Source organism: Streptomyces polyasparticus (genome assembly GCF_014493765.1).
Classification (GTDB): Bacteria; Actinomycetota; Actinomycetes; order Streptomycetales; family Streptomycetaceae; genus Streptomyces; species Streptomyces polyasparticus.
This window is the reverse complement of record NZ_JACTVJ010000026.1, coordinates 1-55709: the sequence shown is the minus strand read 5'-3', so window position 1 is coordinate 55709 and position 55709 is coordinate 1. Positions and strand designations below refer to the sequence as shown.

The following is a 55709-nucleotide window of genomic DNA, read 5'->3' as shown; positions in this document are numbered from 1 at the left end:
TCCGGGTCGATGTATATTTGCTCGCGCTTGTCGTTCTCGACCTTGATGCCATAATTGGCCGCCTCAGTCTTTGTTGGGAATGTTTTCTCCCGCTGCCTCCCGCTGCGCCCTCCTGGCTCCCGGAACCGAACGGTCCACGGATGACCGCAACGCCCCTTTCCGCAGGGGTAGTGTCGATTCTTCTCATCCTGCTTGCACTTCTGGAATACGCTTGCCAAACCAGGCCCTTTCTCTACCACATCCAATGACCATGGATGAGGCAACTCAAATGCGACCTCTAACCGTCACCCTTCCACGCAAGGAATAGGTGGCGATCAGCCGTAGTTCTCTTCCAGATAGGCGACGATGTCGCGCTCGCGAAATCGCAGAAGGCGCCCAACCTTCTGCGCCTTAATCCCCCACGTCCGATATTTGTTTTTGACGGTGATTTCGCTCACTTTCAACCATTCAGCTACCTCTTCGGGAGTCAGTAGGCGATTACTCCCCCCCGCGGTCACGACGCCTCCCGGGAAGCAGGACAAGAGGCATGCCCTTCAGTACCGCCCTGTGGGCAGCAATGTGAGCGAAATCGGGCAGGGCGAATCACGGATCGGTGCACGTTGGGATTCCTTGCTGGGCGCTTGGTCGGCAGGCCGATGCGGGAGCTGCCGACGTGTCTGAGGGCTGGTGTGCGGAGCCCACAGCTGCCCGATTGGAGCGGGTACTACCACTCGGCTGCTGGGGCTCTGCCTGTTAGCCCGCTCCGACTCCACCGCCAAGCACAGCCGGCGCGAACTCCCCTAATGGTCTGCACGATCCCCGGTTTCGGTAACCGGGGATCGTGGGCTATCTTGCGCCCCGCAACCACGAACTACGGGGTGATCCGCTAAGACCTGATGGCGGGGAATACGTCGTCGACCAAGGTCACGAGTCCGTTTTCGGTGAGTCGGCAGAGATTGCGAGCAACGACGCGTTCGGTAGAGCCGACGGCTCGGGCGATAGCTCGGGCGTCAACACCCGGGTGCGCCGCGACGTGCGCGAGCACTAGCAGCTCCTGGCGACACCCGCGCTGGACCAGGTCCTCACCGAAAAGGCCGGCGGCGACGACGCAGAGGCATAGGGCCGTCGAGACTGCGGCGTAGTCGGCTTTCGCTGGAGCCGCCCATGCGGTCATGGCGCCGAGCGCTATGAGAACCGGAGCGGTGAAGCGAGCCGCGCGAAGCGTGACTCTCGGCAGGTGGGCCTCCTCGTCATGACCATGGCATGAGACGACCAGAATCGTGGACCGCCGCCCGGACAGCTGGCTCCGGCGCCACTCGGAGTTTCTCTGACCTGGTGTTTCCGGGGACGTTGTACGTTGACATGGTTTCCGGGAAGCGTTCCAGTCCTGTGCGGTTCTTCCTCGTCTGCCGTGGGCGAATCCGCCTTCGGTCCGGCAAGTGACAGCCCACTGTGGCTGGGTGCGCTGTAAGGCCAGCAGTGTAGGTATCCGCACTGTTGATAGGTGATCTTGTCGGCGGGGCTGGGCCCGCGTCACCGGGATGAACAGGTAACAGCACGAAGGTCGCCGCCACGCACGAGCGTCGGGCTAGGAAGTCTGGTGCTAGAGAAGCCGCCCGTCGCTCAGGCGTATCGCCGGCGCTTCAGCAAGGAGGGTTCCTGCCTCAACTCCTCAGGCACCGGCAGGTGGCATCGCTGGCGCTTGTGGCCGCAGATGAGGTTCGCGTTGAATACGACGGCGCAGCAGCCCGCACCACGCGGCAGCCTCGTCAGCACTTGATCAAGCGACGCTGGAGACCGCCGCTAATGCAGGGAGCGCGTGTTCGCGATCAGGAGTTTCTGCACCAACGGCAGAATCCGCGTGAGGTGAGCACCGATACGTCCGCTGATCATGAGCAGAATCGCTGTCAGGGATGCCAGCGGCGGTGGCTGAGCACGTAGCTGTGGTTCCGTCGCCCCCTGGGCTCAAGGACACCACTTTCGTGGCCTCGTTTTCCCGGCCCGGGTTCGGGCTTCACGGCGCGCCTTGTGAAGCGGGCCGCGCTTCCCGGCGATGCGATCGCGCGGCCCGCGCCCTGGGCATAGTTGGGATTTGATGGTTGGTCCGACCGTCTAAGCCTCGCTCGGACCAGCCGGACCCCGACTGTTAGGGACGGCGGAACTCGCCATCGGCGGCTCCCTCCAGGAAGGCGTCCCATTCGTCAGCGTAGAAGAAAAGCGCGGGCCTGCTGGTGTCCTTGGAATCGCGCATGGCGATGATCCCTTCGACGAAGGCGACCTCGACGCATGCACCGTTGCCGGAGGAGCGGCTGCTCTTCCTCCAGGCCGCGTTGCTCAAGTCGACCTCGGGCACGGGTCGCTTGCCGTTCGTGTTCATTTCTTGCGCATCTCCTCTGCGAGGTCTTCCAGGATGGCGGGGGTCTCTTGCGGGTCAGGGGCTGCAGCCCGCACCAGATCGAAGGTCTGGATGAACTTGCGGACGTCGCGCTCCTTCTCCAAGTACACGTTGCCTGCGATGGAATCGACGTAGACGACGGTGGGTGTCTGTGGCTCGAATTCCAGCAGTGAGAAGGTGCCGGCCATGGCGATGTGGGCGCCCTTGGCGGTTGGCATGATCTGCATGGTGACGTTGGGCAGGGCGACTTGTTCGATGAGGTACTCGATCTGGGCCCTCATTGCCTCCTTGCCGCCGACGGGGCGGCGGAGCGCGGCTTCCTCGACCACGACCCACAGGTCAAGTGGGTTGCTCTTGCTGGTGAGCCTTTCCTGGCGTTCCTTTCGGAACCGCACCAGGCGCTCGATTTCCTCGAGCTCGCTTGGCCGCACGGCGCCGATGACGGCCTTGGCGTAGTCCTCGGTCTGCAGCAAGCCGTGCACGAAGATCGGCTCGTAGGAACGCAGGATCCGGGCGTCGGATTCGAGGCCGGCGTACGTGGCCATGCCCGACGGGAGGACCTCCTCATAGTGGGCCCACCAGCCCTGCTGCTGCGCGTCCTTGTGGATCTGCATGACGGCTTCGACTTGGGCCTCATCCTCCACGCCGAACCAATGGAGCAGGTCGCGTACGTCCCGGGCCTTGATGGGCGCCTTGCCGGTCTCTACCCGGCTGATCTTGGACATGGAGCACTCGAGGTGCTCGGCGACGTCCTCGATCTTCTTGCCTGCCTGCTCGCGCAGTCGCCTGAGCTCGGATCCGAGCTGGCGCCCCCTGACTGTCGGTCCGCTGGCCGCAGCCATCACCCCTCCTCGTCGCGTCGTCGGCGCGTTGCTGTACGCAAGTGTGCCGCACTGGAGTGGAGTTACGCCTTCGCGCCCATGTTCGGGCGTCGAAAGTGGCTCCCGAACTTGAATATGCCACTTCTCTGACGCACTTGCGTGAGAGAAGTTTGCTCCGCCACTCTGAGAAGGGTTCACGATCCGTAGCGCCGCGATCGCTGATCGTTCATGGCGGGATGTGTGCGGATGCCGTCCGACCGGGAGGAACGCTGGCCATGCGAGCGATGCCGCACGAGATGCGCGAACACCCCTCGGATGACGCTGAAGTCCTGTCCATAGCGGCCCCGCTGACGGGGCGGAAGCTCTCCTTCACCGTCGAGTCCGTCGACGCTGCCGTACCCGTAGCCCGGCGTGAGGTCGCAGCGCAGCTCAGGGTGTGGGGGGTGCCGCCGGTGTCGGAGTTGTACGACACCGCCCTGCTCGCGGTGAGCGAGCTGGTCACCAACTCCGTGCAGCACGCGGCCGATTCCTCGCCCACCGCGAAGGTCGCCGTGAGCATGGACGGCACGCACCTGACCGTCGCCGTCCACGACCGGCATCCGCTGCTCCCGCAGCCGGTGCACACTCCGCACCCTGATGGAAGCGGCGGCTGGGGCCTGCGGCTTATCGCGGCTCTGGCGACCGAGGCGGGCGGCACGACCAGCGTTCCCCCGGACGCAGACGGCCGGGGCAAGACGGTCCTGGTTCGCCTCCCGCTCCCTGCTCTTCGGTCGGCGTCGGCAAGTTCCCTCGTGGCGCCGTCGCCGGCCGAACCCCGCCCCGTCGAGGCGCCGGCCGCTGAGCCGGACGCACCCCGCGCTGCCGTTCCGGCGCGGTTCTGACTGCACGTTCCGCCCTGTTCCAGGCCGCCCGGCCGAGCACCGTGGCACGGCCTTTCGTGATTCGTCCCGACCGAGGGGAAGACGATGTTGGAATCTGTCAGCCACCTGAACCACGTCGCACGTGAGTGGAACATCAACCCCGAGGACGTGCTGCTGATTGGCCTGAACGCGTCCGGCGCGCGCTCGCCGTTGAACAAGCCCCGGATGCGGTTCAAGCTGCGGCTCGACTCCCGCCCTGAGACCCCGCTGTTCTTGATTTTGTCGCTCGGCCGCGAGGACTCACCGTTCGAGGTCGACGAGAGCGAACTGCGGCTTGGCGGGGTGAAGGTCGGCGAGATCGACGGCATCGAGGACGACGACGCTGTCCTCGGCTACTGGCGCAACGGCACCAAGATGCTCACGCTCAACTCCAACGCCCGTTCCCAGTGCACCGGCTGCGTGTTCTGCCCCAACACCCTCGAAGACGCCTCCGACCCGAAGATCAAAGCCCTGGACCTGTCCGGCTACCTCGGTGCCCTTGCCGCGAACTCCGGTATGGACTCGCTCGACGGCGTGGAGACCGTCACCATCTGCACCGGCTGCTTTCTGTACGAGAACCTCGCGCTGGAGCACCTCGCCGAGGTCCGCGCGGCGATGGAGGCGAACAGGTGCACCGGGACGCTGCACTTCCTGTCCTCCGTCCTCACCAGTGAGGACGGCCTGGATGCTGCGGCGAAGCTCGGGCCGTTCCACCTGACGCTGACCGCGGAGTGCTTCACCGAGCGTCGGCAGATCCTCAAGGAGTCCAAGGCCAAGCTCACGCCCGCCGAGATGACTGCCACGCTCAGGCGGGCAAAGGACCGAGGCATCGTCACGGACTTCACCTACATCGTCGGCCTAGACCCGATGAATGACGCGCTCGCGCACCTGAGGGACTTCGTACCCGTGACCACCACGTTCCCGCGGTTTCAGACGTACCAGGCGCACAACGCGTTCATGGACGTCTACCGCACCCCGGGCTCGGACACGATCGAGTGGCACCTGGACATGCGCCGCGGCGTCGAGGAACTGTTCGGCCCGACAGGGCTGCGCCCCCAGTGGTGGCAGAACTACCGCAGCCCGTGGTGCTTCACCTTCGCCGGCGAGGAGCTGGAAGGGGCGAAGGTCTGATGACCACCGTCATGGCCCTGCCCGAACTGGTGCGGCCCGCTCCCGCGTCCCCGTCCCGGATCACCGCCTTACGGATCTGGCCGCTTGCTCCGCAGCCCGCAGGGCTTCCGCCCGGGCTGCCGGACCCGGTCGCGGCCGCGGCCGTCGCGCCCGCCGGCCCCGCGTGGGCCGAGCACCGCACCCGCTTCGCCCTGGAAGTGGTCGGCAATGGAGGCTCGGGCTGGCACGCCCCTATGGGGGAGGCGGTCGCCCGGATCGTCTTCGACGATCTGGCGCCGGGTCTGCTCGGGCACGATGCCGCCGAGCCGCGCCGTCTGGCCCACCGGCCGGTGACCGGACGCCACCGCACCGGTGCCCATGCCCGGCAGGCCGCGTCCGCCGTGGAGTTGGCCTGCTGGGACCTGGCCTCTCGCACGGCCGCACGGCCGGTCACCGCTCTGCTGGGCGGCACCGTCCGCAGGAGCGTCCCCGCGTACGCCTCGGCGCTCGGCATCGACCCGCTCCATACGGCCGCGGCCGAGGCCGCCGCATGGAACCGCGAGGCCGGGTTCTGGGGGCAGAAGTGGCCGCTGACCGAGGAGTTGATCCGTTCCGGGCCGCGCCAGGTCGGTGCGGTTCTCGGGCGGCTGCGCGAGGCGGCCGGCGATGGCCGGTTCATGGTGGACGCGCTGGGCCGGTGCCGTCTGGACGAGGCGCTGCGTCTGTTGCCCGTTCTGGCCGAACTCGACGTGGACTTCGCCGAGGACCTGCTGCCGCCGGGCGGGGCCGGCTGGTCCCGGCTACGGACCGCCGCGAGCGGGGTTCCGCTTGCTGCCGGAGAGACGGTCGTCGATGCTGCTGAGCAGATCGCGCTGCTGACGGCAGGGGCCGTGGATATCTGGCAGTGCGATCCGGGATGGTCCGGCGGGCTCGCCCGGGCACTCCATCTGACCAACCTCGCGGCCGACTTGGGGATCGCCACGTTCCCGCACGGCGCCCATCTGTCCGCCGCTCTCGCCCTGGCCGGCAGCTGCTGCCGCGACACCATCCCCGCGATCGAGTGGCACCTGACCATCGAGCCCCTGCGGCAGCAGATCTCCACTGAGCCCCTGACGCCCGACAGCGGCGTCCTCGCCGTACGCAGCACGCCCGGGATGGCCGGGGCACCGGTCCTGACAGCCTCCGCGCCGGCATTCGAGGTGAGGACACGATGAGCGAACACACGCGGACCGCGGACGGCCGGCTTCGTCACCGTCCCTGGCAGGGCGTGCGCGGCGTCTGCTTCGACCTGGGCGGCACCCTTGTCCAGATCGCCGAAGAGCCGACCACCGGGCAGGTCGCCCAGATCCTCGGAATCTCGCTGCCCCGGGCGAGATCCGAGATGGTGCGCCGTGCGAAGCGCACCATGATCTCGCCCAAGGAACTCGCCTCGGAACTGGCCGCGGACTTCGACCGGCCGGCCCTGATGGCGCCCCTGACCCGCACCCTCACTGCGGCGCGGGAGCGGGCTGGCAACCCAGATCTGTTCGACGATGTCCTGCCCACCTTGCGCCCACTGCGTGAGCGCGGCTACCGGCTGTTCGCACTGACCAACAGCCTCGGCTCGTCCGTCCCCGAGAACGCACCGCCATACGCCGAACTTCTGGATGCCATCGTTTACTCCGCGCGCACCGGCCACTGCAAGCCCGAGCCCGGCGCCTTCGCGGCCGTCGAGCACCTCGCGGACCTCGCTCCGGCCGAGCTGCTGCACGTGGGCGACTCGGCGCGCGCAGACGTGGCCGGTGCGGTCAACGCGGGCTGGCACGCCGCCCACCTGCAGCGCGGCGTGCCTCCCGCCGAGCGAACCGTCGGCGCCGGGATCTGCCGCATCCACACGCTGAGCACCCTCCTTCACCTGCTGCCCGCGCACGCGGTCGCACCCTCGCTGACGTCGCCCGACTCGGAGGCCCGCTGATATGGATCCGCGTACGAAGGCACCTGACCACGCGTGCCTGCACGCCTCCGTCCCGCTGTTCGACCCGTCCCGCCTCCCGCTACGCAGCTGGTGCGAGGGCAGCCGCGAGGACCCGCTGACCGGGCTCATCGCCTTCCCCGACTTCCACAGCCACCTGCCCCGCGAGATCGCCACCGCACTCGCCGGCGGCCAGCTGATCGCCCTGGCCATCGGTGACGTCGACGGCCTCAAGCACCATGTCGAGCACGCCAACGCCCACGACGACACCTCGTTCGGACACCTGGCGGGCAACAAGGTGATGGCCCGGCTCGGGGCCATCACCCGACACTGGTTCCACCAGCAGCGCTTCAGCGCCGGCTGCGCAGCCACCTTCGGCGGCGACGAGGTCATCGTCGCCGCCGCGATCGACGACCCGACCGCGTTCCATCAGGCGCTGGCTGAACTACGCGACCAGCTCTGTGCCGCACTGCCGACCACTGTGTCCTTCGCCTTCACCGTGGCCGCCCCCGAACACCTGCCGCACGACACCGGCGCCCGCGGCTGGCGGCACGCGTTCAGCGACCGGCTCCTGGCCACCGTCGACCGGGCCCTGTTCGCCCACAAGAAGATCCGCAACGACGGGCAAGGAGGAGTCATCGCCGTGGTGGAAGCGCCACGCACTGAGACGGCCCAAGTCGCACCCAGGGCCTCGCTGCTGTCCCTGCCCGCAGCCGGGAGCGTCCTGCACATCATGGCCAACCCGGCAGTGATCAGTGGCCGGCCGATGCTGCTGCTGCCCTGCAAGGGGCCTGTTGGTTTGCGCGGTGCCCGGGTACGCCTCACGGTGCCGCAGCACCGCCCCCGCACCTCGGTGGTCGTCTCCATCCACGGGCAGGCCGCCGTCCTGCAGCCCAGCCCAGGGGGTGAGGGCCCGGTGCCCGCTCAGCTGGAGCCGGTGCGCGGCGTGCAACTCGGCGACCTGCCCGCCGACTTGCGTGCGGCGCTGGATGCCGCTGGCCTGTCCTGGGACACGCTGCCTGTGCACGAGCGGGCGCAGATGCTCCATCTGATCCGCGAGTCCGCGACAGCGGACATCCGCCGTGCCCGCGTCACCGCAGCGGTGAGCGCCGCCTCGGCCCATGCGAGGAGGCGCTCATGACCATGACCGCCCGTACTCTGCTCGCCGCGGCCGACTGGCCAAGCGCAGCCGCCGAGGCGCTTGAGGCCATTCCCGATGCGGCCGTCGACGCCTACTGGCGGGCGCTGAACTACCTGTCGGCTGCCCAGCTCTACCTCGCCGACAACGTCCGCCTGGAGCAGCCCCTGCATCCCGACGACCTCAAAGCCGTCCCACGAGGGCACTGGGGAGTATGCCCGCCGGTCAACTTCGCCCTCGCCCACCTCGGCCCACTCATAGCCCTGTCACCGCCCGGCAGCGACGTGGTGATCGTGCACGGCGCCGGGCACGCCGGACCGTCCGCGCTCGCCGCCGCCTACCTGAACAACACCCTCGACCTGGGCTCGGGTACCGGCTGGTCGATGCCCAACCTGCGGACGCTGATCTCCCAGTTCCCGAACACGGACCTCGGCGGGGAAATCACCCCGCTGATCCCCGGCATCCGCTACACGGGCGGACAGCTCGGCCCGGCACTCGCCGTCGCCCAGGGCATGGCATTCGACGCACCGCACCGCCTGGTCGTCCCGCTCATCGGCGACGGCGAGATGGAGACCCCGATAACGGCGGCTGCCTGGACGGGACGCCGCGCCCTGATCGGCACCGGCCCTCATGGGGCCGTGCTGCCCATCGTGCTCGCCAACGGACTGAAGATGGGCGGCGCGTCGCTACTCGCCGGCCTCGATGAGAAGGCGCTGTGCGGCTACTTCACCGGGCTCGGTTACCGCCCCTTCGTGCACGACGGCCGCGACGAGCCCGGCTTTCGCCGGATGCTCGCCCAGGTGCTCAGCGACCTCACACCGCTGGACGCCAATGCCCCGCAGCCCGTGATCGTGCTGACCATGCCCAAAGGGCACACCGGACCCACCTGCGTCGGCGACCGCCAGATCGCGGGTACCCCGGCCGTTCACAAGACGCCGCTGACCTGTCCGAAGGACGATGACGCCGAGTTCGCCGCGCTCACGGCCTGGCTCACCTCCTACCGGCCCCGCGAACTGTTCACCGCCCAGGGGCATCCGACCATCCTGGTGCGCCAGGCGCTCCCCGGATCGCAGCCGCCGGCTCCGGCGCTGGTAGGGCCGCGTCGATGGGACCGGACCGGCGAGGACACCGGGTGGCGTGCGGTAAGCGCAGTGATCCGTCAACGGGCCCAGGACGGTGGGTTCCGGCTCTTCAGCCCGGACGAACTCACCTCGAACAAGATCGATACGGGCGGCGAGGGGACGGGCACGCCACCCTGGACGGTCGAGGTGCTCAGTGAGGAGCTCTGTCACGGGTGGCTCCAGGGCTACACGGAAAGCGGCCGCGACGCCCTGCTCGCCACCTACGAAGCCTTCGCCCCCATCAACACGAGCCTGCTCGTCCAACACCTCAAGCACCGGCGCCTCGCGGCGGCGGCCGGCCGTCGCGGACAGCCGTCGCTCAACTACCTGATCACGTCGCTTGGCTGGCGCAACACCTACACCCACCAAAACCCCGGCCTGGCCGCCGCCATGGCCGAAACCGAGGAACCCTCGCTCCACGTGTATACGCCCGCGGACGCCCACCGGGCCGCCGTGGTCCTCGACGCGATGCTGGCCTCGACCGACCAGCTCAACCTGCTGATCAGCGACAAGCACCACCGCCATACCTTCCCGACCGGCCCCTTCTCGCGCGAACTCGCTCTCGGGGCCGCCGTGTGGCCGCACCTGACCACCTGCGGCAGCGCCGACCCGGACCTGGTGCTGGCCTCCGCCGGTGACGTCGCCGCCCGCGAACTGACCGCAGCCGCCCGGCACATCACCACCGGGCACCCCGAAGTGACGATCCGCTACGTCCACATCAACGACCTCACCACGCTCGGCCCGCCGACCACCTGGCCGCACGCGCTGTCCGAGACGGACTTCGCCGACCTCTTCGGCCGCGGCCTTCCCGTCCTGATCGTGACCTCGACAACCCCGGGCATCATCCGGTCGCTGCTGGCGGCCCGCGGCGACGCGGACCGCTTCCACATCACGGGATATCGCGACCCCGGCCGGCCCCTGCACCACGCTGCGCTGCTCGATCACTGCTCGATGTCCGCACCGCAACTGGCCGCCCGCGCCCTGGCGCTCCACAAGGAGCGGCGCTCATGACCTCACCCGCCGACCCTGACGTCCTCGCCGCGTTCGAGCGCGACAGCTTCGTCGTGCTGCGCGACGCGATCACACCGGATGTACGGGTCGCCGCCAGAGACGCCGCCGAGCGGCTCCTGGCCACCGACACCACCACCGGCCGCGACCGCAGCGCGGACGGTAAGGACGGCTTCCGCGGCGTCATCGCACTCGACGACGCCTTCCTCCCGCTGCTCGCCAACGAGCAGGTGCTGCGCGCCGTCATCGCCCTGCTGGCGAGCACCAACCTGCACCTGCTGTCGAGCAACCTCATCGCCATGCCCTCACTGCCCCAGGGCGCCCGGCGCACCATCCGCGTACCCGAGCGGCACGGCTGGCACCGCGACATGGCGGCGGCCAACCGCGACCTCGGCACCGATCGAGTCCCCCGTCTGGCGATCAAGTGCGCCTACTTCCTCACCGACCCCGCCCCGGACGCGGGCTTCACCATGGTCAAGCCCGCCAGCCACCACGAAAGCGGGCCGGTCACCGTGCCCGCGGGCGCCATCGACCCGCCCGGAGCGATCACACCGGACATCGGCACATGTGACGTGATGCTCTTCGAGAACCGCACCTGGCACGCCGGCGGGCTGAACAGCTCCGGCCACACACGGCTGGCCGTCATGATGCAGTACGGCTACCGGTGGCTAGCCCAACTCGACGACCCAGCACCGGGCCTGCGGGCCCGCTCCGATCTCACTGCCGTTGAAGAACAGCTGATCGGCGGCCGGGACCGACATGCGGACGGGTCGATCGCCCCCGAAACCACTGGCGCTGAACCACTGCGACGCTGGTGGCAGCACCTCTCAACCACACCGCCTCGTTCCCCATGAAGACACCCCACCCACGAAAGACTGGAGCTATGGCCGCCTTCACCCCCGCCGAGCTGTTCGCCTCCACCGCCCCCTACTACGCGAAGTACCGGCCCGGCTACGACGACAACCTGTACAGCCTGCTCGCCGAGCGCTTCGACCTGGACGGCACCCAGCGAGTCCTGGACCTCGGCACGGGGACCGGCGTTCTCGCACTCCCGCTCGCTCGCCTTGTCGACACCGTCATCGCCGTCGACCCCGAGCCCGGCATGATCACCGAAGGCCGGAAACTCGCCGACACAGCCGGCATCACCAACATCGACTGGCGCGAAGGCGACTCAACCACCCTCACCAGCATGAACCTCGAACCGGTCCTGCTCACGGTCATGGGCGCGGCCTTCCACTGGATGGACCGCGACCAGGTCCTGCGCGACCTCGACCACCTCGTCCTGCCGGGTGGAGCAGTCGTCCTCGCTTCAGGCGGCGCACCCGGCGACCTCGAACCCGCCCCCTGGCTCGACGTCATCGCCGACGTACGCACCCGCTATCTCGGACCGGACCGGCGCGCCGGCTCCGGCACCTACAGCCACCCGAGGGAACGGCACCAAGAGGTGCTCGCCCGCTCGCCGTTCAGCCACCTCGAAACCGCCCGCTGGGACCACGTCCTGACGCGCGCCCTGGACGAGGTCATTGGATGGACCTTCAGCCTCTCCTACTCCAGCCCCGCCCAACTCGGCGACCAGAAAGAAGCGTTCGAAGACGATCTGCGAGCCGCACTCACCGCGTTCCAGCCGGACGGAATGTATGAGGAAGTCATCCGCACAGAGGCATTGATCGCCACCCGTCCCTGAGAACATCGACCCATGGGAAAGCACCGCCGCCCCGGCCCCCCGAACCAGCCGCCACCGGCCCGCACACGGCGGCGCCGGTCACCTGCGACCCGACGAACCGCGGGTCCTGGAGGAATGGACCGGGTTCACGTACGAAGTGACCGGCACCGCCGACAACCTCGCGGCAGCCCAGCAGTGGATGAGCGGAATCCAGACCGAGGACGGACCGCTCTCGTGAATACCCCAGTGGATGGCGGCCGTCTGCCCGGTGGGCCCAACCCTGACATCCGGGCCGGCGGCTGGCTGCTCCACGGGTGCCCCCGCAAAGTCGTCGGCGGCCCTGGGACGGCCTGTGATAGCCCCCAACTAATATGGTGCTGGCATCTCAGCGGTCGATAGCCGGGACCTCGTCGAGCCCCGTCTCACGCATGATGCGCTTCACGGTGTCGTCCAACGTGCTGGTCGAGTCCACGATCGTCTCGATGCCGATGGGCAGCAGGTCACGCTCGCGGTACCAGTCCCGCAGATGCCCGTCGGTTACCTGGGTCAGGTACTCCAGATCGGGCTTTGTTGCGTGGCGGGACAGGGTCTCCTGCAGCGGGATATCGAGGTAGTAGCAGCGTGAAGTGCCGCGGTGGTCGCGCACGAGGTTTTCCAGCATGGCGCCGTACCGGTCGGCGTATAGGATGCCCTCGACGACGGTGTGGAATCCCGCGTCGAGGGCATAGCGGGCGGTGACATCGATCAAGCCGATATTGGCCGCGCCAGGCCGGTCGCGCTCGCGCAATACGATACGGCGCAAGTTGTCTTGCGCAACCAAGGCCAGGTTGCGGCCGAACTGGTCACGTAGTCCAGCAGCGATCGAGGACTTCCCGGATGCGGAATTGCCGCGGATCACGATCAGCCGGGTCTCTTCAGTGCCAACCATCACGGCAGTCACGATATAGGGCACCACTGACGCTCGGGGCAACTCCAGCCGTCAACAAACCGAGTTCACGGTCGATCGTGAACTCAGATCGGATGCCTTAACAGACCGGGCTGTTGGGATAAGTCATCAACCGAACCCGCACAGTTTGATCAGAGCGCCTCTACCTTCCTGCATCGGTGAGCCTCCTCATGCCCGGCTGCGGCCATGTTGATCACTAGAAGTCCATGGCTGGCCAGACTATCGGTCAGTTCCTCTTGGGCTTCCAGTAGTCGGCCAGCATCTCGCCGGGCCATGCAGGCTCCCGGATCGAGCCTTGAGGCCCCATCTCGGCGAAGTACGGTGATACGTCGTAAATCTTCGTGCCCACCACTGCGTCCAAGTCGACGACATGGAGCCTCAGACCGTCGAGCTTCAGGAGCCGCGGGAAGCTCTGGGCCAGCTGGTTGGGGCGCCTATGGTTGCGGTGGGCAAACGTCCCGGTGGCCGGCCACTGAGCGTTCCCGCGCGGACTACGGGCGTGGTACTCGACATCGGCCGGGGACGCCTTATCGAAATGCCAGACGACGACGAGATGCGAGAACTCGCCAAGGCCCTGAACGGAGTCGAGGGGGAATTCCGACTCGTCGAGTTGGATCACCGACTCGATCCCACCCCAGAAGTCGTCGGCGACGTCGTCGCGACCTTCGACGACTTCCCCAATCGGCGTGATCTCCAAGCCCATTGCTCCGTCCCCTCGCCTGTCTCCGCCTCGTCAGATCACTGTACGTGGGCGAGGTACGAAGCCGCTCGGGCGTCCAGTGCACCCACCGCAGGGACACCGCGCTTCCGGAAGGGCGACAGGAGGCTCCGCATGTCGGCGACGGCCTGCCGTGCGCGCCCCGAGTAGATCCCGTCCTCCATGGCGTCCAGCACGCTGCTCCAGGTCGCGCAGGCTTCTTCGACCGCGCCCTGCGCGATCTGAGTGGCGCCGAGGTATCCGAGGGTCACCGCGTGGGTGCGCCGGAAGGCAGGGCCGCGCGTGCGGACGGACCGCCGGAACTCCTTGACCGCCTTCTGGTGGTCTCCAAGGTCACGGAGTGTGCACGCCGTCTCGTGCGCCAGGGACGCCTCGCCGAAGAAGAACGTGCGGTCAGGTTCCAGGATGCCGTCGCGAGCGTTCGACAAGTCGTCTTCCGCGAGCAGGAGTGCACGGGCTGCGGCTTGCTTCTGCCCGTTCGCCGCGAGGGTGCGCGCGTGCACCACGCCGAGGAGCGCGCGCTCCCTTGGCGTGGCGTGGGTGTACCGATCGCCGTTCACCGACGCTTGGGCGATCTTGAGGGCTTCGTGGCGGAACCCTAGGTCGAGAGCCTGGTGGGCCATTGCCCGGAGGATGTGTCCGCTCAGCGGCGCGCTTCTGGACCGCGCTGCGAGCTTTACGGCGACGTTGAAGCGATTGAGCGCTACGGCGTGCTCGCTGTTGTCGAAAGCCATCCAGCCTGACAGGTAGGCCAGTTCGGCGGAGGCAGCGAACATGGCGCGCCGCGTCTCGTCGTTGGCGAAGCGGCCCCGGAGGAAGTCGAGCACTTCGAACTTCAGGTACTCGTCGACGGCTCGACGGCCGTGGCCACCGCCGCGCCTCTGGTCGAGTCGGGAGAATGCCTGGGTGATCTCTCGCACGGTGTCAACATCCGCTCGGCCGACCCGCTTGCTGGCCTGGGATTCGGTAGCGGGACGCTCAGCCATGGAGGTCCACCAGCACTCATCCGGCAACAACAAGGCTGCTGCCGAGTACACCCCGCCCGCCAGCAGACGACGCCGGTTCGCGTCCACGTCACTCCCCAAGTCGTTCAGCGCGATCAAGGGATCGACGCGCCAGTCCAGCGCCCCCTGCGCCGGCGAGGTGGGAACTGCGAACCCGACCTCCTCTGGCGTGATTTCACGTCTCAGGCGGCGGGACAGCGCCTGACTCAAGATAGCTGGCGCAACACCCTTCGGCTGAACCCCGGCAACCCACATGCTCACGTGGGAACGTCCGATCCTGGAGTTCTCACGCACTTCGCCCTGCAACGTCTCCTCGGCGACGCGGTTGTAAGCAGCAGCGGCCTGGGCTCGTGACCAGCGGGCTTCCTCCAGCAGTGCGGCAAACTTCCCGTTCCGCTCGCGCGCCATGCTTGCGCCCCCACGACTGAAGCCGATCTTTGACCACCTTGACCAAACCGTCCGCGCACGCGGACGAGAGCGGCCACGTTGCCAAGGTAGCGGTCAACTTCCTCGGAACGCTTGGGAGATGGCGGGATTTCACCTGCTACCGACAGGCCCTTCAACCTGGCGATGCACGGAGGGCTTCTTGGCTCGCGATGCCCACTGGGCGGGGCTGTGCCCGCGGAGTTGGAGTTCAGAGAGGCCAGTTCGACGCCGTCGCGCTGCGCAGCGAGGTGGCCACGCACCCTGGGCCGCCAGAAGCACATGCGCGCCACGTCCGCGCCCTCAGCGGACGGGCCCGGCCGCCCACAAACCCCTGCCGCGCGCCGCTGCCACGAAGCCGGTTCGCATCGGCGGCAACCCGGTCGACCGCCCTCGCGTTCAGGGTGGATCGGCATCACGCACCCTGACCGGCCCTCGTCGTCGGAGACGGTCGCCTAGGGCCTGTCCGGCGGATCATGGCCGGAGCCAGAGTCGGATCGTCGCGACGGTGACGGTGCCGTGGAAGACGTAGGCACGCTTGTCGAACCGCGTGGCCACGGCCCGGAAGTTCTTCAACGCGTTGATTGTTCGCTCGACTTCGTTGCGGCGCTTGTAGATCGTCTTGTCGAAGCCGGTGGGCCGACCGCCTTGGCTGCCTCGGCGTTTGCGGTTGGCCCGCTGGTCTTTCGGTTCGGGGATGGTGTGCTTGATTTGGCGTCTTCGCAGGTAGCGGCGGTTTCGGCGGGATGAGTACGCCTTGTCGCCGCCGAGGTGACCGGGGCGGGTGCGGGGGCGTCCGCCGTCCTGGCGGGCGACCCGGACGCGTTCCATGACCGGGATGAGCTGTGGGGCGTCGCCCCACTGGCCTGGTGTGAGCAGGAAAGCGAGTGGTCGCCTGCCTCCCTCGCCGGCGAGGTGGATTTTGCAGGTCAGTCCGCCCCGGGAGCGTCCGAGTCCCTCGTCGGGGCGGTGCTGTTGGGGCGTGCGTCTTTTCCCGGCACTCGCGGCGGCTTCTTGCGTGCCCCGGCGGCGTGTTGGTGAGCGCGGCACGAGGTCGAGTCCACGCTCACCATCGACCAGTCGATACGGCCGTCCGCATCCGCGTCGGCCAGGACCGCTGCCAGGATCCTGTCCCAGGAGCCGTCCGCCGACCAGCGTCTGTGCCGTTCATAGACGGTCTTCCACGGGCCGAACCGCGCAGGCAGATCCCGCCAGGGCACCCCGGTCCGTTCCCGGAACAGAATCCCGTTGATCACCCTGCGATGGCTCGCCCAACGCCCGCCTCGCTGCCCGGCCTTGGGTAGATGCGGCTTCAGCCGGGCCCACTCATCAGCCGTCAGATCTCCCCGCCCCATGCTCATGCCAACGAGCCGGAGCCGTGACAGTCACAAGATCCGCCGGACAGGGCCTAGGCGGGGCGAACTCCGATGTACCTCGATGAGGGGGTGGCGACCTTTCGTCCCCATATCCTTTAACGGACGCGCCTTGCGTCTGGAGATCTGCACTTTTCACCGCATACCCATAAGCGATGATTACGCGCATATTGGGCAGCCAGGCCGCAGCGTGTGATGCGGGTCACTTCTGAAATGGGTCGCGATTCAAGGCGTCCACGGACGTCGACCTTCGATCCCTTGGTGCACAACCAGCACCGTCTCGCATTTCGCGGTTCTTAAAGGCTTCGTCCCGGCATTCATACGGCAACTTTTAAGGGTCGGCCTGCGATTCGAAGGCGCTTGTGTCAGGCTGCTTACAACGTGTTGCGCGCACACGCTTCCATCTCGGCAGTCAGCTGTTCAACCCTGCTACGGGAGCGACGACTTGAAGAACAACAGCACCAATGAGACGTCCCTCAAGCGCAGCGATCTTGTCCTGCGCCTGCCCCGCCCTTCGTTCCGTTGGGGCGCGATCAGCGGAGGAGGCGTCAGCGTGGCCATCGCGACTGGCCATGTCCAACAGACGGCTAGCATCTGGGCGTTGGTGACGCTCGGGGTTGCCGGCCAGTTCTGCGACGCGGTCCTCGCTTGGGCTGATGCGCGCCGACCCGCAGGGCCGTGAGCCGGCTGGAGGCCATCGCGGACGAAGCCGACCGTGCCGCGCCTACTCCCGCACACTCCTACCCGGGCCGGACAACACGTTTTGCGGCGGCATCAAGCACGAGGTTCCAGGGGTAGTCGGCAGGTGAGCCGGTGCCGGGTGGGTGCGGCTCGAATCCACCCGGGCCGTACAGGACCGTCACGCCGGCACCGCGGAGCGTTTCGATGGACCGCTCGAACTGCGGGTGCTGAGTGAAGGCAAGGTTCACACAGGGCATCGCCACCAGAGGAATGCTCTTGCCGATCGCCTCGGCTGCGAAGCCGACGACGAAGTGGTCGGTGATGCCCAGCGCCCACTGGTTGATCGTGTTGAAGGTCGCCGGGGCCACCACCGCCACGTCTGCGGGCGGCCACACATCCGGCTCGCCGGGCCGCTTGTACGTACTGCGCACCGGGTGTCCGGTCAGCTCCCGTAGCGCCTCCAGTTCGCCACGAAGCCATGAGGCCGCCGTGGGGGTCAGACCGAGGCAGACATCCCAGCCGTCGGCCTGGGCTCGCCGGATCACGTCGGCGATGTTGTGCACGGGCGGGGCGGCACAGCCGAACAAGTACATGACGTCCGAGGGCATGTGTCCCATCCCACCACATGGCGACGCCCTCACCGGCAAAGCCGGTGAGGGCGAACGCAGTTCCCGCCGCATCGCGGGCGGGTAGTGTCCCGAGTGGCTGCACGGAACGAGGTGAACTATGCCCGTCTTCGATGGTGAGCACACGGGTAAGCGCATCGCCGCCTTTCGGAAGAAGGCGGGCTTGACGCAGCTGGGGCTGGCCGATCGCATCCCGTACTCGCACGGCCTTCTCCGCGCGGTCGAGCGTGGGGATCGAACGGCCTCCTCCGGCCTGATCGCCGCGGTCGCCGAGGCGCTGCGTGTCGATCCTGCGGTACTGAAGGGTCAGCCATACGTCTCCGAGCTGGCCCAGGACCGCCTCATGGGCTTGATCCGGCCGATCCGCGAAGCCCTGGATCTCTACGACCTCGGCGACAACCCGGACGTCACCGTGCGAACAACCGGTGAGCTCACAGCCGCGGCGGACAGCCTGTGCCGCAAGGTCCGCGCGACCAAGCTCCATGCTGTCGCCACCGAACTGCCGACACTACTCGCCGAGATCACCGCTGCGGCGTACCGGAGCCCAACCACTGAGACGTGGCAGGCGCTGGGCTCCGCCTACCGCACGGCGCACGATGTTGCCACGAAGCTCGGCTTCCCGGACTTGTCCACGGTCGCGCTGGACCGGATGGGCTGGGCTGCGGAGCGCGCCTCGGACCCGTTACTCGGCGCCGCAAGGCAGTACATGCGGGCGCTGTCGTACTTCCGCAACGGCGAGTGCAGCGTCGGACTGCGGCTCATCGAGGCCGGCCGCAGCTGCCTCGAGCAGGCCGAGCCCGGCAGGAACGCCTTCGCCGTACGGGGGCAAATGCATCTGGGCAGCGCGGTGTTGTACGCCCGTGCCCGCGACAAGGACGCAGTGGCCACTCATCTACGCGAAGCCCGGCGACTCGCGAAGCAGACAGGCGAGGCCGGCGACGTGCTGTGGATGTCCTTCGGCCCCACCAACGTCAAGCTGCACCGCACCTCCACCTTGATCGAGATGCGCCAATACGGCGAGGCCGTCGAGCAGTCGAGGAATCTGATTTTCCCGGCCGGCTGGTCTGCCTCTCGGGTCGCGCACCACCACGTGCACCGCAGCTATGCGCTGATGGAGACCCGCCGCTACGACCAGGCCCTTGCCGAGATGATCAAAGCGCGGCAGATCGCTCCGGAGCAGACCCGCTACTACCCGCCGGCCCGCGAGACCATCCGCGCGTTGGTCCGCCAGGCACGTCGCACTCCGGACACCCTCGATCACATGGCGGCCTGGATCGGCATGTAGCAGTGCCACATTTTTGTGGCAGTTAGCACCTGCGTGCACGGCGAGGCTGGTAGAGCCAGCAGCTGGCCCACCTCTGGGAGCCGACGTGTACGCGCAACGAACTCAGCCGGAGAGCCGGCATCCACAGCGGCCCGTGCTCGTAGGGGCCCCTGGGCTCGCGTGGCCCACCCCGGCACGTTCGCGCCAGCCAGCGGGCAACGGCACCTCGACATAGCCGGGACGGAACACACGGACCGCTACCGGTCGATGGCCCCTTGGGCGTTCTGGACGGTCACGCGCGAACGATCTTTGACCACCTTGACCACCCTCAGGCCCTTGCCCCCATTCCGGGGGCCGCGGTTTGGCGGTTCGCTCTTGTAGGCCAGCCACTCGACGAGCGGGAGCACTTCCACATGAACCCCTCCCCTGGGAAAGCCATGATGACGAGCGCCGTACGCATGGGTGGCTTCGCCCGGACGAAGGACAACATGCCGACCAGCGCCGCCGATTCATCCCGCCCGGTGTCGCAGGTGCTGCCATCGCCCGTCACCGCCTCCGTGGAGTCCACCCCGCAGCAGGTGAGCGCACTCCGCCGCATTAGCGGCACGTGGTTACGCAATGCCTGCCGCATGCCGAGGGACCGCACAGACCTGGCTCTGGTGGTCATCTCCGAGTTCGCCACCAACGCCGTACGGCACTCCGGCACCGCAGAGCTCAACTACCGGGGCTACTGCCCGCGCCTCGGCTACGTGCGCTTCGAGATCGACGACGGCACCTCCACCCGCGTGCCGGCGCCCCAGCAGGCCAAGCCCGACGACGAGTCCGGGCGCGGGCTTTTCCTCGTGAGTGCGCTGATCAACGAACTGGGCGGCACGTGGGGCTTTAGCACTGACGGCACCACGGCCTGGTGCTGCTTCCCCATCCACGAAGGCCAGCTCGAGACCAGACGGAGGGACTCGTGAACCAGACCATGCACGACGCACCGTTGGCGCCGAACATCATGTGGTGCGAGCTTTCCCTCCGGGCCGACCCCGTTGCCGTGCAGGCTGCCCGTATCGAGGGGTATACCCGGGTGACCCTGCTCGGCTGGTCGGGCAACGTCCGTCGCGCGGTTGATGTGCTGGGGATCCTGGTCAGCAACGCGCTCGCGCATGGGATCACCCCCGGCGAGTCCGAGCAGATCCACGTGAAGCTGACCCGAACCGAGGCGCAGCACCTGCTCCTTGAGGTCACCGACGACAATCCGTCCTTCCCTGACTTCGCGCAGGCCGTCCAGGGCGAGCTCGGGCGCGGTCTATGGAGAGCTCGTCAGCTTGGCGCCGTCGTCACGTGGTTCTTGCTCCAGGATGCTTCCGGGAAGGTCGTGCGGGCAGAGCTGCGACCGGATCGGGTGGACCTGTGAACTCCCCCGTCGCGTCCGTGAGCGCGACCGCTGTTCAGGGCCCGCTCGCGCCGTCGCCCGGTATCGCGTGCTCGCCGGCGTCCGACATGGACGATCTTCGCGACCTGATCCGCACCCTCCTGGACGTCGAGGGTGGGCGGGACGCCCGGGTGCGCCTGGGCGGGCGATGCTTCGACGTTGTGATCACCGCGGCGGGACTTGCCGCTCAGTCCGTCGCCGCGGCGATGGACGAAATACAAGGCGGCTGCGGGCCTGTGATCGTGGATCCTGACAGCGGGTGGGCGTACTGGCTGGTGCCTCCCGGCACATCCGACGCATGGGCGCCCCATTCCCACGCTGTTTGCCTTGGGTACCCGCACAAGATCACGCTGCCGCGCCTGGAGCGAACGGCTCCGCCAGGCCCCTTCTGGCTGCGGCCGTCCGCGAGCGACCGCCTCGTGCCTCCCGGTCCTCTGCGTGAGGCGCTCGCCCGGTATCGGCCCGAGCCGGCACCGCACGCGGCGATGGCTGTCCAGTTCGCAGTGCGCCCGTCGGGGACGTCCTCCTCGGGAACACCGGCCTTGCCCGGCGTCGAGTGGAGTGATCCCGTCTCCCCGGGACGCCTCTGATGCCCGTCCCCGAGCACATACCTGACCACTGCCCCGGCTGCCAGCAAGAAGCGCACGAGGCCGCGGCCAAGCAGCAGGCTGCGGAGAAGACGCGCCAGGAAGCTGAGGACCGCGCCGCCGACGGCCCGATGCTCGTCTGGGCTCTCCTCGCAGCAGTCCTGCTTCTCGCTGTTGGCTCGGTCGTGCCCTATCTGGTGTGGAGGTACCAGTGAAGTCCACGCGCGCCGAAACGGCCGATGCCGCGTCCGTCGGTCCGCCCACCGATGCGACGCGACGGCTCCGATGGAGCGCCCGGCGGCCGTCCCGCATGACCGTACGCATCCTCGTCTTCGTCCTCGCCATGGCCACCGTGAGCATCGCCGGGTCCCTCCCCAGAACCTGAGCGGTCGCCTCACCTGCCGCGCCAGAGGACGTCGCCCCTCCACCTCACGGAAGGAATGCCGCATGCGCTACACCGTGCAGAAGAAGATCGGCCCCATCAGCGCCATGCACGCCATCAACTCCCTGCCCGAGGGCCACGAATGCCGGAACCTCCATGGTCACAACCTGTACGTGGACCTCACCCTCGGCGCGGACAAGCTCACCGAGCCCGGCTTCGTCATCGACTTCAACGACCTCGCACCGGTCGAGACCTATCTGAGGTCCTGGTCGCGCATGGAGTCGCTCGGCGAGCTGTTCCCCGACGGCCGCGACGCGACGGTGGAGCATCTCGCCGAGCACGTGGCCGACTGGTACGCCACGAACATCGCGCCGACGGCCCCCTCATGCCAATTGCTGTCCGTGACGGTCCATGAGACCGATACCTGCTCGGCCACCTACACCACCACCGCGGGACTGGAGGCCACCCGATGAACGCGATCGCCGCACAGATTCTGCAGAAGGCCGCAGCTACGGGGCAGCTGGCCGTGAACGAGATGTTCCACTCGCTGCAGGGCGAGGGACCCTCGGCCGGGCAAGCCGCGGTGTTCATCCGTCTTGGTGTCTGCAACCTCGACTGCGGGACCGGACCGGGCGCCTTGTGGGCCTGCGATACGCCGTACTCCTGGAAATGGGACGCCCCGGGCATCGACCCGATCGAACAGCTCACCGTGACGTCGGTCGACGAGTTGGCGGACTTCGTCGCACGACACAAGGCGCGGCGGGTGGTCATCTCCGGCGGGGAGCCGATGATCCAGCAGCATGCCCTGCTGCCGCTGGTAACCCACCTGTGTGAGGCGGGGTACTTGGTCGAGTTCGAGACCAACGGAACGATCGCTCCGACACCGGAACTCGTCGATGTTGCCGCGCAGTTCAATGTGTCACCGAAGCTGTCCACGTCCGGGGTGCGCCGCGGCAAGCGGCTCCAGGAGAACGCTCTCAAAGCCTTCTGCGCCAGCGGAAAGGCCATCTTCAAGTTCGTCATCGCCGATCCCGACCGCGATGTGCCCGAAGTCGAAGAAGCAGTGGCCGCGTACGACCTCGACCCCGTGTGGCTGCTCCCGGAAGGCACCGATGCCGCCACGGTCATCGCCGGCGTGAAGACGCTGTCGGAGATCGCCATCCCACGCGGCTGGTCGGTCAGCTCGCGCCTGCACATCCTGCTGTGGGGAGACGAGCGTGGCCGCTGAAACGCAGCTGGGCGCCGACATCTCCTGGACCGACTTCGCCGAGTTCACGCAGCAACTCGCCGAGCGCATACGCAGCGACAGGATCCCGCAGACCATCGTCGGGATCCTGCGTGGCGGCATGATCCCCGCCGTGGCGCTCGCCCACCAGCTGGACGTACGTGACGTCCGCGCCGTGGAGGTAACCCGCACGCTGTCCGACGGGATCCAGGCGGAGAAGAGCTCCGCCCCACGCCTGCGCAATCCGGCCTCGCTCGGAAACCTGGTGGGCCGCGACGTGCTCCTGGTCGACGACGTCGCCGGCAGCGGCACCACTCTCGCCCACACGCGCCGCATAATCGCCGGCTTGACCGCGGCTCGCCTGCGTACGGCCGTGCTGTGCGTGAACCAGGCCAACTGGCTGCTCCCGCAACAGCCTCAGGCAGCCATCGACTACATCGCTCTGCGCTGCGAAGGGTGGGTGATCTTTCCATGGGAGACACGCTAAGGACCGCCCCTGAACGGCTGGGCGAGCAGTACCGCACTCGGCCCGGCACCCCGATGATCGGGCCGTACAGCACGAACCAGATGGACGACTTCTACACCGCACTGTTCCACGGGCACGTGAAACCGTCCGGGATCATGAACTTCCTGCAGCACCAGTACATCGCAGAGCGCTGCAAGCCAGGCGCCGACGTCGTGGATGTGTGCTGCGGCCGGGGGCTGCAACTGCCGACCTTGTACAAGTCCGCCCCGCATATCGCCTCCTACACCGGCCTGGACATCGCCCCGGAGAACCTTCGAGAGGCGCGCGCCATGGTCGGCCGCCTCGAAGAGCACTACCAGAGCACGTTCAGCGTGGACTGGGCGACCACCGACGTCTCCGAGCCCTGGCCGGCCAGCGTCCCGCTGGCCGACGTGATGATCAACACGAGCGCGTTCGAGCATCTGCCGCGTGAGCGGGGCGTGTTGTGCCTGCGCCAGATGGCCGACCATCTGGCCCCGGGCGGTGTGCTGTACCTGTCCACGCCTGAGTCTCCCGGCCCCGCACCCAGGCCGCTGCAGTACCGGGTGCATGTGTATGAGTGGAACCGCGAGGAGCTCGAGCCCGAACTCGATGCGGCAGGGCTGGAGATCATCGAGGCGCTGGGGCTGCTTCCCGCAGGAGGAGAGGTGGTAAGCGCGGCGCTGGGGGAACGGTTCGGTGCGGGCGCGGCTGCCCTGTTCGCGCGACTGCAGGACGTGGTCCCCGAAGCGTTCCTTGCCCCGCTCGCATCCGCCGCGGTCCCCGAGGCGGCTAGCGAGATCCTTTACGTGTGCCGGCGGCGCGCATGAATGCCGTGCGACTCCCCACACAGCGACTCGCCGCCCGCGCGCGCCGTCCGCTGTGGATCAGCTGCGAAGGCATCAACGGCGTCGGGAAGACCACGGTGACCCGGGCTCTCGCCGCACGGATCGGCGAACGCTGCCTGCTGCTGGACGAACTCACCGACCAGGGCAAGGAAACCTTGCCCGGACGGGTGATCGCGGCACTGGCGGCGCAGGGCGACGTGTTCCTGCGCACGGGGCATCCGGCCGTCGAGACTCTGGCGCTGCTGGCGTTAAAGGTCCGGGAGACGGAACGGCTCGCCGGGCGGGCCGATGTGCCCGAGGTAGTCCTGGAAGACCGGGGACTCGACTCCGTGGCCGTGTACCAAGCCGCGATCCTCGGCGCCCACCAGCCCGAGAATGATCCGCGGGATGTTGCCCGGCATGTGCTGGCGACCATGACGCCATGGCGTCACTCGCCCGATGCGACCGTGCTGCTGTCCGGCGACCACCGGCAGTGCACGCAGCGCTTCGCCCAACGCATCGGACGGACGCTCACTGCACGGGATGTCCAGATCATCGAGTGCGTCGATGCCCTGTACGCCGACCTGGCCGCAGCCGAACCCGGCCGATACCGCGTCATCGACACCACAGGTCGGCCCGTCGAGGAGGTCGTCGCCGAAGCAGCCCTGGTCATCGAGGACGTCGCCCGGCAGAAGGAGACCGACCATGCGGCGTGATGCGACCTTGTTGTGGGCTCTGCGCTCCCCCTGCTCCTTCGCCTGCAAATACTGCTATTTCGGCACGACCGAGGAGCACAAGCTGGCGCCGCCATCCGCGCCCGGTGTGCTGTCGCATCTGTCCCGCAGCGACGTTCCCGCCGACCAGCTCAAGGCATTCGCCCGCACCTTGGCCGGATCGGCGATCACACGTGTGGTCATCGCCGGCGGCGAACCGCTGGACTGGCCCACGACCTTGGAGCTGATCTCGCTCATCAAGGAGGCGGGCTGTCAGGTCGTGATCGCCACCAACGGGGTCCCGCTCACCCGGCCCGGCATGGCCTACCGGCTCATCGACCTCGGCGTCGACGGCGTCTCCGTCTCCCTCGACAGCGCCGATCCGCACACCAACGACCAGTTACGCCCCTCGCGCTCCGGCCGCTTCGGTCACGGCACCGTTCTGGACGGCATTCACACGCTGCTCGCAGCACGCGGCGAGCAGCATGCTCCACGGGTCGGGATCTATACCGTGGTTATGCGTGAACGCCCGCAGGAGATCACGGACATGGCGCAGTTGGCCGAGCACCTCGGCGTCGACTACTACGTCCCCCAGCCGATCTCCCTCGCGCCCGACCACGCGCTGTTCACGAAGCTGACCCATCGCGCCGAGGACGCACCGGCCGTGGCGGAGCAGCTCGACCTGCTCTATGCCCGCCCGAGCCGCCTGGCCCTACCGGACCCGTCCTACACGCGGCGCTTCGTGGCCGCCGTCTCCACCCAGGAGTCCGGGGAGGTCGCGAACTGCTTCGGCGGAACACGTCTGTACTTCGCTCAGCCCGACGGGTCCATCTGGGACTGCCCGTCCGACCGCAAGATTGCGGCCACCCGCCCCGAGGAGCGGCGCACCCTCCGCGATGCCGACGCACGCACGCTGTTCGCCGCACCTCCTGTATGTACGGACTGCTCCCACTTCGGTCGGGACTGCGTGAACATGTGGCCCCTCGTCCTCGACATGCCCCGCCTACTGGCCGCGGAGACCGTCCGATGACGCCCACCATGGCCGCCGACTGCGCCGAGCGTGTCGCCGCGGTGCTTGCGCAGATGCCCGATCCGAGCGGAGGGACGACGGTCGCGGACCTGGAGCGCGAACTGGCCGACGCTTTCGGCGTTCCGCACGCCGTCGCGGTGTCCTCCGGCACCGCGGCCCTGCACGCCGCGCTGTCCGCCTGCGACATTGGACCGGGCGACGAGGTCCTTGTCCCCGCCCTGTCCGTAGTGATGACCGTGGCCCCGCTCGTCGCCCTGGGCGCCACACCGGTGTTCATCGACAGCGAGCCCACCACTTTAGACCTCGACTATGAGGACGCAACCCGCAAGGTCACCGCACGCACACGCGCGATCATGCCGGTGCACCTGTGGGGCCGGATGACCGACCCCACCATGCTGGCCCAGTTCGCGGACACGCACGGCCTCACCGTTATCGAGGACGCCGCCCAGGCCGTCGGCACGGTGCGCTCCGGGCAGCGGGCCGGCACCGTCGGCGCGGTCGGATGCTTCAGCATGAAGGACGGCAAGATCCTCTGGAGCGGCGAAGGCGGCTTCCTGCTCGCCTCCCGCCGGGAGATCGCCGAACACGCGGCTGCCTACCGAAGCCACTGGCAGACGCCCCCGTCAGGTAGCGCCCCGCTGACCCGGCTGACCACCAACTCCCGCCTCGCCGCGCCGCTCGCCGCGATCGCACGGTCCAACCTCGACCAGCTGACCGCGCTCGTGACCCTGCGCCAGCGGCAGACCCGCCAGCTGCTGGCCGCCCTGGAGACCGTGCCCGCGCTGTCGGTCCTGACGCCTACCGCCGACGAACAGTGGAACGGCTACTCCCCGCTCCTTCACCTCGACCTCCCGCACCCAAGGGAGTTCGCCGCCTATCTGGCCTGTCAAGGGGTGCCGAACTCCACCGGCAGCTTCCGGCTCGTGCCGTGCGATACCCGCCCCATGTTCCGCGGTCTTGGCCGCCCGTGTCGGGGTGCTGCCCACATCCTCGACCACACGCTCGCCGTGATCCTCACCGAACACGACACCGATGCCGTCCTCGATCACTATGCCGACACCATCGTCCAGGCAGCAGCCTCCTGGCCTCGTACCGCATGAACGCCGTCCCTGCCCCAGGCCCACTGTGCCCTGAAGGGATCCGCCACGTGTCCCACACACCCACCAGTCCGCCGTGCACCCGCGGCCCGCTCATCTCCGTCGAAGGCACCACCGGTGTGGGCAAGACCTACCTGACAGGCCGCGCCGTCGAAAGGCTCCACGACAAGCCGCTCCTGCTCGACGGGTTCGCAGCACGCACGAACGAGCGACCAGGACTAGGCAGAGCCCTCCTGCGCGGGCTGTGTGAGGCCGCCCAAGGAGATCCCTTCCTCCGCGGTGGCACCCCCATGGCCGAGGCCCTGCTGCTGATGGCCATCAAGCGGCACGACCTGGACACCGTGCTCCCCGACCTGGCCGGCGGGCGCACCGTCGTCGAGGGCCGCAGCGTCGACAGCACCGCGGTGTGCCAGGCCGCCCTGCTGCACCCGAACGACCAAGACGCCGCGCTGGAAACCGCCGTCTCCTTGCTGCACCTCGCCGCTTCCTACCGGCCCCTACCCGACCTCACCATCCTGGTGACCGACGACGCCCGAGCGGCCGTCAGCCGCGCTCAGCAACGCGACCGATGTATCTTCACCGCCGAGCAAGTCCTGTTCATGCAGCAGGCGTCCCTGCTGTACGAGCGGGTGGCCGCCACCGATCCGGGCCGCTACCGGATCGTGGACCGGCGCCACATCGATGAGCATGAGGCCGCCGACCAGATCCGGTCGTGGATCCGCACCGCGCAAACCAACGTCAGATGCCTGCGCGAGCCCTGGCAGGCCATGGGCGCCTGCATGTGCTGCGGCCATCAGACTGCGGCGGTCACAGCATGAACAACACGCCTCCATTCGCCGACGACCCACGCCCCGACTTGGCCGCATTCTGCGCACACGCGCTCCCCGATGACGTCAGCGCGGTCATCTTCGACTTTGACGGAACGCTCGCCGATACCACTCCCGGCCATGAAGCCGCGCTTCGCGAAGCGCTCGCGCCATACGACATCGAGCTGAAGCACGACTGGTACCTCCAACACGTCGGCCTTTCCGTTGAGGATCTCCTGACCGCCCTCCCCGGCGGCCGGCGCCTGCCCCACCACACGATCATCCACGCCAGCCGCGCCCTCCTGCTGAGCAGCCTCGACGCCATCGCGCCGCTCCCGTGCACCGTGTCTCTCCTCGGCGTCGCGCGCCAAGCCGAGCTGCCATGCGCTGTGGCGTCCGGGGCAAGCCGAGTCCTTGTTTTCCCGGGCCTGCAAGCACTCGGGCTCGCGGACAAGTTCGCCGCCATCGTTGCCCGCGAGGACGCCGAACAGGGAAAGCCGGCTCCCGATCTGTATCTCGAAGCGGCCCGACGCCTCAACGTCCCCGCCAAGCGGTGCCTCGCCGTTGACGACGCACCAGACGGCATCGCCTCCGCCAGGGCCGCGGGAATGCGCGTGCTCACGATCAAGCACGGCCACCTGTCCGGCGTGGCCGAAGCGCGAACCACGACCACGTCTGCGGGGTCCAGCAGCGCGGCTCGCCACCCACGGGCCGCAAGGCGAGCGGCCTGCGCGGAGGGAGCCTGATGCCTGTCCTGCATTCGACGAAGAACCTGGAAGTCGTCGTCCCTCCCACAGCCACCACCGAGGGCGTCGGGATCTTCGAATACACCGACACCTACTCGGTGTTCCGCTTCGGACCGATGCCGGACACGATCCCGGGAAAGGGCGAGGCGGTCTGCCGCATGGCCGCCTTCACATTCGCCATGTTGGAAGCGGCCGGCGTACGCACGCACTTTCGCCGGTACATCGCTCCCAACCGCATCGAGTTCTCCCTCGCTCGAGTCCCCGACCCGGCCGACCCACCGCCCGCCGGCGCAGAGAGCTACCTCGTTCCGGTCCAGGTCCTCTTCCGCAACGAGGTCCCACAAGGCAGCTCTGTACACCGCCGGCTCGCCGACGGGACGATGGTCCCCGCAGACGTCGGACTCCGCCACATTCCCGCGGTGGGCGAGATACTCCCTCGCCCCATCCTCGAGTACGCAACGATGCTGGGCGACACCAACGAGATCATCGGCGTAGACGAGGCACAGCGCCTGTCCGGCCTGACGAACCACCTGTTCCGGGAGATGCGCGACACCGCGATCACCGTCAACAAACTGCTCACCGCCCACGCGAACGAGCGCGGACTGCGGCACTGCGACGGGAAGGCCGAGTTCGTAGTCTCGCGAGGGAAGCTGATGGTCGCGGACAGCCCCGGCACACCGGACGAAAGCCGCCTGCTGTTCGACGGTGTGCACTGCGGCAAGCAGGTCCTGCGCAACTGGTACGTGAACAACGGGCTCGAAGTGCCGGTCACCAGATGGATCGCCGCAGGCGTCCCGAGACATCACTGGCCTGAGCCCGCGCGCCTTCCGCCTCACTTCGTACCGGTCATGTCCGACCTGTACCGGTCACTCAGTGAGACCTGGACCGGTGAGCGCCGGTGGAACGTCCCCGACCTGCGCTCCGCCACGCGGGCGGTAGCCGAACTCATCGACCAGTGACAGCACACCACGTTCGCAGTCCAGGACCCCTCCGAAGTTGGCTCCGCGGACCTGGCAACGATCAGAATCAACGAGAGCGATGGAACATGGGCAGACTCACCCGCGACCCGGCTTTCAAGGAAACCACCTTCGTCGTCATCGACTTCGAAACAACGACCCCCAGGGGCTATCCGGCCCAGCCGATCGAAGTCGCGGCCCTCGCGTTGCGCCACGATGGCAACGCCTGGGTCTCCGTCGGCACGTACTCCTCCCTCATCCGGCCGCCCGCATTCGCTCCGGTGACTCCCGCGGACACGGCACAAACCGGGTTAACTGCGGACGAAGTAGGCCAAGCACCCTCTCCGGCCGAGGCATTGGGCGGACTCGACCGGCAGCTCGCCGACGGCTGCCGCTACCTCCTCGTGGCCCAGCACGCCGCCACCGAGGCCAACATCATCTACAACCAGCGAGAGCACTGTCCGACTCTGTCCCGCACCGACCTGCTGGACACCATTCCGCTGGCCAAGGACGTCGTGCCGGGGTTGCCGAACTACAAACTCGACACGCTGCTCTCCCATTTCGCCATCCAGCAGCCAGCCGATCGCCACCGTGCGTACGCCGATGTCGATGTGACCGCGCAGGTGTTCATGCGGCTCGTCGCAGAGGCAGATCGGCGGGATGCCTGCGACGACCTCGCGGCGCTGGCCAAGACTGCCGGACGCACGGCGAAGTGCAACCTGCCCGTGCAAAGCGAGCTGTTCGAGGTCTAGCAGGCCGTCGGCAACGCAGAGAGGACGTGCTCATCCATGGATTCCACAGCCAAGCACCGCGAAGTGGTGCCGTTCTGGTTCGATCCGCTGTGCCCTTGGGCGTGGATCACGTCCCGCTGGCTCCTTGAAGTCGAGGAGGTAAGGCCCGTGCGCGCCGACTGGCGGCTCATGTCACTGGCGCACCTCAATCTCGTCCAACGCCAGGGCAAGGACCTCAGCACCGAGTACCGGGAACTGATGGAACGGTCATGGGGCTTGGTGCGGGTGTGCGCCGCGGCGACGGAGTACGGCGGCCGTGGCGTCCTCGGTCCGCTGTACACCGCGCTCGGTACCCGCCTCCACAACCAACGGCGTCGCGATGAACCCGCTGTCATTGCAGACGCGCTCGCGGAAGCGGGCTTGCCCGCATCGCTGTCTGAAGCCGCGCACAGCACGCACTTCGACCGGCTGATCGTGGAGTCTCACGAAGAGGCGACCCGTGAGGCCGGCCTCGACGTCGGAACCCCGCTGCTGCGTGTCAGGGGCATCGTCCTGTTCGGTCCGGTGGTCACTCCCATGCCCCGCGGGGAAGCCGCCGGGCGGCTATGGGACGGCGTGGCTCTCGTCGCGACAACGGACGGCTTCTTCGAGCTCAAGCGGAGCCGCGACCGCAAAGCGTCCTTCGACTAGCGCAAGGACGCGGTCAACGAGCGTGCGCCGCAGCGCCGACGGCTCGTGCGATGCGATGTCCCACGCGCTGCTCGGCCACGTCGAGCGAAACCCATCCTGCACCCGTGACCTCGGACTCCTGGAGGCTTCCCACTTGTCCGTGAACCGTCGTAAAGGCATACCCGACATCGAGGTGGAAGTGCTCCGGCTCGTCCTTCTCCGGGCGGGCCGGAACCCTGCCGAACTCGATGTACGCCGGCAGTGTCGAGACGGGCGAGACCGCACCGGGATCGATGCCCGTTTCCTCGGCCAGCTCTCGCACGGCCGCCGCGACAAGACTCGTGTCGGTCGGCTCCAGATGCCCGCCTGGCTGCAACGTGATCCCGTACGCCCGGTGCTCGATCAAGAGAATCTCAGTCTCACCGCGAACCAGCAGAGCACCGACCGTCACATGCATCGGGAAGCTGCGCCTGGACGCGAACTCCTGGCCCTGGGCCAGCAATCGAAGCGCCTCCGACAGCTGCACGGCCTCGTCCGGAAAGCGCTCAAGGTAGCACGCGACGACGCCGGCAATGTCCGCATCAGTGATCGCCACGGAACGCCCCCATACCCACCGGACTGCGGCCGGCACACGAGCGGAACACCAGGGTTTGTACGAAGTCCAGCGACACGATCAACTCCATGCAGCGGGCCCCTGTTTCATCAGACGCCACGCGCGTTCTCCGTAGCGCAATGGGCTACGGACCGTTCCAAAGTCGGGCGCCGATTCCATCAGGTTCCATGCCGCGAACGCCAGTTGATCACCGCTCGCGTGTCGAACGCCGCCCATGAGGAGCGTGGCGTGCTGTACGCGACGGACCCAGAATCCGTGTTCCCGCTCACGAGTGATCGCCATCGCAGGTCTGGCGGCTCGCGCAACGACCGTTCTCAGCGGGCTCAGCGCCTCACCGGGCAGCTGGGGTGCTCAGGCGTCGTGATTGCCGTACATCGCCAGGATTTCGGCCTCGGACTCGCCTCGGTAGGTGACGTGCCAGTGCAGGTGCTTCGACTCCTGATACAGCCCCAGATTGGTCGTGACCGAGCAAGCGCCGTGTTCTGCCTCCACCTGCTGCGCGACCTTCCTGACCGTCTCCAGTACCTCAGCGAGCAGTTGAGGCCCACCGCGGCCGAGGTCCGTGAGCGACGGCGTGTGCTCCTTTGGGATCACCACGATGTGCACTGGGTACGAAGGGCGGGTGTGGTGAAAGGCGAGGGTGGTCTCGGTCTCGGCGACGACGTCGAGGTCCACCAGGCCGGCGAGTGCCTGGTGGCAGTAGAAGTCCGAGACGGTGTCGGCAGGCTCGACAGGGGCCACAGCGCATCACCTTCTGGGGCGGGAACGTGATCTCGCCGTCAGCGTACCGACCTCAAGTGCCGTTCCTGGACGCCGTCTTATGCGCTCACGGCCCCCTCCTGAATGCGGGCGCTGCCGGAAGGTTCACCCACCGCCGCACTGTTGCGCACGTCGATCGGCGCCTTGCTGCTTGGGCGGCCGTCATGGTCAGTCCCGGCCGCCAAACCTCATTCGTCACAGGCGTTTCAAGGCTCGGCGATTCGGCCAATTCGCCGCGCGTGGAGGGCGCCGGGTGGTGGCGATCGGGCTCGGTCGTCCTTGCGGTTCCAGGCTTCCAGGACGTCTGGAATCGAGCGCGTTCGATTCGCTGGCGGCGTCGTTATCCCGGGCACCGCCGAGCCATCCAGGTGCGGCACCATCCCCTGAGGAAGGACTAGGTGACATTGACTGACGCCTCGACCACACCCCCGAAGACGCCTCCCCCTCCTCCACCCGCGAGCCTCACCTACGGGAGTAAGTTCGCCGAGAATCCCCTGGAAGGGGCACGTTTCGGTGCGATGGCCCGACGTCTTCCCTCTGTGCTCGCGCACACCGCGCGCAAAGCCTGGGAGGTCGACAAGCAAGCCGCCGTTCTGCTGCTCGCTTGCCAGATCTTCACCGGTATCGCAGCCGCGGTCGTTCTCGCGACGACCGCCCGGGCCATGACGCACATCCTCGGTGGCGGCACCGTGTCCGAACGCCTGCACGGCGCCCTGCCGGCGCTGGTCGTCGTGACGCTCGCGGCGGGGGTTGGCCGGATGTGCAGCCTGTTGTCCTCGTACACGGACGGACGGATCACTCCGCTGCTCACCACTGATGCGGATGTCGCGCTCGTCGCCGCGGTGCTGCGGGTGGAGTCATCCGCGTACGGGCGCGACGGGTTCGCCGACCAGCAGGAGGCCGCGGAGATCGGTGTCACCCGCACCCGTCTCATGGTCCAGGACGCGCAGCGGTTCACCGCCGCGCTGGTCCGCATGGTCGCCGCGGGTGGCGTGATCACGGTGCTGCATCCGCTGTTGCTGCCGGTGCTGCTGCTGGCCGTGCTGCCCGCGGGCGTCGGCGCCGTGTTGTCCGCTCGCGTCGACTACCGCACGCACTTCCTCAACCTCGGTGACCGTAACGTGCGGGCGATGATGAGGTCGTGGTCGACCCATGCGCGGTTCGGGGACGAGGTCCGCGCGAACAGCATGACCGACTACCAGATCTACTGGTACCGGGCCTTGTCCGAGCGGATCGACCAGCGCACCCTCAAGGCCGTGCCGCAGATGCTGCGCATTCAGACCGCCAGCAGCGCGCTGGGCGGCTTCTTCCTGATGTGCACCTGGGCAACCCTCGCCGGCCTCGCGATCACCGGCCGGATCGCGCTGCCGATCGCGGCCACCGCCGTGGTCGCCGTGCAGACGGCCGTGGCGGCCTTGACGCAGGTCGTCATCCAGGGCGCGGCGCTGTTTCACACGTCGCTCTATCTGGTCGACATGCGCGCGTTCCTCGATCTTGCGGACGAACTCGCGCCCAAGCGCGGCGCGTTGACGATCCCGGAGCGCATCGAGGAGATCCGTATCGACGAGGCCGTGTACCACTACCCGGGCAAGGAGGAGCCGGCCGTGGCCGGGGTGTCCCTGACGCTGCGCCGGGGCGAGATCCTGGCGCTCGTCGGGGAGAACGGGTCGGGCAAGTCGACGCTGGCCCGGCTGATCACGGGAATCGTGCTGCCCGACAAGGGCGCCGTGCAGTTCGACGGCATCAATCTGGCTGATGCCGCGCCGAGTTCTGTGTGGTCGCGCACGTCGCTGGTTCCGCAGAACTTCGCGTGCTGGCCGCTGCGGGCTCGCGAGAACGTGACGCTCGGCCAGCCGCGTACCCACGATGACGGCCCGGTGTGGAAGGCGATCGACGCGGTCGGGATGCGCGAGGAGGTCGAGAAGTTGCCCCAGGGCCTCGACACACTTCTCGCGCGGGAACTGTTCGGCGGCGCTGAGCTGTCCGGCGGTCAGTGGCAGCGCCTCGTGTGCAGCCGCGCCCTGTACCGGCAGACGCCGATCGTGATCCTGGATGAGCCGACCTCGCAGATGGATGCCCGCGGTGAGCACGCGATCTTCCAGCAGATCAAGCAGATCGCCCCGCACTGCATGACCGTGGTTGTGACGCATCAGCTTGAGAACACGCGACTGGCCGACCGCATCCTCGTGATGGACAAGGGGCGGGTGATCGAGCAGGGCACATACGACGAGCTGGTGCATGCCGGAGGGCAGTTCGCTGATCTCGTGGCTCTGGCCAAGGACCGCTGACCCCATCCGACCTGTGGTGCAGGGCCCGGTGGCCCTGCACCACCCGCGGCGAATCGAGAGATCCATGACAGACATCGCTTCAGCCAGCAGCACGTCGGCGGTGCGGGAGACGTGGACCCGCTACGGGCGCGTGCAGATGGAGCGCGGCTATATGCCGGCCGTTCCTGAGCGGGTGCGGTGGGGCTTTTGGGACGGCGTGGGGCCCGGGGCCGAGGTCCTCGGGCCGATCCGCGGACGGCGCGTGCTCGACATCGGTTCCGGGCCCGGCCACCACGCTGTGCACTTCGCCCGCGAGCACGGCGCCCTGGTCGACGCCGTCGAGCTGTCCGGCACCCAACACCAGCGGGCGGCCTCGCACTTCGGCGACGAGCCGGGCGTCCGCTTCGTTCACGCCGACGTGGTCGATCACCTGCGCACCACGGAGCCCTATGACGCGGCGTACGGCATCTGCACCTTCGGCTGCCTCGACCCCCACCACGTCCTCCCGGCGCTGCGCGACGGACTGCGCAACGACGCGCCGCTCGTCTTCTCCGCCCTGCACACCAACATGCACGGACACGGCCCCTCCACCACCGTGGCCCCACGCCAGGAAGTGATCCTGCTCAAGGACCAGGAGCCGATCCCCAGCCCGACCTGGGCGCTGACGCCCCAGCTCTGGGAGGACCTGCTCACCGGCTACGGCTTCCACGTCGAGCACAGCGAGGTCCTGCGAGCCCCCGAAGCAGACAACCCCGTGGCCGTCCACCTGGTCCGCGCCCGCCGCCGGCCCGTTCATCGGCCGCGGACCACCAGCCGGCCGCGCACCGCGCAGCCGCCCCGACCGCATGCCGCCATCGGTGTCGGCGCCATCGTCCTCAGCGAGCAAGGACTGCTGCTCGGCCGTCACCGGCGCGGAACCGTGGAGCTGCCCGGCGGGACTGTGGAGACATCGGACAGATCCCTGGAAGAGACGGCTGTGCGTGAACTCCGCGAGGAGACCGGCCTGGTGGCGCGGCCCGAGGACGTGCGGCTCCTGGGCACGCTGCTCGATCACGTCGGCGGCGTTGTCCGTGTCACCGTGGGCGCGGTCGTCACCGCCTGGCAGGGCTGGCCGGCCACACAGCCGAACGAGAGCGTCGGCGACTGGCAGTGGTGGCCACTCGACCGGCTTCCGCGCCAAGACCTGTTCGAATGCAGCGCGCAGATCCTCACCGCATGGCGCCCAGACCTGCCAATCGACCACGCCCCAGCCCATTTCACCCCCTTCGCGCCCAACGCCACAGCAGAAGAGCCGAGGACGTGACGATCGATCCGCGCTCCGGGCGCATCCCTGCGCGATTGGCCGCCGCTATCTCGCCTGTACTGAAGGAGACATCCGCCGTGCACAGCCACACCTGGGACATCGTCGAGACTCTGGCCCGCCGGTTCACCGAGCATGACGACGCCCGCGATCTGTCCCTCCACGAGCAGTGGACCTTGCAGGTCCTGAAGATCGCCGAAGAGACCGGCGAGGCGTCCCAGGCCGTGATCGGCGCGCGTGGCACCAATCCGCGCAAGGGGAACAGCCACGGCTGGCAGGACGCCCACGACGAGGTCGCCGATGTCGTCATCACCGCGATGGTCGCCCTGGCCCGGATGCGCCCCGACGCCGCCGCCTACCTGCACCAGCAACTCGAAGCCAAGGCCGCCAAGTTCCTCCCCGCCGATCACGCCGTCCTCTTCTCCAGCACGGAGCTGTCGTGATGGCACCGTGCGCCACCAAACCGACTGCCATCCCGAGGAGCCGCCCGTGAGTATCACCCTGATGTCCGATCCGAGCGTCGCCGCTATCCCCGTGGTCGACTGCCGGGAGCCGCTGGTCGACGTTCGCAGGGGCGGAGCTCTGATCACCAGCACTATCCGTGAGGACGCCGGCGGCGCCTTCGCGTACCTGCGCCGCGGAGTCCTTGAGCGGCTGCTGCATGCACAATCACGGCTGCCATCCGGACTGCGGTTCCTGTTCGTCGAAGGGTATCGGCCTCCTGCCCTGCAGCGGCGCTACTTCGAGGCGTACGCAGACGGGCTCCACAAGGCCGATCCGACGCTGTCGCCGGAGCGGCTGCGAGCGGACGCGAGCCGGTTTGTGTCGCCGCCGGAGATTGCGCCGCACAGTGCCGGCGCCGCCGTGGACCTGACCCTCGTCGACGCCGACGGCCAGGAGCTCGACATGGGCACACGGGTCAACGCCAACCCGGAGGAGAGCAAGGGCGCCTGCTACACGCACGCGGACACCATCAGCCCGCTCGCCCGCGCGAACCGAACCATCTTGTGCTCCGCCCTGTGCGAGGCCGGGCTCGTCAACTACCCGACCGAATGGTGGCACTGGTCGTTCGGGGACCGGTACGCGGCGCTCATGACAGGCCAGAAGACCGCCGTATACGGGCCTATCGAACTCGACGCGCTCGGTGGTGAGGAGCGATGAGCGGGGTCTGGCTGCCGCCCGAGCAGTACATCGCCACCCTCCCGAAGGCCACCGTGTACGCGGCGCTCTACGTCACCGACGAAGCCGGCCGCCCGGTACTGCTCCGCGTGGCCCGCAACCCGAAGATGTTCCAATTCCCGGGCGGCAACCTGGACACGGAGGAGACTCCTTGGGAGTGCGCGCTGCGTGAGTGCCGGGAAGAGACCGGCCTCACCTTGACCCTCGAGCCCCGGCTGCTGCTGATGCACTACCTGCCACCACTCGGAAGCTGGACCGTCAACAAGATCGGCTTCATCTTCGACGGTGGGGTCCTGAGCCAGGACCAGATCGACAGCATCGTCCTCGACCCCGGCGAGCACACCGAGGTCGTCGTCCACACCCTCGACGAATGGCGCCAGCTGCAGAACCCTGCCTCCACGCGTCGGCTGGAAGCCGTCGACCGCGCGCGGCGTACCGGGATCACCTGCTACTTGGAACACACCCCACAAGGCGACGGCCCCACAACGGACACGAGGCCGATGCCCGGGCCGAACTGAACGTCCCCGCCCGCCTGGTGAGCCCAAGCGCGTGCATCGACCCACTCAGGTTTCCGGCTCCACCAGGCCCCGCCGTTGACCGGCGGCACCACGCCCGTCAACCGGACTGCCTGCTGCAGTAGGCGTCGCTCCCATGCCTTGGCCTCGTCCACGCTTGAGGCTGTGGCCCACCACACCACGGCATTCACGGTGACCATGACCCTGCTGAAGCTCTCCCAGTTGTCCGCCATGTAAATGGCGTCAGTGCCCTCCTTCTCGACAGCGCGTGTACCGGTGCGGACCCAACGCATCTCGTCACGCCCCAGCCGCCCCCACAACCCGCACTGTCCAATGCCTCGGCCGATGTATTGGACGCCGCCGTTACGGCGAGCGGCCCAGCAGTACACGCCCGGCGCCGTGGGCACGGCGGCACACGCGGCGGGATCCAGAGGGTCGGCGCAGACCCATTCCAGCTGGCGTTGGGTCTGCTCGATCACGTCAGTCCGGATCTCCAGCAGCGGCGGCGGTGAGCCGTTGGGTATCGGCATGACGCTGGACTGTATCTGCCAGCACTGACATTGACGGCAGGCAGGCAGGCAGGCAGCTGCGTACGGTTTCAGGCCCATGGATCGCACGCACCCTGGCTCGAGCCGAGCGGCGTGCCCCCCCATTACCGCGCCGGGCCATCGCACGCAGGTGCCGCACCGAAACGTTCCGGAGAGCGTGAACAGGCGGCTATCCAGGTCAGACCGCGGCGAATCGCGACAGGAAGGTGCGCTCGGCCACCGAGAGCCGTCGAGGGCGCTCGCTTTCGAGGTTGTAGGCCACGATCGACGTGCTCGCCTCGGCGTACTTCCGATCGGCATCACATATTTCGTACGTGAGCTCGAACGTCGCAGCGCTCACGCCGGCCACGCGAACGTGGACGTTGACCGGCTCGTCTCGGTAGTGCAGCGGTGCTCGATGGTCGATCACAGAGCGGCTGACGACGAAGGCGTTCCGCCGGTTGCTCCCCTCGTCCGCCGAGAGGAGCTCTTGGAACATACGGGTCCGCGCTTCCTCCATGTATCGCAGGAAGAGCGCGTTGTTGATGTGTCCGTAGCTGTCCGCGTCGGCCCAGCGCAGTGGGCAGGGGTAGGTGTATTGGCGCACGGGGCTTTCCTTCACTGACGGGGGATGCCGCCCATGCCCTGAGCTGCAGGGCATGGGCGGCGCATGATCAGACCTCGTCGGCTGGTTCCCAGATGTAAGGCAGGCTCGGGTCTTGTTCGTGCAGGTCGCGCCATATCTCGCGGAGCAGGACGATGCGCTGTTCGAGCTGTGGCAGCAACTGCTGTATTCGGTCAACGGCCTCGTCCGGAGCAACCGGAAGTACAGCTCGGGTGAGTAGCTTCATCTCGGCTCGGGCCTCGTCGATGAGCGCGGCCCGCGGGATGCGCACGGCTACGGCGTACGCGTCCACTTGCGAGATGGCCCATTCGCCGGGAGCTTCCTCGATCGCCCAGATGACCGAGTGCTGGGACGGCGACAGCGTCAGCTGGCAGTCGGGGCCCATGAGCTTGCTCAGCACGGGCAGCGGGATGCCCTCCTCGCCCGCGAGCCGAGCCGCCTCCTCTGCCGAGTCAACGACCAGCCGGTCAGTGAGCGCATGCGCCTTCCGCCGTCGGTTGGCTTCCGACGCGCGCTCCCTTGCTCGTTGCTGCGCGTGTTCCAGACCGCCACCTGCGGAGGCAGTCGCGTCGCCCTCGTCGTCCAGAGCTTCCTGCTGCTGCGCAGCTTCGGGCAGTTCGACCCATGTGATGACCACGAAGCGGCAGTCGGGCATCGATGCCGGGTAGAGGACGTGGCTGACGACCTCCACGGGCTCCCATCCCAGTGCCGGCACGTTCATGCGGAAGATGTGACCGTCCCGGCTCTCGCTGAGCTCCTCCTGGGTCTCCCAGATGTGCCGGACATCGGGATCCTTCTGGACGTCGTCGATGAGCTGGCGCAGTTCCTCATCGTTGTCCTTCGTGGCCAGCGCGAACTTCAGGATCTTCACGTACGCCGCGGCGTGCTTGCGCCAATCATGGAACTGGGTGCGCGCCTCCGTGCTGGTGAGCGCCCAACGTATGAGGTTGGCTCCGGGTTCCATGACCCACGGCCACCACTCGGCCATGGCCGTGTTGAAGCCGATGATGTTCCAGTACCGGTCGGTCAGGTACGACGGGCTGGGCATCTGCCGGTCCATGAGCAGGCGCAGCGCCCTGCGCAGCTCTGGATGCCCGGCCGCGTCGGACGGTTCGAGCGAGGTGCCGACGTTATAGAGCAGCAGGGCGTGTCGCTCGTCGCGGTCCAGCTCGAAGACGGCGGCCAGGGCCTCACACTGGGGCCTACTGAACCTCGGCGGGGTCGCCCCGCGTTCGATCTTGCGGTAGGTGCGCTCTCCCATGCCCAGCGCTCGCGCCGCACGCAGCTGAGTGACGCCCGCCGCTTTGCGCCACCTTCTCAGGAGGGCGCCGAATCCCATGAATTCGCCGGCGAGTTGTGCCGCGTGCTGCGCGGAGGAGAGCGCCTCCTTCTCGGCATCATGACGGTCGGCACTGGAATCCGACACGGCCATGGAACCCTCGCTTTCATTGCCCCCAGAAATGTCTCGTCTGGGCGCACGCCAGAGGCCGGCATGGTGGCCGGCCCCACCTTCTTCGCTCTTCCGCCAAAGACCATACGCGAAGGTTTGCCTACGCTAACCAGACGTGTGGCACGCCACATCACTTCGCCCACTCCTCCACATTGGCCACACGACCCGATTTGGACATACGCGCCAATCCGGAACGTGAAGTTGAGGCCGACGGGCGCGCGGAGCTGAATCGGCAAAACGTTGCCGCTTTTGCTTGAGCCCGACCTTCTGCGGTCTAGACCTCCCGAAACGCTCGACCTACCGAGCCGACCAAATGGGCTCAACTCCCTTAATCAGCAGAGCGATTGAGGCACCGTGCACCGCGACCACTCCACCGCCCCCCGACCAGAAATAACCGGCAAAATAGGGCAAACAATCACCGTTGACGCTCCAAGTAAGGGTTGGCTTAAATCCAGGTCACCAGCCGATTCAGCAGGCTGAGACCGCACGAAGCACGGGGGCACCACCATGAAGATCACTACGGGATCCATCGAGTTGATCTTCCTGTCGCCCGTTCCGTGCCGCGCAGGGACGACCCTCGGCCGAAAGGTCTCCAGCGACCCTCCCGACGACTTGTAGAAGGTTCTTTAGCAAGGTCTGGATCTTGACGCAGGGTCTGCATATGTTCGTCGTCCCTCGCCGGGCAATCCGCCTGGCGGCAGAGGAACTTGGAGTCGCAAACGGAACGCGCGATCCAGACGAATGGCATTACAGCCGAAAACGGCGACGGCGCCTAGGAGCGGCAACTCCCAGACGCCGAACGCCAAATGGCACTCCTGCCCCGGCAAGGGCGGAGATTACCCACCTACACCGCACCGGCCCTTTCCTACGAGGCACACCGGCGCGAGTTTCACTACGGAGGAGAGTCTTACATGTCGACCGCCCTGCGCGAAAGGCCGGAGTCTCCGGTCGGCGCCGCAGCTATTCGCACCGCAGCGAACGGTGCCCGATGAGCCGGGATGCCCGCGAGTGGGCCTGGGAGGACAGCACCAGCCGGGGCAACGCCCGCCTGGTCCTGCTCTCCATCGCCGACCGGATACCAGACGAGCAGTGTGTCGCCTGGGCCTCCCTCACCTCACTGATGCGGCGTACGAACGCCAGCCGCAATGCCGTGCGCGGCGCCATCGCCACGCTGACCGAGGCCGGCGAGCTGGAGGTACTCGGCGGCTACTCCGGCCCGCACCACAGCACGGTCTACCGGCTGCCGCGCGCGGCTGCGTGGCTCGCGAAGGTCTCGGCTGCCAGGGAGAACGACGCAGACGCATACGTCGAGCCCTTGACGGACGACGACCCGGTGCCCCATCTGGACGGCGCGCGTCTGCGGAAGCACGGCATATGGCCGACGACAGGGTCGGAATCAGACCCCCGTCGTCAGATTCCGACCGGGTCGGAATCCGCACCCCCTCGTCAGAATCTGACCCCTCCCCGGGTCGGATTCAGACCCTCCTCCGGGTCAGAAGCTGACCCCCAGAACCGTAGTGAACCGAAGGTGAACCGTAGGTACAGCAGCAGTAGAGCTGCCAACCTCACCTCGGCCACCGACTGGCAGGTCGACGACGCGAGCCTGTCCTGGGCCCAGCAGCAGGGACACCTCGACCGCCTCGGCGACCAGGGTCTGCAGGCCGCCGACGCGAAGTGGCGCCACTATCGCGCCGCCAGCAGCCCGCGCCCCGCCGCTGCCTGGGCTGCCGACTGGAAGTCCTGGATCGCCCGCGAGCACACCCCGGCGCCCCAGCGCCCGAACCTCTACGCCCTGCCCGGCGGCAGCCCCGGGCCGCAGGCCGGCATGACCAAAGCCGACCTGCACATGGCCGCGCTGCTGGCCGCCGTCGACGAACCGACTGGAACGGAGTAACTACCTTGGACCGCCGCGAAGTTGCTGCCGTGCTCACCTACGTCGGCCGACTGGACCCGCGCACCATCCGCACCGACGCCGGTGAGGCCCGCGACCAGCTCGCCATGTGGCACGAGCTGCTCGCCGACGTCCCCATGACCACCGGTCAGGGCTGGGATGTGCGCGAGACCGTCCGCAAGCGCATCGTCGCCTCGCCGTACCCGATCCTGCCTGCCGACGTGGCCCGTGAGTGGCACGCGCACCGACGCGAGCGGCTGGCCCGGCACACCGACCCGACCCCGGTGGCCGATCCGGACAACCCGCACGCCTGGCGGGCGGAGCTGCTGGCGGCGCGCGACGCAGTGGCAGCCGGGCACGCCGCGCCCTCAGCGCACCGCGAGCTCACCGCGGGGCGTCGCCGGCCGGGGCTGATGGACCAGCTAGCCGCCGTCGGCTCGTACATCCCGGCCGCCGTCCGCGCCGAGCTGGCCCCCTACCGTCCGGCGCGCGCCGCACGCGAGGCGGCCATCGCCTCCGGGGGCCCCGACGTCCTGGCCGTGCCGTGCGAGTGGTGTCACGCCGACAAGGGCGAGCCGTGCCGCCGCCGGCGCATCACCCTCGATGGCGCCGCCCGGGGCAACGCACCGCGCACCACCGCCCACCCCGGCCGCATCGACCGCGCCCTGGCGGCACAGGCCCAGGCACCCGCCGCCTGACCCCCCGACCGCTCCCGCTTCTCCAACGAAACGTTTCGCCTTGCGTACGGCCCGCCGCCGTACCCCGAGCCCGCCTCGCAGCGCCCCGCCGCGCCCCAGCCACCGCCGGTGCCGAGCGACCCGTGCCAACCGAGGCGACATCCGGAGACTGCCTTGCGCCACATCACCACCAACAACACCCCGCCCCCGACCATCCGGGGAATCGCCGACCACAGCTGGCAGGCCCGAAGCCTGTGCCGGGGCCTGCCAGCCAAGGACATCGACGAGCTGTTCTTCCACGCCGCCCGCGACCGCGCGGCCATCGACGAGGCCAAGTCGATCTGCGGCAGGTGCTCGGTGAAGAAGGCGTGCTTCGACTACGCCCTCGACAACGAGATCCGCCACGGCATATGGGGCGGGCTCACCGAGGACGAACGCCGGCCCTGGCACGCCAAGGTCAACAAGCGCCTGGACTACAGCCGGGTCAAGGCCGCCTTCGAGGGGCGCGACATCCACCTCAGCGACGCCGAGCGCGAGGCCGTCACCCGCCACGCCTACGTCCGTGGCTGGAGTCCTGAGCGCCTCGCGCACACGCTGCGCCTCGACCTCGACTGGGCCCGCGACCTGATGCGCAACGCCGCCCACGCCGTCGCCGACCGCGACCGCTACTGGGGCCTTGCCGACGAGACCGAGCCGGTCGACGACGAGACCGCCGAGGACGACGTCGCCACCCCGGTGCAGGTGCCCCGCCAGGTGCAGACCGACTCCCTGATCGCTGCTCTCCGAAAGGCCGCATGACCCACATCACCGCGACCCACCACACGCCCTCTGCCGCACCGACCGTGCGGCCACCGGCGCGGCGCATGAGTTCGGGACTGCGCAACCTGATCGTCGCCGGCGCCGCTGTGGTCGCCGTGGTCGCGATGATCGCGAGCGCCGACGCCCTCACCGCCCTCGGTCGTGCCGTCGGATGGAGCGAAATCATGGCCTGGGCGCTCCCCGTTAGCGTGGACGTGCTGGCTCTCGTCGCCGGATTCGCGTGGCTCGCTGCGAGCGCCGCCCAGCGACTGGGGCGCTGGCTGACGCTCGGCTCCGTGTCGATGTCCGTGGTCCTCAACGCGGTCGGTCACTTGGTGTCGACGGGACACCTCAAGTCCAACTCCTTCCTAGTGATCTTGGTATCGGCTGTCCCGCCAGTCGCTGCTGCCCTTGCAGTTCACCTAGGCGCCAAGGTCAACTCCGACGGCGCCGATGCCACGGCCGACGCCGCCGCGGCGAGCCAAGCGGTGGAGGCGGGCCTCACCGACCGCCACGGCTCGACGCCGGATCGGCAGATTGACCGGGACAGGGACGCGTCCCCCGAGCCCCGAGCCCCTCTCTACCAGACCCCGGTGACGCAACCGACGCACGAGAAGCAGGTGAGTCGGTGGCTGAGCACCGTCCCCGCCGACAGTCCCCAGAACCGAGAGGACGGGGACCGCACCGAATCGGGGACGGGGACGGGGCGCGAGGGGGACCGTCCCCACACCGTCCCCAACGACAACGGGGACCGCGAACACCCCGACACCGAAACGGGGACCGAGCCCGAAGAGCACCGTCCCCACACCGTCCCCAGCCACAACGGGGACCGAGCCGAGGCCGACTCGAGCACGCTCCCCGAGGGCACAACGGCGGTGGTCAAGGACCGAGGAATCGTGCCCGACCAAGGCGAAGGGGCCGGCGGGCACGTAGGCGGCAATCCCGCAGACGCCCACGTAGCTGCTGCTCAGGGCGATACAGGTGCGTCTCCGGCAGCCGTCCCCAACGGCGACGAGGGCCGAGAGCACCCGGACACGGAATCGGGGACCGAGCCCGAAGGGGACCGTCCCCACACCGTCCCCAACGACAACGGGGACCGCGAACACCCCGACGCTGAAACGGGGACCGAGCCCGAAGGGGACCGTCCCCACACCGTCCCCGTACGCCGGAAACCGAAGCCCAAGCCGAAGGCACAGAGGAGCCGGCCGGGCGGCGGGAAGCCCAAGCGCCCTCGGCGGAAGCAGCTGAGCCTCGAAGAGACGGCTGAGCTGGTGCGTCCCCACATACCGGCACTGCTGGAGCGGGACGGCAACGCGGTCATCACTCGTTCGCAGTTGCGGGAGATCCTCCGCTCCCTGAACCTCGCGGGCGGCCGGAACGAAAACCTCACGCGCCTCCTGCAACTGCTGCGAGATGAGGCGGGCACCACTACGACAGGGAGTACGACCCGATGAAAACCTGCCACAGGTTCGCCACGATCAAGGCCGGCTTCGAGCGGGACATCAACTTCCTGCGCGGGCACGCCGAACGCCACCGCGGATCCGCGCCGGCCAAAACCAGCGCCAAGAACGCCGTCTCGGTGAGACGCAACATGGCGCGGGCCCTGAACACGCACCTCGCCCGCTGCCCCGAGTGCGGCTGAAACCTGCAAAGCAGTAGGTCAGACGCCTGAATCCGCATTCCGCACGGCGGCCCGGCCTCGGTCGGGCCGCCGCTCCAGCCACGGAGGGATCGCCATTCCTGCCCACCGCCCGCGTACGTACGTGCCGACGGTCGCCGAGGCCGGCGCCTGGGCGGACGTGCTCGTGCGCCACCGCCTGCTGCACGCAGCCGTCCTGGCCCCGACCGGCCAGTGGCTCGTCCAGCACCGCCCCGAAACACCCGTGCTCGTCCTCGACGGCGCGACCGCCATGGTCGATCTGGCCGCCGAGATCCAGCACCGCGCCCGCACCACGAGGAACGACACCCGATGACAAACCTGACGACCGACCCCTGTGCCGCGCCCGGAGAGCCGGAAGCCAACTCGACCTCAGCGGGAGCAAGTTATCGGCCAAGACACTCTTCCCCGTCGGGGAAGGTGTCCTTGGCCGAACCCGCCCCAGGGGTGGCGGGAACGGATCGGCACCGGGGGGCGCCGATCCGAGAGGCTGCGACCGAGGGCGGATCGCAGCCTGGGCAGGAGAAGCCGTCGCGCAAGCACCGCGCGACGAAGAAGAACTCGCGCAAGCGCTCGCCGAAGCCGCCCGCGCGAAAGCGCGCCTACGTGTGCAGCGTCCGCCTCAACGACGAAGAGAAGGCGCTGCTGACCGCAGCTGCGAGCGCCGCCCGTACAAGCCTGCCGGCGTTCCTCGCACGCAGCGGCATAGCCGCAGCCCAGGACCTCGACAACACCGTCGCTGCCATCGCAGGACGGCGCGAGACGGTCTCGGAGCTGTTCTCCGCCCGCCGGGACCTCAAGCGAGTCGGCGTCAATCTCAACCAGGCCGTCAAGGTCCTCAACTCCGGTGAGTGGCCTGCCGAACTGGAAAACATCCTCGCTGCCACCGAACGCGCTGTGCAGCGCGTGCAGAAGGCGACCGACCAGCTCCTGCAGCAGAACTGAGAACGAGACCGGCATGATCCCCAGGGTCCAAAAGCGCGGGAGTCGCACATACGGCCTCCTGTACTACCTGTACAAGGTGGGCGGCACCCACGACGCGCACGTCGATCCACACCTGGTGGCCTCGTGGGACAACGGCGCCCCCGATCCCGGCCGCGACCCGAACGCCACCCTCACTCAACTCGCTCAGCTCCTCGACCAACCCGTCGAGAACATCGACGAGGCCGAGCGGCCGAACAAGCATGTCTGGCATCTGTCCGTCCGGAACGCCACCGAGGACCGCATCCTGACGGACGACGAGTGGGGCGACATCGCACGCCGCATGGTCGCCGCGGCCGGCATCGACGATCCCGAAGAGGACTCCGGCTGCCGCTGGGCTGCTGTTCGCCACGCCGACGACCACATCCACATCGTCGCCACGCGGGTACGCGAGGACGGTTACAAACCAGACCTCAACTTCGACGCCCACCGGGTCCAGGCTGAAGCTCGACTACTGGAAGCCGAGTTGGGACTTCGCCGCCTCAACAAGGGAGACGGCACCGCAGCCCGGCGGCCCACTAGCGCCGAACGCCACAAAGCCGAACGTCAAGACCGAGAGCGGACCGCGCGCGAGGAACTGCGCGAGACAGTGCGCCGCGCCGCCGCCGGCGTCCAGAGCGAAGAGGAGTTCTTCGACCGGCTGAAGGCCGCCGGCGTCCTGGTCCAGCAGCGCGTAGCCCCCTCCGGCGATCTCCTCGGCTACAAGGTCGCCCTCACCGACGACCTCAATAAGGACGGCGAGCCAGTGTTCTATCCCGGCTCGAAACTCGCCCCCGACCTCTCTCTGCCCCGTATCCGCGAACGCTGGGTGGGCGACGCTTCCGGCCCCGACCAGGGCGTCCCCACGGACCGCTCCTCCGGGTCTGGTCGCATCCGGCCCTCGGACGCGCGCCGCCAAGCGACGACGGCATCCTGGCAGGCCGTGCTCATCATTGATCAGGGTGAGGACGGGCAGATTTCTGCTCTGATCGCCGCGGGCGGCGAGGTCCTCGACGCGCTCGCCAAGACCTCGGCGTTGAACACGCGGCGTGAACTGCGAGACGCCGCCTTCGTGTTCGAGCGGGCCACTCGCTCCCACATCCGCGCCGAGCGCCAGGACGCCCGCGGTCTACGGAAGGCTGCCCGCGACCTCGTCCGAGGTGGGCCGGCACTCGGGCGTGTGGAGGACGGTGCCACCACCGCCATGCTGATCGACATGGTGTTCTTCCTGGTCACGGCCGCCGCCCAGTGGCATGCGATGAAGGGGCACGCCCAGCAGGCCGCTGCTGCCCGCCAGGCCGCCGAACACCTGCGCGCCGCCTACCAGGCCGCAGCACCGATGCATCTGGGCGTCATGCGCGACCGTGGCCGGCGCATGTCCCTGCCCCTGCAGCGCAAGCAGACCGCCTACCTGCGCCAGGCGGTGCCGGAGCTGGCAGGGCAGGTCCTCGCCGAGCCGGGCTGGTACGCACTGGCCTCCACCCTCGCCGACGTCGAGCGCGCCGGGCACGACCCGGCCGCGCTCCTGGCCGAGGCCGCCGAACGACGGGAACTGGGCACCGCCGAGTCGATCAGCGATGTCCTCGTGTGGCGGCTGCGACGCATGGCCGACTTGCCCGCCGACGCATCCCGCCTGCCCGAGCACGCGACCGCCACGCCCAGCGCAACCCGGCCTGCCGCAAAGCGTCCGACGAAGGGCAAAGAGCGTCCCGCCAACTCCCGTTGAATTCAACAATCTTAGAGTTGCAGCAGGTCAAGGACTTGCGGCACTCTCCTCGTGCAGGCGAGACGACAGAGATGGAGACGGCATGTTCCGACGCACCACGCGTGCTGACCGCGAGTTCCGTGAAGCCCAGCGTGCCGGCCAGGCGCTGCTGGCCATGCACACTGAGTGGCCCGAGGCTCCCGCCCCGGTTGCTGCGTCGGCCCCGGCCGCGCCGGCCGAGGTCCCGGTGGTGCCCGACTTCCTGCCGCCGGAGTTCCGGGCACCGTGCCGCCAGGACGTGTCGGGCTTCATGATGCGCTGGGACCTGCCGCTCGTCATCGACGGCGAAGTCCACGCGTGTCATTGCGGTGCGTACCGGAACTGGATCGTCTTCAACATGCGCGACGACTCGGTGTGGCTGCGCTGCGAGGCCGGCCACGAAGCAGAGGAGACCCGGCTAGACAGCGCCTGGTACAACCGCAACTCCGGTCCGGTCGATCACTTCCACCCCACCCTCGAAGACGGCCTGCGCCACCTCGGCCACTGAGATACGCGAAACCCCTTCCCTCACCCCTGCGTTCGTCGGCGCCCGGAGGGCCGACCCGGTCAGACCATCCGTCTCGCATCACCCAAGGGGTTTCCGTATGCGCCGTTCCACCACGACCGCCCTCGGCCTGAGCGCCGTCTGCATCTCCTTCTCACTGACCGGCTGCGCCGGCCATGCCGACTCGGCCGACTCCTCCGCCTCCGCACACCGGGGCGGCAGCACACCCTCGGCATCCGCGCCGCTGTCGTTGGCCCAGCTGAACCAGCGGCTGCTGAACGAGAGCGACCTGGGCGAGGGCTACACCCGTAAGCCCGAGCCCCCTCGCCGCAACGACGACGTGACCGTCATCGGCTGCCCGGTGCTGGAGAAGCTCGGCGGCGACACAGCCACCGGCTCCGGCCTCGACTTCGCCCGCAAGGCGAAGGTGTCCTTCGCCTACACCGGCAGCAGCACCTCCGAAGTGAGCGAGGAGCTGTTCAGCGACAGCGCCTCGAAGCTGTCCACTGGCATCTCGAAAGTCTTCGACGCGATGCTCTCCTGCCCCTCGTACCAGGTGGCTTCGGGGAGCACGGTCATCGACATGGGCACCGAGAAGTCGGCCGCGCCGGACCTCGGCGACGAGCAGTGGAGCCAACTGCTCACCTTTACCGCCGGCGGGCAGCGCAGCGTCGTCAAGCAGACGGCAATCCGCACCGGCAACATCCTGGTCATCGTCTCCGGCTCGCCGGGCCTAGTGGACACCCACCTGGACAAGGCGCTCGCCAAGGTGCGCACTGCCCACTGATCCGCTCCTCCGCCTGCCCCGGTGTCCGGGCCTCTCTTTCCGACAGGCCCGGACACCGGGGCTTCGTCGTACACGGAGATCAGCCGTCGACACGCAGTTCGCCTGGCTCGTAGCCTGCCGATGCCGGTACGGCGAAGGCCCGGTGGTGCCGCCCTCATGAGGAGAGCGGCACCACCGGGCCTGGAAGAAGGGGCATCACGCCCGTCGATCCCCACCGCGGTCGGCAGCTATGTACAGCTGCTATCCGCGCGGCGGACGACGGTGAGACGGTCCTCTGCCCCCTCGGGCAGCATCCGACGCGGTACCGGGCCAGGTGCTGCGAGCGAGGAGGCAAAGGCCGCGACCAGCTCGTGCGGGGCGCTCGCGCTGTAGCTCGCGCACCACAGGTACGGAGCCCCCAGAACGGGCTCCGCCCACGCCTGCCACCCCAGAAGGTCATCGCGGGGGTCGGCGTCGCGGATGAGTGGCGGCAGAATCTCCAGCGAGACGGTCGTGGAGAAGCCCGGGTCCGTGGCGGTCGTACGCGGGCGGTCCATGTCGCGCAGCCACCCGCGGGCGGTGAGCGCGGTGAGCACCGCCTCGGCGTTCTCGAGCCCGGCGTCGGGGGTCTCGCTCGCGTCGAGCGCAAGCAGGAAATCAGTGAGCGCCTCGTGCGGTACGCCGGCGGTGAAGTAGGCGTTCCACTCGGTGAGCGCCGAGTCCGGGTGCGGGCGGGCCGACATCTGCCAGGCCACCGGGAGGCCGCCCAGCTCGAACGGGTAGGAGGCGAGGATCCACTCGGCGCCGCGCAGGCCGTCGGGGCTCACGTACAGCAGGGAATTGCGGGACGTCGGCCACATGCGCCAGCCGAGGTCGGTCAGGGTGTCGCCGATCCGCTCGGCGAGGACGCCGTCATCGCCGGCCAGGTGGCGCGGGGCGACCCAGTACGTCGGGTCGGGCGAGACGGGGTGGGAGGGATCGATGGGGTGGTGCGGGTGCAGGGGCGCCTCCGTCGGTTCGAGGTTGGGTCAGTGGCCGTCGTTCGGCCGGGTGGCGCCGCGTCGGCGGCGCGGGGGTGCATCGACCGGACCCTGCCAGGCCAGGGCGACCGCCACGGCGGGCGGCAGGGGGCCGAACTGCTCGGCCTCCGGCGACTCGGCGATATAGACCACCGGCCGGCCGTGCTCGTCCACCGACTTCTCCACGCCGCCCAAGCGGTGGGCCATGGGGAAGAAGGGGTTGATGGCAAGACGTGCGGGTGTGTCACGGTCGAAGGCGGACAGCGCGTCGATGATGTCGCCGACGGTCATCTCGGGCGAGTGCGGGTCCAAGGCGTTCTCCTAGCGGTAGCGGACGAATCCGCGCGAGCAGGGGCAGGGTACGCGGAGCGCATATATAGGGAGGGCGGACGTGCCCGTCACAGGGGCCGGGAGGTGGACAGGATCCGCGCTACGGCATCGGCGACGATCTCCGCCGGCGTGTCCGTGGAGAAGGCGATCCGGTAGCCGGGGACGTTCGCGGTGCCGGTAACCGCGATGACCCAGCCCTCGCCGGTCACCCAGTCCTCGTCGGCACCGCCGGGCCGACCGTTCGGGAAGTAGCCGAGGTAGAACCGGCCGTCGCGGGAGCCGATGTGCACGTCGGCGCGGTCGTCGACGATGTGGGTGAAATCGGCCTGCGAGAACTGGTCGATGACGTCCATCGCCTGGCCGGCACCGAGCTTCCAGGAGCGGAGCCGCAAAGCGGCGACCGTGGTGGCGAATCCGTGTTGCGCCGCATCCAATGCCACAGCATCACCTCTCTGACCTGGAATTTTCCGGAAGGTCGTTCAGGTTGACATGCTGTTGCGACGTCCACCAGCCCTTTGGGGATCTTCCTCGTCTGCCACCGGCGAACTGCTGTCCTTTGACAACGAAGCCAGTCGCTTTGTCATCCAATCGAGGCGTTTGACAGCGAACCCAGTCGTTTCGGCTTCTTTGACAGCGAACCTAGTTGTGTGGGGTGCGCAGGCTGGGGGTGTCGCATGGCCGTACCTGCTGGGGTCGACGGGGCCATGCCGTACGTCGAGGTGTCGTGCCGGCAGGGCGTTGGTGCGCGTCTTCGGCGCCCGCTGCTGGACTGCGTCACGGTCAGGTTCGAGGATGTTCGTCCGGTGCGGCCGTTTCGGTGGCCGAAGGGTGGGCGTCATTTCCCGGGCTGGTACTGGGCGGCGACGACCGGGCAGCATGTCGGCTTCGAGTCGTGGCTGGAGCGGGACCGGCTCGTGCTCATGGATTTCGACCCCGCCGTGGTGGGGATCGCCTCCCAGCCGTTCTGGTTGCACTGGCACGACGGGACGCGTGCGCGTCGGCATGCCCCAGACTTCTTCGTGCGCCGCGCGGACGGTTCGGCCGTGGTCGTCGATGTGCGCGACGACGATCAGATCGCGCCGCGCGATGCCGCGGCGTTCGATGTGACGCGCAGGGCCTGCACCGAGGCCGGGTGGGGCTTCGAGCGGGTGGGGAGGCCGGAGCCGGTGTTGCTGGCGAACGTGCGGTGGTTGTCGCGCTACCGTCACCCCCGCTGTCGACAACATCCGGTCGCAGCCCGGCTGATGGAAGTCTTTGCGCGCCCTGGGCCGCTCTTGGCCGGGGCCGAGAAGGCCGGCGACCGGCTCGCGACACTGCCCGTGTTGTTCCACCTGCTGTGGCGGCAGGAGCTGGCCGCCGTGAGGTTGGCGGTCGAGCTGATGGGCCCGCATACGGTCGTGCACCTAGCCGGTGGGGGCGCCTGATGGAGGAGGGGAGGCGGGTTCCGCCGACGGCCCGGATCGAAGAGTTCCCCAAGAAGGCTGCTGACCAGGCCCGTTGGTGGGAGAGTCACATCCTGGAGGTGCTGCACGGTTTGCCGCCGGATGCTCCCCTGGGGGCGGTGCCACGGCCGGAGTTCGACCCCAGGCGGCACTCGCTGGCGGAGCGGGAGCGGGCCAAGGCGGCCGAGTTGAAGGCGGCGGGCCATCGGGTGACGGCCAGTGGTATCAAGCAGCGGCGTCATCGCTATCGCCGCGACGGGCTGGTCGGGTTGGCCGATGGCCGGTCGGCCAAGCAGCTGCCGCCCTTCGGGCGGATCGCTCCAGCGGTGGTGGACGCGATGCGTCAGGCCGTCGATGAGACGGCCGATGCCTCCTCAAAGACCGTCGGATTCATCATCTGGCGGACGAAACAGATCATGGCGTCCCGCGACGATGGCGACGGCATCGAGCTGCCTACGGATCGCACGCTGTACCGGTTGTTCGACAAGCTGGCCGTCGGGACGCACGCGACCGGCTCGGCCACCACGCGCCGCTCGCTGCATACGCGTCCGGCCGGCCCGTTCGGAGAGGTGCCCGCCGTCGCGCCGGGCGAGTTGATGCAGATCGACTCCAGTCCGCTGGATGTGCTGGTGCGGCTGGACGACGGCATCGCGGAGAAGGTCGAGCTGACCGCGCTGGTCGACATCGCATCCAGATCGATCACTGCGGCGGTGCTGCGGCCGACGACGAAGGCGGCCGATGCCTCCGCCCTCGTGGCCCGCAGCATCACGCCGGAGATGATGCGTCCGGGCTGGTCGGAGTCACTGCGCATGTCAAGGTCGGTACTGCCGCACCGACGGCTGCTGGCCTTGGACGAACGGCTGGAGCATGCGGCGGCGAGGCCGGTGATCGTTCCGGAGACGGTCGTCTGTGACCACGGCAAGGTGTTCATCTCGCACAACTTCCAGTCTTCCTGCCGCTTCTTGGGTATCACGCTGCAGCCGACACACAAGGCGTCGCCTTTCGAGAAGGGGGTGATCGAGAAGACCCTGGGGTCGGTGGCGACGCTGTTCGCGCAGTTCGTCACCGGCTACACCGGGCGGTCAGTGGAGCGCCGGGGTCGTCGCTTGGAGGACGGACCGTTGTGGTCGCTGCCCGAGCTGCAGGAACTGCTGGACGAGTGGATCGTCGCCGTCTGGCAGAACCGGCCGCATGACTCCCTGCGAGACCCGGCCGCACCGAAGCGGGCCTTCTCGCCGAACGAGAAGTACGCGATGCTGCTGGAGTCGTGCGGCTACATTGCGGCCCCGCTGAGCGGTGAGGACTATGTCGAGTTGCTGCCGGAACGGTGGCAGGCGATCAACGCCTACGGCATCAAGATCAACCACCGCACGTACGACAGCCCGGAGTTGAATCCGCTGCGACGTCAGCGCTCCGGCATCGCGGAGAAGAACGGCTTGTGGGAGATTCACCACGACCCCTACGACGTGTCTCGGATCTGGGTACGGGACCGCCGTGGCGGAAGCGAGCGGTGGATCACCGTGTTCTGGCGGCATCTGCACCGGGTCGGCGTCCCGTTCGGTGAGATGGCCTGGGCCCACGCCCGTCAACAGGCGCCGAGGAATGTGGGCGAGGCCCAGATCGCGGATGTGGCGGCCGATCTGCTCAGGCGTGCCCACGACGGCCCCCTGAGCGAGCAAGTCGCTCCAGCCAAACGGTCTCAGAAAGACCGCCGAATCGCCGCCCGCACCCGGGCAACGGCCCCGAACCGGGCGATCCCCGATCCGCCGGCCGACAGCGAACCGACGGATGAGGAGACCGAAGCCTCCGACAAGGTCGTCCCGCTGGGCCTGTTCGACCCACTCGCCAACCCCTGGAGGCGCACGTGACCCTCTCCAACCCGGCAGCCCGGCGCACCATCTTGCGGGACGCCGACGCCGAGGCCGGCCGACAGCTAAACACCCTGACCGGATGGCGCAGGTTCATCGACAGCCCGCCCGAGCCCCCGGCTCTGGCCTCCCGGAGCGCTCGGCGGCGAATGTCAGCGCCGGAGCGGGACCTCTACGACGAAGACCGCCTGGACCATCACGCCCGCATGCTCACGATCGCCACCTCGTTCGTCGAGAAGACGGCGATCTGCGGCCGTCGGCTGGTCCTGCTCAATCGCCACGCGATCAGCGCCCGCCGCGGGCTGATCGTTTCGGGCCCCGCTGGCACCGGCAAGACCATCGCCATCACCCAGTTGGGGCGCTCCCACGAACTCCTTGACCGAGCCCGGCACCCACACGTCACTGACCGCATTCCGGTCGTCTACGTCACCGTCCCGCCTGCCGCAACGGCCCGGATGATCGCGACCGAGTTCGCGCGGTTCCTGGGCTTGCCAGTGCGGGCCCGGTCGAACATGACCGACATCATCGAGGCCGTGGTCGGTGTCTGCACCGACACCCGCACCGGTCTGGTGCTGGTCGATGAACTCCACAACATCTCGCTCACCAGTCGCCACGGCGCCGAAGTCGCCGACACGCTCAAATACTTCTCCGAGCGTCTGGCCGCCACCTTTGTCTATGCCGGCATCGACATCGCCGAATCCAGTCTGCTGTCCGGGACGCGAGGCGCCCAGATCGCCGGCCGCTTCACCCTGATCCCCTCCCGTCCCTTCCCCTACAACACCGAGTGGCAGGGCCTGGTCGCCACCATGGAAGGCGCTCTGCGACTGCACGACCACCGCCCCGGCACACTCACGGACCTGGCCCGATTCCTGCACGACCACGCCGGCGGCATGATCGGATCTCTCTCACACGCGATCCGCGGAGCCGCGCTCGACGCCATCCTCACCGGCACCGAGAAGATCACCAAGCGAAGCCTGCAGGCCATTCCGCTCGACCACTCCGCGCACACTGCGGCGTCGCTGGCCACGAAGTCCACGACGTCCTGATGAACAGCGAGGTGCCGCCCCGGTTTGCGCCACTACCAGTCAGGGTCCGCCCATGCCTTGGTGAATCTTCCGACTCGTATATCCGGCGGCTGGCTCGCGCCAACCATCTCAAGCCCAGCTTCCTGCACTGCTACCTCTCCGGCCCTCCGCAGTGGTTCGCCAGGCCGCTCCTAGAAAACCTCGCCGCAGTCGCAGGACACTCACCCGAGGCACTCGAGCGTGCCCTGGCTGACGCCAGCGCCCTGGGCGGCGCCAACAGACCACGCCGACGCTTTCCCAGGAAGAATCCCTTCGCTCAGCGCCAGGACCTGGCCCATCGCATCGCCCAAGAGGCGCTGAAGGGCACGCAACTCCGCACGCTCGCCAAGCGCTACAACGTCCGCTGCTGGGACATCCGCTTCGCCCTGGAGACCCCACGCCTGACCAGCACAGAGACGGGGCAGCTGTCCGACCCCATCACGGGCGAACTCGCCCACCTGATCCAGAAGATGATCAGGAGGACGCTGAACAAAAGGCAGATCTGGATCGAGTTGATGGACCACCACGACTACTTGGTCAAGTACCACAGGATCCGTCACTACATCGACTACACGCAAGCCCGCACAATGCCGGAATGAGTTGACCATCGGGACCGACGTACCAGTTCTCCGGTTGCGTCCCTCCCAGTCGAGCAGATCAGCATGCCGCGCACGGCCCTCTGCGCCAGGCATTCCCCTGGAGCATGTTCCACGCCTCTCGAATGGACACGGTCGCCCGCGGGTCAACGGCGGAGGCACCGGGTGACGGCGCGGAAGATCCTCGGAGCGGCGGTTCCCAGCAGGAGGGCGGCGAGCGGATTGACAACATCCACCCGCGGGTCACGATGGACTTGTAGGTGGCGGCGCCGCCTCTGATCCCCATAAGAAGTCATCTCATTTGGTGAGTCTGCGGTAGCAGATGAGGGTGCAGGCGATGCTGGTGAAGGCCAGGAAGTGGTCG

61 protein-coding genes (1 of these 61 running past the window's edge) are annotated in these 55709 nt (G+C 68.2%); 45 read left to right on the top strand and 16 right to left on the bottom strand.

The window, feature by feature from the left end:
* The 4 genes from H9Y04_RS38630 to H9Y04_RS38615 form a co-directional block, all read right to left on the bottom strand.
* Positions 1 to 218: the 5' portion of a tyrosine-type recombinase/integrase gene (locus H9Y04_RS38630; protein ID WP_187818888.1), read on the bottom strand. The gene continues 1045 nt to the left of window position 1, outside the view; 218 of the gene's 1263 nt are visible here — the first part of the coding sequence; the start codon lies at positions 216 to 218; the stop codon falls past the left edge of the window.
* 96 nt (positions 219 to 314) lie between these two features.
* Positions 315 to 497 (bottom strand): helix-turn-helix domain-containing protein, encoded by a 183-nt coding sequence (locus tag H9Y04_RS38625; protein WP_187818887.1) that lies wholly within the window; start codon positions 495 to 497, stop codon positions 315 to 317.
* Between the two features lie 1628 nt (positions 498 to 2125).
* Entirely contained in the window at positions 2126 to 2356 is a 231-nt protein-coding gene (locus tag H9Y04_RS38620; protein ID WP_187818886.1) for a DUF397 domain-containing protein, read from the bottom strand.
* Positions 2353 to 3216, bottom strand: coding sequence for a helix-turn-helix domain-containing protein (locus tag H9Y04_RS38615; protein WP_187818885.1), 864 nt, complete (start codon positions 3214 to 3216; stop codon positions 2353 to 2355). The genes H9Y04_RS38620 and H9Y04_RS38615 overlap by 4 nt, the downstream gene beginning before the upstream one ends.
* A gap of 254 nt (positions 3217 to 3470) precedes the next feature.
* Between H9Y04_RS38615 and H9Y04_RS38610 the strand changes: the two genes are divergently transcribed.
* The 9 genes from H9Y04_RS38610 to H9Y04_RS48005 all read left to right on the top strand — a co-directional run bounded on the left by H9Y04_RS38610 (position 3471) and on the right by H9Y04_RS48005 (position 12323).
* Positions 3471 to 4076, top strand: a complete 606-nt coding sequence (locus tag H9Y04_RS38610) for an ATP-binding protein (protein WP_187818884.1) — start codon at positions 3471 to 3473, stop codon at positions 4074 to 4076.
* A gap of 84 nt (positions 4077 to 4160) precedes the next feature.
* Positions 4161 to 5225 carry a radical SAM family protein gene (locus H9Y04_RS38605; protein ID WP_187818883.1) on the top strand — a complete coding sequence of 355 codons (1065 nt, stop codon included), beginning with the start codon at positions 4161 to 4163 and terminating at the stop codon, positions 5223 to 5225.
* The gene (locus H9Y04_RS38600) at positions 5225 to 6418 is read left to right on the top strand and encodes an enolase C-terminal domain-like protein (RefSeq protein ID WP_236071989.1); all 1194 of its coding nucleotides are present in this window, start codon (positions 5225 to 5227) and stop codon (positions 6416 to 6418) included. Before H9Y04_RS38605 ends, H9Y04_RS38600 begins: the two co-directional genes overlap by 1 nt.
* Positions 6415 to 7158, top strand: a complete 744-nt coding sequence (locus H9Y04_RS38595; protein WP_187818882.1) for an HAD family hydrolase — start codon at positions 6415 to 6417, stop codon at positions 7156 to 7158. Before H9Y04_RS38600 ends, H9Y04_RS38595 begins: the two co-directional genes overlap by 4 nt.
* 1 nt (position 7159) lies before the next feature.
* Complete coding sequence (locus H9Y04_RS38590; protein ID WP_187818881.1) at positions 7160 to 8296, top strand: nucleotidyl cyclase domain-containing protein; 1137 nt, start codon at positions 7160 to 7162, stop codon at positions 8294 to 8296.
* Complete coding sequence (locus tag H9Y04_RS38585) at positions 8293 to 10425, top strand: phosphoketolase family protein (RefSeq protein ID WP_187818880.1); 2133 nt, start codon at positions 8293 to 8295, stop codon at positions 10423 to 10425. The genes H9Y04_RS38590 and H9Y04_RS38585 overlap by 4 nt, the downstream gene beginning before the upstream one ends.
* The gene (locus H9Y04_RS38580; protein WP_187818879.1) at positions 10422 to 11276 is read left to right on the top strand and encodes a phytanoyl-CoA dioxygenase family protein; all 855 of its coding nucleotides are present in this window, start codon (positions 10422 to 10424) and stop codon (positions 11274 to 11276) included. Before H9Y04_RS38585 ends, H9Y04_RS38580 begins: the two co-directional genes overlap by 4 nt.
* 29 nt (positions 11277 to 11305) lie before the next feature.
* Positions 11306 to 12106, top strand: a complete 801-nt coding sequence (locus tag H9Y04_RS38575) for a class I SAM-dependent methyltransferase (protein ID WP_187818878.1) — start codon at positions 11306 to 11308, stop codon at positions 12104 to 12106.
* A 4-nt stretch (positions 12107 to 12110) separates the two neighbouring features.
* Positions 12111 to 12323: a DUF6087 family protein gene (locus tag H9Y04_RS48005; RefSeq protein WP_308801747.1), complete on the top strand. Its 213-nt coding sequence runs from the start codon at positions 12111 to 12113 to the stop codon at positions 12321 to 12323.
* Between the two features lie 147 nt (positions 12324 to 12470).
* Here H9Y04_RS48005 and H9Y04_RS38570 read toward each other — a convergent pair whose 3' ends face one another.
* From H9Y04_RS38570 to H9Y04_RS38550, 5 genes are all read right to left on the bottom strand, one after another.
* A complete protein-coding gene (locus tag H9Y04_RS38570; RefSeq protein WP_187818901.1) occupies positions 12471 to 13013 on the bottom strand; it encodes an AAA family ATPase in 543 nt (180 codons plus the stop codon).
* Positions 13014 to 13257: 244 nt separating this feature from the next.
* Positions 13258 to 13734: a TrmO family methyltransferase domain-containing protein gene (locus tag H9Y04_RS38565; protein WP_187818877.1), complete on the bottom strand. Its 477-nt coding sequence runs from the start codon at positions 13732 to 13734 to the stop codon at positions 13258 to 13260.
* A 35-nt stretch (positions 13735 to 13769) separates the two neighbouring features.
* A complete protein-coding gene (locus tag H9Y04_RS38560) occupies positions 13770 to 15161 on the bottom strand; it encodes an NsdA family TPR-like regulatory protein (RefSeq protein WP_187818876.1) in 1392 nt (463 codons plus the stop codon).
* A 489-nt stretch (positions 15162 to 15650) separates the two neighbouring features.
* A protein-coding gene (locus H9Y04_RS38555) for an IS5 family transposase (RefSeq protein WP_187818900.1) occupies positions 15651 to 16531 on the bottom strand; the annotation gives its coding sequence in 2 pieces (ribosomal slippage) (positions 15651 to 16168 and positions 16168 to 16531; 882 coding nt in all).
* 758 nt (positions 16532 to 17289) lie between these two features.
* A complete protein-coding gene (locus tag H9Y04_RS38550; protein ID WP_187818875.1) occupies positions 17290 to 17838 on the bottom strand; it encodes a flavoprotein in 549 nt (182 codons plus the stop codon).
* A gap of 118 nt (positions 17839 to 17956) precedes the next feature.
* On the opposite strand from H9Y04_RS38550, the gene H9Y04_RS38545 reads away from it, so the two are divergent.
* The 17 genes from H9Y04_RS38545 (at position 17957) to H9Y04_RS38465 (ending at position 30814) form a co-directional block, all read left to right on the top strand.
* A complete protein-coding gene (locus H9Y04_RS38545; RefSeq protein ID WP_187818874.1) occupies positions 17957 to 19141 on the top strand; it encodes a helix-turn-helix domain-containing protein in 1185 nt (394 codons plus the stop codon).
* A gap of 392 nt (positions 19142 to 19533) precedes the next feature.
* Positions 19534 to 20082 (top strand): ATP-binding protein, encoded by a 549-nt coding sequence (locus H9Y04_RS38540; RefSeq protein WP_187818873.1) that lies wholly within the window; start codon positions 19534 to 19536, stop codon positions 20080 to 20082.
* Positions 20079 to 20522, top strand: coding sequence for an ATP-binding protein (locus H9Y04_RS38535; RefSeq protein ID WP_187818872.1), 444 nt, complete (start codon positions 20079 to 20081; stop codon positions 20520 to 20522). Before H9Y04_RS38540 ends, H9Y04_RS38535 begins: the two co-directional genes overlap by 4 nt.
* Before the next feature lie 607 nt (positions 20523 to 21129).
* Positions 21130 to 21342, top strand: coding sequence for a hypothetical protein (locus tag H9Y04_RS38530; RefSeq protein ID WP_187818871.1), 213 nt, complete (start codon positions 21130 to 21132; stop codon positions 21340 to 21342).
* Complete coding sequence (locus H9Y04_RS38525) at positions 21339 to 21512, top strand: hypothetical protein (RefSeq protein WP_187818870.1); 174 nt, start codon at positions 21339 to 21341, stop codon at positions 21510 to 21512. The genes H9Y04_RS38530 and H9Y04_RS38525 overlap by 4 nt, the downstream gene beginning before the upstream one ends.
* A 62-nt stretch (positions 21513 to 21574) precedes the next feature.
* Positions 21575 to 21982 carry a 6-pyruvoyl trahydropterin synthase family protein gene (locus H9Y04_RS38520; RefSeq protein WP_187818869.1) on the top strand — a complete coding sequence of 136 codons (408 nt, stop codon included), beginning with the start codon at positions 21575 to 21577 and terminating at the stop codon, positions 21980 to 21982.
* Complete coding sequence (locus H9Y04_RS38515) at positions 21979 to 22737, top strand: 7-carboxy-7-deazaguanine synthase QueE (protein WP_187818868.1); 759 nt, start codon at positions 21979 to 21981, stop codon at positions 22735 to 22737. Before H9Y04_RS38520 ends, H9Y04_RS38515 begins: the two co-directional genes overlap by 4 nt.
* A complete protein-coding gene (locus H9Y04_RS38510; RefSeq protein WP_187818867.1) occupies positions 22727 to 23221 on the top strand; it encodes a phosphoribosyltransferase in 495 nt (164 codons plus the stop codon). Before H9Y04_RS38515 ends, H9Y04_RS38510 begins: the two co-directional genes overlap by 11 nt.
* An 80-nt stretch (positions 23222 to 23301) precedes the next feature.
* Positions 23302 to 24048 (top strand): class I SAM-dependent methyltransferase, encoded by a 747-nt coding sequence (locus tag H9Y04_RS38505; RefSeq protein ID WP_187818866.1) that lies wholly within the window; start codon positions 23302 to 23304, stop codon positions 24046 to 24048.
* Complete coding sequence (locus H9Y04_RS38500) at positions 24030 to 24761, top strand: thymidylate kinase (RefSeq protein WP_308801738.1); 732 nt, start codon at positions 24030 to 24032, stop codon at positions 24759 to 24761. Before H9Y04_RS38505 ends, H9Y04_RS38500 begins: the two co-directional genes overlap by 19 nt.
* Complete coding sequence (locus H9Y04_RS38495) at positions 24751 to 25788, top strand: radical SAM protein (protein WP_187818865.1); 1038 nt, start codon at positions 24751 to 24753, stop codon at positions 25786 to 25788. Before H9Y04_RS38500 ends, H9Y04_RS38495 begins: the two co-directional genes overlap by 11 nt.
* Positions 25785 to 26888 (top strand): DegT/DnrJ/EryC1/StrS family aminotransferase, encoded by a 1104-nt coding sequence (locus H9Y04_RS38490; protein ID WP_187818864.1) that lies wholly within the window; start codon positions 25785 to 25787, stop codon positions 26886 to 26888. The genes H9Y04_RS38495 and H9Y04_RS38490 overlap by 4 nt, the downstream gene beginning before the upstream one ends.
* Complete coding sequence (locus tag H9Y04_RS38485; protein ID WP_187818863.1) at positions 26885 to 27703, top strand: nucleoside/nucleotide kinase family protein; 819 nt, start codon at positions 26885 to 26887, stop codon at positions 27701 to 27703. The genes H9Y04_RS38490 and H9Y04_RS38485 overlap by 4 nt, the downstream gene beginning before the upstream one ends.
* Complete coding sequence (locus tag H9Y04_RS38480; RefSeq protein WP_187818862.1) at positions 27700 to 28437, top strand: HAD family hydrolase; 738 nt, start codon at positions 27700 to 27702, stop codon at positions 28435 to 28437. Before H9Y04_RS38485 ends, H9Y04_RS38480 begins: the two co-directional genes overlap by 4 nt.
* Complete coding sequence (locus tag H9Y04_RS38475; RefSeq protein ID WP_187818861.1) at positions 28437 to 29396, top strand: phosphoribosylaminoimidazolesuccinocarboxamide synthase; 960 nt, start codon at positions 28437 to 28439, stop codon at positions 29394 to 29396. The genes H9Y04_RS38480 and H9Y04_RS38475 overlap by 1 nt, the downstream gene beginning before the upstream one ends.
* 86 nt (positions 29397 to 29482) lie before the next feature.
* A complete protein-coding gene (locus tag H9Y04_RS38470) occupies positions 29483 to 30145 on the top strand; it encodes a 3'-5' exonuclease (RefSeq protein ID WP_187818860.1) in 663 nt (220 codons plus the stop codon).
* Between the two features lie 36 nt (positions 30146 to 30181).
* A complete protein-coding gene (locus H9Y04_RS38465) occupies positions 30182 to 30814 on the top strand; it encodes a DsbA family protein (protein ID WP_187818859.1) in 633 nt (210 codons plus the stop codon).
* A gap of 13 nt (positions 30815 to 30827) precedes the next feature.
* Here the strand turns inward: H9Y04_RS38465 and H9Y04_RS38460 are convergent, their stop codons facing one another.
* Both H9Y04_RS38460 and H9Y04_RS38455 read right to left on the bottom strand, forming a co-directional pair.
* On the bottom strand, positions 30828 to 31388 hold the full coding sequence (locus H9Y04_RS38460; RefSeq protein WP_187818858.1) for an NUDIX hydrolase: 561 nt from the start codon (positions 31386 to 31388) through the stop codon (positions 30828 to 30830).
* Between the two features lie 369 nt (positions 31389 to 31757).
* Positions 31758 to 32147 carry an HIT family protein gene (locus H9Y04_RS38455; RefSeq protein WP_187818857.1) on the bottom strand — a complete coding sequence of 130 codons (390 nt, stop codon included), beginning with the start codon at positions 32145 to 32147 and terminating at the stop codon, positions 31758 to 31760.
* A 422-nt stretch (positions 32148 to 32569) separates the two neighbouring features.
* On the opposite strand from H9Y04_RS38455, the gene H9Y04_RS38450 reads away from it, so the two are divergent.
* From H9Y04_RS38450 to H9Y04_RS38430, 5 genes are all read left to right on the top strand, one after another.
* Positions 32570 to 34453: an ATP-binding cassette domain-containing protein gene (locus H9Y04_RS38450; RefSeq protein ID WP_187818898.1), complete on the top strand. Its 1884-nt coding sequence runs from the start codon at positions 32570 to 32572 to the stop codon at positions 34451 to 34453.
* A gap of 64 nt (positions 34454 to 34517) precedes the next feature.
* Positions 34518 to 35735, top strand: coding sequence for a bifunctional class I SAM-dependent methyltransferase/NUDIX hydrolase (locus H9Y04_RS38445; protein WP_187818856.1), 1218 nt, complete (start codon positions 34518 to 34520; stop codon positions 35733 to 35735).
* A 77-nt stretch (positions 35736 to 35812) separates the two neighbouring features.
* Complete coding sequence (locus H9Y04_RS38440) at positions 35813 to 36175, top strand: MazG-like family protein (protein WP_187818855.1); 363 nt, start codon at positions 35813 to 35815, stop codon at positions 36173 to 36175.
* A 61-nt stretch (positions 36176 to 36236) separates the two neighbouring features.
* Positions 36237 to 36893: a M15 family metallopeptidase gene (locus H9Y04_RS38435; RefSeq protein ID WP_187818897.1), complete on the top strand. Its 657-nt coding sequence runs from the start codon at positions 36237 to 36239 to the stop codon at positions 36891 to 36893.
* The gene (locus H9Y04_RS38430) at positions 36890 to 37429 is read left to right on the top strand and encodes an NUDIX domain-containing protein (protein WP_187818854.1); all 540 of its coding nucleotides are present in this window, start codon (positions 36890 to 36892) and stop codon (positions 37427 to 37429) included. The genes H9Y04_RS38435 and H9Y04_RS38430 overlap by 4 nt, the downstream gene beginning before the upstream one ends.
* Positions 37430 to 38152: 723 nt before the next feature.
* On the opposite strand, the gene H9Y04_RS38425 is transcribed toward H9Y04_RS38430, so the two are convergent.
* Both H9Y04_RS38425 and H9Y04_RS38420 read right to left on the bottom strand, forming a co-directional pair.
* Positions 38153 to 38560 (bottom strand): acyl-CoA thioesterase, encoded by a 408-nt coding sequence (locus tag H9Y04_RS38425; RefSeq protein ID WP_308801735.1) that lies wholly within the window; start codon positions 38558 to 38560, stop codon positions 38153 to 38155.
* A gap of 67 nt (positions 38561 to 38627) precedes the next feature.
* Positions 38628 to 40010: a helix-turn-helix transcriptional regulator gene (locus H9Y04_RS38420; protein WP_187818852.1), complete on the bottom strand. Its 1383-nt coding sequence runs from the start codon at positions 40008 to 40010 to the stop codon at positions 38628 to 38630.
* Between the two features lie 1006 nt (positions 40011 to 41016).
* On the opposite strand from H9Y04_RS38420, the gene H9Y04_RS38415 reads away from it, so the two are divergent.
* The 10 genes from H9Y04_RS38415 to H9Y04_RS38370 all read left to right on the top strand — a co-directional run bounded on the left by H9Y04_RS38415 (position 41017) and on the right by H9Y04_RS38370 (position 49047).
* Positions 41017 to 41922: a helix-turn-helix domain-containing protein gene (locus tag H9Y04_RS38415; protein ID WP_187818851.1), complete on the top strand. Its 906-nt coding sequence runs from the start codon at positions 41017 to 41019 to the stop codon at positions 41920 to 41922.
* A 5-nt stretch (positions 41923 to 41927) separates the two neighbouring features.
* Entirely contained in the window at positions 41928 to 42617 is a 690-nt protein-coding gene (locus H9Y04_RS38410; protein ID WP_187818850.1) for a zinc finger domain-containing protein, read from the top strand.
* Between the two features lie 153 nt (positions 42618 to 42770).
* A complete protein-coding gene (locus H9Y04_RS38405) occupies positions 42771 to 43394 on the top strand; it encodes a WhiB family transcriptional regulator (RefSeq protein WP_187818849.1) in 624 nt (207 codons plus the stop codon).
* Complete coding sequence (locus H9Y04_RS38400) at positions 43391 to 44848, top strand: DUF2637 domain-containing protein (RefSeq protein WP_187818848.1); 1458 nt, start codon at positions 43391 to 43393, stop codon at positions 44846 to 44848. Before H9Y04_RS38405 ends, H9Y04_RS38400 begins: the two co-directional genes overlap by 4 nt.
* Positions 44845 to 45036: a hypothetical protein gene (locus H9Y04_RS38395; protein ID WP_187818847.1), complete on the top strand. Its 192-nt coding sequence runs from the start codon at positions 44845 to 44847 to the stop codon at positions 45034 to 45036. Before H9Y04_RS38400 ends, H9Y04_RS38395 begins: the two co-directional genes overlap by 4 nt.
* A 121-nt stretch (positions 45037 to 45157) precedes the next feature.
* Positions 45158 to 45367, top strand: a complete 210-nt coding sequence (locus H9Y04_RS38390; RefSeq protein ID WP_306660216.1) for a hypothetical protein — start codon at positions 45158 to 45160, stop codon at positions 45365 to 45367.
* Between the two features lie 110 nt (positions 45368 to 45477).
* On the top strand, positions 45478 to 45996 hold the full coding sequence (locus tag H9Y04_RS38385; RefSeq protein ID WP_214662064.1) for a plasmid mobilization protein: 519 nt from the start codon (positions 45478 to 45480) through the stop codon (positions 45994 to 45996).
* Positions 45997 to 46009: 13 nt separating this feature from the next.
* Complete coding sequence (locus H9Y04_RS38380; protein ID WP_187818846.1) at positions 46010 to 47737, top strand: relaxase/mobilization nuclease domain-containing protein; 1728 nt, start codon at positions 46010 to 46012, stop codon at positions 47735 to 47737.
* 82 nt (positions 47738 to 47819) lie between these two features.
* On the top strand, positions 47820 to 48263 hold the full coding sequence (locus H9Y04_RS38375) for a hypothetical protein (protein ID WP_187818845.1): 444 nt from the start codon (positions 47820 to 47822) through the stop codon (positions 48261 to 48263).
* A gap of 97 nt (positions 48264 to 48360) precedes the next feature.
* Positions 48361 to 49047, top strand: coding sequence for a hypothetical protein (locus H9Y04_RS38370; RefSeq protein WP_187818844.1), 687 nt, complete (start codon positions 48361 to 48363; stop codon positions 49045 to 49047).
* Positions 49048 to 49274: 227 nt separating this feature from the next.
* Here H9Y04_RS38370 and H9Y04_RS38365 read toward each other — a convergent pair whose 3' ends face one another.
* The 3 genes from H9Y04_RS38365 to H9Y04_RS38355 all read right to left on the bottom strand — a co-directional run bounded on the left by H9Y04_RS38365 (position 49275) and on the right by H9Y04_RS38355 (position 50815).
* Positions 49275 to 50009: an SPDY domain-containing protein gene (locus H9Y04_RS38365; RefSeq protein WP_187818894.1), complete on the bottom strand. Its 735-nt coding sequence runs from the start codon at positions 50007 to 50009 to the stop codon at positions 49275 to 49277.
* Between the two features lie 45 nt (positions 50010 to 50054).
* Entirely contained in the window at positions 50055 to 50336 is a 282-nt protein-coding gene (locus tag H9Y04_RS38360) for a hypothetical protein (protein ID WP_187818893.1), read from the bottom strand.
* Between the two features lie 107 nt (positions 50337 to 50443).
* The gene (locus H9Y04_RS38355; RefSeq protein ID WP_187818843.1) at positions 50444 to 50815 is read right to left on the bottom strand and encodes an SPDY domain-containing protein; all 372 of its coding nucleotides are present in this window, start codon (positions 50813 to 50815) and stop codon (positions 50444 to 50446) included.
* Between the two features lie 234 nt (positions 50816 to 51049).
* On the opposite strand from H9Y04_RS38355, the gene H9Y04_RS38350 reads away from it, so the two are divergent.
* The 4 genes from H9Y04_RS38350 to H9Y04_RS38335 are packed head-to-tail and all read left to right on the top strand — an operon-like array spanning position 51050 to position 55348.
* Positions 51050 to 51799 carry a TnsA-like heteromeric transposase endonuclease subunit gene (locus tag H9Y04_RS38350; protein ID WP_187818842.1) on the top strand — a complete coding sequence of 250 codons (750 nt, stop codon included), beginning with the start codon at positions 51050 to 51052 and terminating at the stop codon, positions 51797 to 51799.
* The gene (locus tag H9Y04_RS38345; RefSeq protein ID WP_236071987.1) at positions 51799 to 53685 is read left to right on the top strand and encodes a Mu transposase C-terminal domain-containing protein; all 1887 of its coding nucleotides are present in this window, start codon (positions 51799 to 51801) and stop codon (positions 53683 to 53685) included. The genes H9Y04_RS38350 and H9Y04_RS38345 overlap by 1 nt, the downstream gene beginning before the upstream one ends.
* On the top strand, positions 53682 to 54731 hold the full coding sequence (locus H9Y04_RS38340) for a TniB family NTP-binding protein (protein WP_187818841.1): 1050 nt from the start codon (positions 53682 to 53684) through the stop codon (positions 54729 to 54731). Before H9Y04_RS38345 ends, H9Y04_RS38340 begins: the two co-directional genes overlap by 4 nt.
* Complete coding sequence (locus H9Y04_RS38335; protein ID WP_187818840.1) at positions 54731 to 55348, top strand: TniQ family protein; 618 nt, start codon at positions 54731 to 54733, stop codon at positions 55346 to 55348. The genes H9Y04_RS38340 and H9Y04_RS38335 overlap by 1 nt, the downstream gene beginning before the upstream one ends.
* The last annotated feature ends 361 nt before the right edge of the window (positions 55349 to 55709 follow it).

Coding starts and splice junctions, on each gene's coding strand:
- H9Y04_RS38620 (WP_187818886.1), bottom strand. CDS start 2,356: ATGAACACGAACGGCAAGCGACCCGTGCCCGAGGTCGACTTGAGCAAC.
- H9Y04_RS38615 (WP_187818885.1), bottom strand. CDS start 3,216: ATGGCTGCGGCCAGCGGACCGACAGTCAGGGGGCGCCAGCTCGGATCC.
- H9Y04_RS38610 (WP_187818884.1), top strand. CDS start 3,471: ATGCGAGCGATGCCGCACGAGATGCGCGAACACCCCTCGGATGACGCT.
- H9Y04_RS38605 (WP_187818883.1), top strand. CDS start 4,161: ATGTTGGAATCTGTCAGCCACCTGAACCACGTCGCACGTGAGTGGAAC.
- H9Y04_RS38600 (WP_236071989.1), top strand. CDS start 5,225: ATGACCACCGTCATGGCCCTGCCCGAACTGGTGCGGCCCGCTCCCGCG.
- H9Y04_RS38595 (WP_187818882.1), top strand. CDS start 6,415: ATGAGCGAACACACGCGGACCGCGGACGGCCGGCTTCGTCACCGTCCC.
- H9Y04_RS38590 (WP_187818881.1), top strand. CDS start 7,160: ATGGATCCGCGTACGAAGGCACCTGACCACGCGTGCCTGCACGCCTCC.
- H9Y04_RS38585 (WP_187818880.1), top strand. CDS start 8,293: ATGACCATGACCGCCCGTACTCTGCTCGCCGCGGCCGACTGGCCAAGC.
- H9Y04_RS38580 (WP_187818879.1), top strand. CDS start 10,422: ATGACCTCACCCGCCGACCCTGACGTCCTCGCCGCGTTCGAGCGCGAC.
- H9Y04_RS38575 (WP_187818878.1), top strand. CDS start 11,306: ATGGCCGCCTTCACCCCCGCCGAGCTGTTCGCCTCCACCGCCCCCTAC.
- H9Y04_RS38570 (WP_187818901.1), bottom strand. CDS start 13,013: ATGGTTGGCACTGAAGAGACCCGGCTGATCGTGATCCGCGGCAATTCC.
- H9Y04_RS38565 (WP_187818877.1), bottom strand. CDS start 13,734: ATGGGCTTGGAGATCACGCCGATTGGGGAAGTCGTCGAAGGTCGCGAC.
- H9Y04_RS38560 (WP_187818876.1), bottom strand. CDS start 15,161: ATGGCGCGCGAGCGGAACGGGAAGTTTGCCGCACTGCTGGAGGAAGCC.
- H9Y04_RS38550 (WP_187818875.1), bottom strand. CDS start 17,838: ATGCCCTCGGACGTCATGTACTTGTTCGGCTGTGCCGCCCCGCCCGTG.
- H9Y04_RS38545 (WP_187818874.1), top strand. CDS start 17,957: ATGCCCGTCTTCGATGGTGAGCACACGGGTAAGCGCATCGCCGCCTTT.
- H9Y04_RS38540 (WP_187818873.1), top strand. CDS start 19,534: ATGAACCCCTCCCCTGGGAAAGCCATGATGACGAGCGCCGTACGCATG.
- H9Y04_RS38530 (WP_187818871.1), top strand. CDS start 21,130: ATGCCCGTCCCCGAGCACATACCTGACCACTGCCCCGGCTGCCAGCAA.
- H9Y04_RS38520 (WP_187818869.1), top strand. CDS start 21,575: ATGCGCTACACCGTGCAGAAGAAGATCGGCCCCATCAGCGCCATGCAC.
- H9Y04_RS38515 (WP_187818868.1), top strand. CDS start 21,979: ATGAACGCGATCGCCGCACAGATTCTGCAGAAGGCCGCAGCTACGGGG.
- H9Y04_RS38505 (WP_187818866.1), top strand. CDS start 23,302: ATGGACGACTTCTACACCGCACTGTTCCACGGGCACGTGAAACCGTCC.
- H9Y04_RS38495 (WP_187818865.1), top strand. CDS start 24,751: ATGCGGCGTGATGCGACCTTGTTGTGGGCTCTGCGCTCCCCCTGCTCC.
- H9Y04_RS38490 (WP_187818864.1), top strand. CDS start 25,785: ATGACGCCCACCATGGCCGCCGACTGCGCCGAGCGTGTCGCCGCGGTG.
- H9Y04_RS38485 (WP_187818863.1), top strand. CDS start 26,885: ATGAACGCCGTCCCTGCCCCAGGCCCACTGTGCCCTGAAGGGATCCGC.
- H9Y04_RS38480 (WP_187818862.1), top strand. CDS start 27,700: ATGAACAACACGCCTCCATTCGCCGACGACCCACGCCCCGACTTGGCC.
- H9Y04_RS38475 (WP_187818861.1), top strand. CDS start 28,437: ATGCCTGTCCTGCATTCGACGAAGAACCTGGAAGTCGTCGTCCCTCCC.
- H9Y04_RS38470 (WP_187818860.1), top strand. CDS start 29,483: ATGGGCAGACTCACCCGCGACCCGGCTTTCAAGGAAACCACCTTCGTC.
- H9Y04_RS38465 (WP_187818859.1), top strand. CDS start 30,182: ATGGATTCCACAGCCAAGCACCGCGAAGTGGTGCCGTTCTGGTTCGAT.
- H9Y04_RS38445 (WP_187818856.1), top strand. CDS start 34,518: ATGACAGACATCGCTTCAGCCAGCAGCACGTCGGCGGTGCGGGAGACG.
- H9Y04_RS38435 (WP_187818897.1), top strand. CDS start 36,237: ATGTCCGATCCGAGCGTCGCCGCTATCCCCGTGGTCGACTGCCGGGAG.
- H9Y04_RS38430 (WP_187818854.1), top strand. CDS start 36,890: ATGAGCGGGGTCTGGCTGCCGCCCGAGCAGTACATCGCCACCCTCCCG.
- H9Y04_RS38420 (WP_187818852.1), bottom strand. CDS start 40,010: ATGGCCGTGTCGGATTCCAGTGCCGACCGTCATGATGCCGAGAAGGAG.
- H9Y04_RS38415 (WP_187818851.1), top strand. CDS start 41,017: ATGAGCCGGGATGCCCGCGAGTGGGCCTGGGAGGACAGCACCAGCCGG.
- H9Y04_RS38400 (WP_187818848.1), top strand. CDS start 43,391: ATGACCCACATCACCGCGACCCACCACACGCCCTCTGCCGCACCGACC.
- H9Y04_RS38395 (WP_187818847.1), top strand. CDS start 44,845: ATGAAAACCTGCCACAGGTTCGCCACGATCAAGGCCGGCTTCGAGCGG.
- H9Y04_RS38380 (WP_187818846.1), top strand. CDS start 46,010: ATGATCCCCAGGGTCCAAAAGCGCGGGAGTCGCACATACGGCCTCCTG.
- H9Y04_RS38375 (WP_187818845.1), top strand. CDS start 47,820: ATGTTCCGACGCACCACGCGTGCTGACCGCGAGTTCCGTGAAGCCCAG.
- H9Y04_RS38370 (WP_187818844.1), top strand. CDS start 48,361: ATGCGCCGTTCCACCACGACCGCCCTCGGCCTGAGCGCCGTCTGCATC.
- H9Y04_RS38360 (WP_187818893.1), bottom strand. CDS start 50,336: ATGACCGTCGGCGACATCATCGACGCGCTGTCCGCCTTCGACCGTGAC.
- H9Y04_RS38350 (WP_187818842.1), top strand. CDS start 51,050: ATGGCCGTACCTGCTGGGGTCGACGGGGCCATGCCGTACGTCGAGGTG.
- H9Y04_RS38345 (WP_236071987.1), top strand. CDS start 51,799: ATGGAGGAGGGGAGGCGGGTTCCGCCGACGGCCCGGATCGAAGAGTTC.
- H9Y04_RS38335 (WP_187818840.1), top strand. CDS start 54,731: ATGAACAGCGAGGTGCCGCCCCGGTTTGCGCCACTACCAGTCAGGGTC.